Below are 52803 nucleotides of genomic sequence, written 5' to 3' on the forward strand. Positions count from 1 at the left end.
CACACGGCGGGGGCGGGGTGGGACCACGGTCCCGAGTCAGGGATGATGGAGTCCTCCATCCCGCGGTCGCCGCAAGCAGGCGATGAGGGAGCTTCATCTTCAGCGACTGCAGAGGGAATTCATGGGCCAAGCGCACGACACCGACCAGCGTCTGATCGCCGACCGGTACCGGCTCGGCGCCGTCCTCGGCAAGGGCGGCATGGGCACCGTCTGGCGGGCTGTCGACGAGACGCTCGGTCGCACGGTCGCGGTGAAGGAACTGCGCTTCCCGCACAACATCGACGAGGACGAGAAGCGCCGCCTGATCACCCGCACCCTGCGCGAGGCGAAGGCCACCGCCCGGATCCGCAACACCGGCGCGGTGACCGTCTTCGACGTGGTCGAGGAGGACGACCGGCCCTGGATCGTCATGGAGTTGGTCGAGGGCCGCTCGCTGTCGGACGCGATCCGGGAGGACGGGCCGCTGACGCCCAAGCGCGCCGCCGAAGTCGGTCTGACCGTGCTGGACGTGCTGCGGGCCGCCCACAAGGAGGGCATCCTCCACCGTGACGTGAAGCCGTCCAATGTGCTGATCGCCGACGACGGCAGGGTCGTGCTCAGCGACTTCGGCATCGCACAGATCGACGGCGACCCCTCCGTCACCTCCACCGGCATGCTGGTCGGCGCTCCCTCCTACATCTCCCCGGAGCGGGCGCGCGGCCAGAAGCCGGGCCCGCCGGCCGACCTGTGGTCGCTGGGCGCGCTGCTGTACGCCTCGGTCGAGGGGAGGCCCCCGTACGACAAGGGCTCGGCCATCGCCACGCTCACCGCGGTCATGACCGAGCCGCTGCGCACCCCGCGCAGCGCGGGCCCGCTGGCCGACGCGATTCAAGGGCTGCTCAACAAGGACCCGGAGCTGCGGCTCGACGACGAGGGCGTACGCCCGCTGCTCACCGCCGTCGCCCACGGGCCGGACGTCCCGGTCGCGGAGGCCACGCGCACCATGCCGCTGCCGCACTCGGACCCGCAGCCCACGCCCACCGACGCGCCGCCGTCCGCCCGGGCCGCCGCCGCCGACCAGGCGGCGCTGCGGGCCGCCAAGGCCAAGCCGGAAGCCGAGCCGGCGCAGGCGCAGGCGGCCGCACCGGCGACCGCGTCCGCGCCGGTCGCGCCGGCTCCGGCACCCGCCGCGGCCGCCGTCCCCCGGCTGCCGCGCCTCGCGGAGATGGACCCGCGCCACCGCCGCGGTCTGCTCCTCACCGCGATCGCGGTCGTCCTCGCGCTGCTCGGGACGGGCATCGGCCTGTGGGTCGGCCGCGGGGACGGCGACGCCACCGCGGGCCGGCCCGCAGCCCCGTCCTCCTCGGCCGGCCTCACCTCCGGTGACGGCAACGTCCACAACGGCGAGGGCGGCGACGGCGAGAGCGGAGACGGCAAGAGCGGCACGGGGAGCACGGGCGCCTCCGGCACGGGCGGCGGCCAGGACCAGGGGAAGGGCGACGACTCCGACAAGGATGCGGGTAGTTCTTCCTCCTCCGGGTCCGGCTCCGGCGACGGCTCCGGCAGCGGGGACAGCGGCTCCCCCGCCGTTCCGGCCGGCTGGACGACCTACACCGACTCCGAGGGCTTCTCGATAGCGCTGCCGGGCGGTTGGGCCGCCAACAAGGAGCGGGCCGGCAACGGCTGGATCTTCAACGCCCGCCGCAGCCCCCGGGTGCAGGTCGACTACACCCACTCCCCGGGCACGAGCGCGGCGGAGGCGTGGCGCCAGAACGAGTCCGCCACCGCGTCCCGGTTCCCCGGCTACCACAAGCTCTCCATAAAGGACGTGGACTACCGCGGCTACCGCACCGCCGCGGACTGGGAGTTCACCTACACCTCCGGCGGGACGAAGATGCGCGCCGTCAACCGGGGCTTCGTGGTCGACGACGGCCACGGCTACGCCATCCTCTTCTTCGCGCCGGACGCCGAATGGGACAGCAAGAAGATCACGGATATGCGCGAGGCGCTCTTCAGCACCTTCAAACCGGCCAAGTGACGGCGGTCGAGCACGTATTGTGAGTCACTGCGGACTGTCCGCATCCAGAACGGATCGGATCTGACGCTTTGGGGAGGCGTCGTGGACGACTACGCGGGACGCGTACTGGCCGACCGCTACCGCCTGCCGCGGCCGCCCGCCGACGAGTTCGAACTGGTGGAGACCCGGGCCTGGGACACCTTCAGCAACCAGGAGGTGCTGATACGCCAGGTCCTGCTGCCCGAGGTCGTCAGCGCCGAACCCGGGCCGCACCACGGGGACAGCGGGGACACCGCCCAGCGGGTCCTGGAGGCGGCGCGCGCCGCGGCCGCCATACCCGACCACCCCCGGCTGGTGCAGGTCTTCGACATCTTCGCCGAGGACGGCAGCGTCTGGATAGTGAGCGAGCTCGTCGCCGGCCGCCCGCTGGCCGCCGTCCTCGCCGACAAGCGGCTGAGCCCCTACCGCGCCGCCGAGGTGGCCTCCGACGTGCTGACCGCGCTGCGCGTGCTGCACGCGCACGGCTGGGTCCACCGCAATGTCACCGGCCGCACCGTGCTCGTCTGCGACGACGGCCGGGCCATGCTTTCGGGCCTGGCTGTCGGCGCCGCACAGGAGGCGCTGTGCGGGTACAACCCGGTGCCGGTGCCCGCCCTGGCCGGGGGCGGGGACGGGCCCGGCGGCGGCTGGGACGGCCCGCACTCCGCGCTGGAGCTGGAGCGGGCCCGGCAGGCCCGGCTCACCGTCGTCGGCCCCGTCACCGAGCGATGGGCCCCGGAGCAGGCCACCGAGGTCCACGGGAACTGGCGGCTGGCCCCGCCCGTCGGCCCGGCCGCCGACCTGTGGGCGCTGGGCTCGCTGCTCTTCCGCAGCGTCCAGGGCCATCCGCCGTTCCCGGAGGAGAGCACCGCGGAGCTCGTCCAGCTGGTCGTCGCCGAGCCGCCCGCCTACGCCGAGGAGTGCGGCCCGCTGCGGCCCGTCGTGGAGTCCCTGCTCCGCCAGGACCCGCAGGAGCGGCCCGACGCGGAGGAACTGCGCGGCTGGCTGCGTTCGCTCGTCCGGTCCGCGCCGGAGCCGGACCTGGGGCTGAGCACGGTGCCCGTGCCCGCCGACGACGCGCACCGGCTGCCCGTCGTACGGCGCCGGGGCGAGCTGGTCCGCCGCCGCAGGGCTGCCGCCGAATCCGTGCCCGCCCATCCCGGGCACGGACGCCACAAGCGCGCCAAGGGACGGCCGGAGCGGCAGGGTCGGGGGCCGCGCAGCCTCGGCGTCCCCCTGGTCGGGCTGGTGCTGCTGCTGATGGCCGCCGCCGTGCTGTACGCCGTGCTCTTCATGCCGCGCGGCGGGACCGCGGGCGACGAGGGCGCGGCGGGCGCCGCGCACACCCTGCCCGCGCGGATGCCCGGCGGCGAGGAGCATCCGCGAACGGCCGAGTCGCGGACGACCGGGCCGGCGCCCACCAAGGCGCCGAGCGGCCCGCCGCCCACCCGGTCGGCCCCCGCGGACGACGCCGGGGACGACGCCGGGGGCGAGGACGCCACCACCGGCCTCGGCGGCGAGTTCCGGCTGCGCACCGACCCGGAGGGCTTCCGCCTCGCCGTCCCGGGCGGGTGGCAGCGCACGGGCCGGAACACCGACGGGCAGGTCCGCTACACCGGAGGCGACTACCAGCTGCTCGTCGTGCCCGGCCGCGACACCGTCGCCGACAAGGGCAGCGACCCGATCGCCTACCAGAACGACGAGCCCGAGCTGGCGGGTTTCCGCGCCTCCGGCTGGTCGTCGGCCTCCGGGCTGCGCCGCCTGGACATGGGCGGGATCGCGGCCGCGGAGGGCGAGTTCGCGTGGAGCGACGCCGCCGGGCGGCAGCTCTTCGCGCGCAACCTGGTGATGATCCGCGACGGCCGGTACCACGTCGTCCTGGTCGTCGGGCCGGACAGCCGGCGCGCCGACGTCAAGCGGTACTTCGAGAAGGCCGCGGAGACCTACCGCACCACCTGAACGCGTCCGGGGCGGCACGGCCTCCGACGAACCGCGGTCCGGGCCGAGGTGTCGTGAAGGCCCCGCGGAGGCATCGCGAAAACCGGCTACTGGCGGGTATGCAGGCACAGTCGGCCGTCGTACGATCCCGACATGACGGACTCTCCCGCCGCCGGTAACGGCAATCCGGTCGCCTCCTCCGGCACCAGGACCGCCGCGGACGTGGTGACCCCGGACCTCGTGGCGCGACTGACGCGGGGTGTCGGCGGCAGCGGCCGCACCGTGAACCACACGCCGCTGACCGGCGAGAAGCTGGCGGAGCTCCCCGAGGCGACGCCGCAGGAGGTGGCGGCGGCGTACGCCAGGGCGCGGGAGGCGCAACGGGCGTGGGCGGCGACACCGGTGCGCCGCCGCGCCGCGGTACTGCTCCGCTTCCACGATCTCGTGCTGGCCCGGCAGCCCGAGGTGCTGGACCTGATCCAGCTGGAGACCGGCAAGGCGCGGCTGCACGCGCACGAGGAGGTGCTGGCGGTGGCCGTCGCCGCCCGCCACTACGGCCTGAAGGCCCCCGCCTACCTGAGGCCCAAGCGGCACACCGGCGCCGTCCCGGCCCTCACCAAGGTGCGGGAGCTGCGGCACCCGCGCGGTGTCGTCGGCCAGATCGCGCCGTGGAACTACCCGCTCGAACTCTCCGTCGGCGACGCGCTGCCCGCCTTCGCCGCCGGCAACGCCGTCGTGATGAAGCCGGACACCGAGACCGCGCTGACCGCGCTGTGGGCCCGGGAGCAACTGATCGAGGCCGGGCTGCCCGCCGACGTCTGGCAGGTCGTCATCGGCGAGGGCCCGGTCGTGGGCCCCGCGGTCGTCGAGCACGCCGACTACGTGTCCTTCACCGGTTCCACCCGTACCGGCCGGGACGTGGCGACGCGCGCCGCGGCCCGACTGATCGGCGCCTCCCTCGAACTCGGCGGCAAGAACGCCCTGCTGGTGCTCGAGGACGCGGATCTCGAGCGGGCCGCCGAGGGCGCGGTCCGCGCCTGCTTCTCCTCGGCGGGCCAGCTGTGCATCTCCATCGAGCGGCTCTTCGTCCACGCATCGGTGGCCGACGCCTTCCTGGAGCGCTTCACCGCACGCACCCGGGCCCTCAGACTCGGCACCGCCCTCGCCTACGGCGCCGGGATGGGGTCGCTGGCCGGCGAGCGCCAGCTGGAGACCGTCACCCGGCATGTGGCGGACGCCGTCGCCAAGGGCGCCACCGTCCTGACCGGCGGCAAGGCCCGCCCCGACGTCGGCCCGTTCTTCTTCGAGCCGACGGTCCTGGACGGCGTCGAGCCGCCGATGGCCGTGTGCGACGAGGAGACCTTCGGGCCGGTGGTGTCCGTCTACCGCTTCACCGACGAGGACGAGGCGGTCGAGCGCGCCAACGCGACGCCGTACGGCCTCAATTCCAGCGTCTGGACCAGGGACACCCGCCGTGGCGCCCGCATCGCCGCCCGGCTGCACAGCGGCACCGTCAACGTCAACGAGGGCTATGCGCCGGCGTACGGCAGCGTGCGCTCCCCGATGGGCGGCATGAAGGACTCCGGGCTCGGCCGCCGACACGGCTCCGAGGGCATCCTCAAGTACACCGAGGCGCAGACCGTGGCGACGCAGCGGCTGCTGCCGATGGCCCCGTCGCTGGGCATGGACGACGCGGCCTACGCGGCCCTCATGAGCCGCGGTCTGCGCGTGATGAAGACGCTGAGGCTGCGCTGATGGCGGGGGAGCGGACGTCCTCGGGCAACCCCCACCCCGTTCGCGCACAGGACTACGACGTGATCGTGATCGGTTCCGGCTTCGGGGGCGCGGTCGCGGCGCTGCGCCTGGCCGAGAAGGGCTACACGGTCGGCGTCCTGGAGGCGGGCCGCCGCTGGACCCGGGAGTCGCTGCCGAAGAACTCCTGGCACCTGCGGGACTACCTGTGGGTTCCGGCGCTGGGCCTGTACGGGATCCAGCGCATCCACCTGCTCGGGAAGGTGATGGTGCTGGCCGGCGCGGGAGTCGGCGGCGGTTCGCTGAACTACGCCAACACCCTCTACGTCCCGCCGAAGGTCTTCTTCGAGGACCGCCAGTGGGGCCGCATCACCGACTGGCAGGAGGAACTGGCCCCCTACTACGACCAGGCCGAGCGCATGCTCGGCGTGCGGCTCAACCCGACGACGACCCCCGTGGACGTCCACCTCAGGGCGACCGCCGAGCGCATGGGCGTCGGCGACTCCTTCCGCATGGCCCCCGTCGGCGTGTTCTTCGGGGACGGCCGGGACGCCGGCGGGCAGGGGCCGGGCGGCGCCGGGGCCGCGCCCGGCGAGGAGGTCCCCGACCCGTACTTCGGCGGCGCGGGCCCGTCCCGGCGGGCCTGCACGGAGTGCGGGGAGTGCATGACCGGCTGCCGCCACGGCGCCAAGAACACCCTGAACGAGAACTACCTCCACCTCGCCGAGCAGGCGGGCGCCGAGATCCACGCGATGAGCACCGTCACCGCCCTGGCGCCCGGTCCCGGGGGCGGCTACGAGGTCACCGTCGTCCCCACCGACCGCCGCCGCAGGGGCAGGCCGCGCGTACTGCGCGCCGGGCAGGTCGTCGTCGCCGCCGGAACCTACGGCACCCAGACGCTGCTGCACCGCATGCGCGACGAGGGCCGACTGCCGGGCCTGTCCGCCCGGCTCGGCGAGCTGACCCGCACCAACTCCGAGGCGCTGGTGGGCGCGCAGACCGACAGCCGCCGCTACCGCGAGCGCACGGGCGAGCAGCGGGTGGACTTCACGCGCGGTGTGGCGATCACGTCCTCGATCCACCCCGACGAGAACACCCACATGGAGCCGGTGCGCTACGGCAAGGGCTCGAACGCGATGGGCGCCCTGTCGATCCTCCAGGTCCCGCACGGCGGCCGACTGCCGCGCGCACTCGCCTACCTGGCGCACTGCGCGCGCCAACCCGTGCTGCTGCTGCGGTCGCTGTCCAACCGCCGCTGGTCCGAGCGCACCATCATCGGCCTGGTCATGCAGTCCCTGGACAACTCGCTGACCACCTACCGCAGACCCTCGGGCCCGGGGAAGGGCCTGCTCACCGCCCGGCAGGGGCACGGAGCGCCGAACCCCTCCTTCATCCCGCAGGCCGCCGAGGCGGCGCGCCTGCTGGCCGAGGAGATCAACGGCTTCGCGGGCGGCACCGTCGGCGACCTGACGGGCACCCCGCTCACCGCCCACTTCCTGGGCGGGTGTGTGATCGGGGAGGACGCCGGGCACGGCGTGATCGACCCGTACCACCGGCTGTTCGGCCACCCGGGCATCCATGTGGTGGACGGCTCCGCGGTATCCGCCAACCTCGGGGTCAATCCCGCGCTCACCATCACCGCACAGGCCGAGCGCGCCATGTCCCTGTGGCCCAACAAGGGCGACGCCGACCCGCGTCCGCCCCAGGGCGCGCCCTACCGGCGGGTCGCCGCCGTCGAGCCCAGGCACCCGGTCGTCCCCGCGGACGCCTTCGGGGCGCTGCGGCTCCCGGTGCTTCCGGTGCCGCCGGTCCCCCCGAAGGACTGAGTACGGCACGGGCCGCCCCGCCGGGTGCGGCGAGGGGGCCGCACCCCTACGGGATGCGGCCCCCTGGCGGTGCCGGGCGCCGGTCGGCTCAGGCGGCGACGCCGCTCTTGCGACGGCGGACGGTGAAGATCGCGCCCGCGCCGACGACCATGGCGACGCCGCCGACGGTCGCGATGAGCGGCAGCGAGGAGGACGCGCCGGTCTCAGCCAGCGAGCCGATCGGCGTGTCGCCCGAGGGCCTGGTCACCGGGGTCGTGCCGCCGGTCTGCGGCTTGGAGTCGTCCACGTCGCCCGCGTCCGTGCCGGCGGCGAGGATGTCGAACTGGTAGAAGGAGTCGCCGTTGCCGGAGACGACGCAGTCGCCCTCGTCGTTGGCGTACATGCCGATGCTGATGGCGATGCCGAGGCCGGCCGGGGCGGACTTGTCCACCGACAGGCGCAGGTCGAGGGAGAAGGACTCCTTCGGGTCGACGTTGGTCCAGCCGACGTAGCCGGCGCCCTCGTCGGTGTCGTCGAGCGAGATGTCGATCCACTCGCCGCTGTCCGGGTCCTGCCACTGCAGGGTGAGGTGGCCCCCGGAGTGCTCGAAAGTCGCCTTGCTGATCGCGGAGGCGAAGACCCCGAGGTCCACGCGCTTGTAGGACGCGTCGCCCTTGGTGGCGACGTTCAGCTTGAAGCCGTGCCAGCCGCTGCCCGCGACGACCTTCGAGGGCAGCCCGCTGAGGGTGGTCGAGAGGTTCTCGTCGGAGGCCGGCTCGTCCTGGTCGTTGCAGGTGATCGGGCCGTCGCCGGGCTTGGTGCTCATGGAGGGTGAGGGCGGGGAGGAGACGGTGGCCGAGGGTGAGGGCGAGCCCGTGTCCGTGGGCGTGGCCGTGACCGAGGGCGATGCGCTGCTTGTCGCCGTCGTGTCGTCCGAGGGGGTGCCGCTCGGCGTGGAGGTGACGTCGGACGCCGGGTCCGTGCCGGTGGGGGAGCCGGTGCTGTCGCCGGGGGTCCGCTCAGGGGTGGGGGACGTGGTCGAGGACTCCGACGCCGTGGGGGACGCGTCGGCGTGGGCGATGCCGGCACCGAGCAGGGTGGCGGGAACGAGGGCTGCGGAGGCCGCAGCGGCCGCGAGAGTACGGCGGAGCTTCATATGGGGTCCTAGAAACCGGTTGATGGTGACGTACCGGTCAGACCCGTGTGAAGGCCCTGGGGTTGTACGCGTTACCGAGATCGCGGTGTGTGATCCGGCTCACTCGATCGAGGGTCGGAAACCTGCCCACGTGCCGCGAAATGAGTAGTGTGTTCCTCGCAGAGCGGCCGGTCCCGGGCGTCCCCGGAACCGACCGCCACTTTGAGTCGCGACCGGGCTGCTGTCCCCTGCCGTCCGGTCACTGAGCACCGGAGCGAGGTCCCACGGCGCGGCCGCATTGCTTCCACTCGCGCGGGCGCGCCTCATCGCTCCGGTGATACCCCGCCCAGCTGCGTCTGAGCGGTGTCCACGCGTGGTGTTCGACGTCCTTGCTTGCTTCCCTGGCCCGGGGTGGCCGCACCTGGCTGGCACGGACACCGGATTCAACGAAGGCATTCGTGGGCGGTCACGTGCCGTACGGGTGATGCCCCCCGAACGGGTCACGGGCCCGGTGTCCGCGAACGGGTCAGGACCGGCCGCGGCACAGCTCCAGCAGGGTCATGGCGAGTGCGGTGCCGGGCCTCCCCAGCGGATCGCCGTAGCGGCGCAGCACCTCCATCTCGCGGGAGAGGTGCACGCGGCGGCCGCCGGACTCGATGCGGGTGCGCTGGATGCCGGCCGAGACCGTCATCCGCTCCTGCACCAGCGCGATGATCCGCGCGTCGAGGTCGTCGATCCGTTCGCGGGCCTGCGCGATGACGGCGCCGGGGTCGGCGCCCGGGCCGCCGGCGCGGTCGGTGGCGGTGTCACCCGCGTGGTCGGCGGACCGCGGTGCCGCGGGGGTGCTGGTCATGGGGTTCCTCCTCGGGGAACGGGCCCCCGGGCCGCCGGGACGGGAAACGCGAGGCGCCCCGGGCCGTGTGGCCCGGGGCGCCTGGTGACGTCGTGTGCGTTTCCTCGCTCAGACAGCACGACCTCGGCAGCCGGACCAGCCGGTGCCATAGGTAAACGCGAAGCGCGTGCCGTGCAGCATGCCGCACAGTGTGCGCCCTCGGGCCGGGCAAGTAAAGCCGTGAGCGCCGGTAGAATCGGTGGGGACCTCACGTTCGACACCGCCGGAAGGCCCACCGTGGCATCAGCGACCCCAGCCGCCCCCGACACCGTCCTCGTCGTCGACTTCGGGGCGCAGTACGCCCAGCTCATCGCCCGCCGCGTCCGCGAGGCCCGGGTCTACAGCGAGATCGTGCCGAGCACCATGCCGGTCGAGGAGATGCTGGACAAGCGTCCCGCGGCGATCATCCTGTCGGGCGGCCCCTCGTCCGTGTACGCCGAGGGCGCCCCGCGGCTGGACCGCGCGATCTTCGAGGCGGGCATCCCCGTCTTCGGCATGTGCTACGGCTTCCAGTTGATGGCCATCACCCTCGGCGGCACCGTCGACAACACCGGCGCCCGCGAGTACGGCCGTACCCCCCTGCACGTGGGCAAGGCCGGCTCGACGCTCTTCGAGGGCACCCCCGCCGAGCAGTCGGTGTGGATGTCGCACGGCGACACCTGCACCGCCGCCCCGGAGGGTTTCGCCGTCTCGGCCTCCACCGACCTGGTGCCGGTGGCCGCGTTCGAGAACGACGAGAAGAAGCTCTACGGCGTCCAGTACCACCCCGAGGTCCTGCACTCCGACCACGGGCAGCAGGTGCTCGAGCACTTCCTCTACCGCGGCGCGGGCATCGCTCCGAACTGGACCACGCACAACGTGGTCGAGGAGCAGATCGCCGCGATCCGCGCCCAGGTCGGCGACAAGCGCGCCATCTGCGGCCTGTCCGGCGGCGTGGACTCCGCGGTCGCCGCGGCCCTGGTCAACAAGGCCATCGGGGACCGGCTCACCTGCGTGTACGTCGACCACGGCCTGATGCGCAAGGGCGAGTCCGAGCAGGTCGAGAAGGACTTCGTGGCCGCCACCGGCGTCCAGTTGAAGGTCGTCGACGCGCAGGAGCGCTTCCTGACCGCGCTCGCCGGGGTGTCCGACCCGGAGCAGAAGCGCAAGATCATCGGCCGGGAGTTCATCCGGGTCTTCGAGCAGGCCGCGAGCGAGATCGTCGCCGAGGCCGGCGCCCACGGCGAGTCGGTGGAGTTCCTGGTGCAGGGCACCCTCTACCCCGACGTCGTGGAGTCCGGGGGCGGCACCGGCACCGCCAACATCAAGTCCCACCACAACGTGGGCGGCCTCCCCGAGGACCTGCAGTTCCAGCTCGTCGAGCCGCTGCGCAAGCTGTTCAAGGACGAGGTCCGCATGGTCGGACAGGAGCTCGGCCTGCCCGAGGAGATCGTTCAGCGCCAGCCCTTCCCGGGCCCGGGGCTGGGCATCCGCATCGTCGGCGAGGTCACCAAGGAGCGCCTGGACCTGCTCCGTGAGGCCGACGCCATCGCCCGCGAGGAGCTGACCGCCGCCGGTCTCGACCGCGACATCTGGCAGTGCCCTGTGGTGCTGCTCGCGGACGTCCGCTCGGTCGGCGTGCAGGGCGACGGCCGCACCTACGGTCACCCGATCGTGCTGCGCCCGGTCTCCAGCGAGGACGCCATGACCGCGGACTGGTCGCGGCTGCCGTACGAGGTGCTCGCCCGGATCTCCACCCGGATCACCAACGAGGTGGCCGACGTCAACCGCGTCGTGCTGGACGTCACCAGCAAGCCCCCGGGCACCATCGAGTGGGAGTAGCCCCCCGCGCGGGGCAGTAGGGGCGATACCGGGAAGAGCCGGTGTCGCCCCTGTCCGTATCCGGGCCCCGCGGAGCCCCGCGGTGCGGCCCGCGTCGACCGCGCGTGGGGGCGCACTCGCCGCATGTGAGTGATCGGGACGCGATCTGGTCGCCTGGATCAACTACCCGCCCGCTGACGAGCGAACGGCCCGCGAAAAGCAGAGCTTTTCGATTGAACAACGGCCGCTTCGCCTACGTATCCCCTAGGACGCTCCCGGACAATCGGTTCGAGACGTCGACGGCAGGTGCGGTGCGAGAGGCGGACGGCATGAGCGTGACGGGCATAAAGGGCATGAACGGACCGCGGGACCTGGAGCGGTACCCCAGTCAGGGACCGTGGCGGGACACGGCACGGCGCTATGCGCTGCTGCCGCTGCGCATCTTCCTCGGCGTGACCTTCGTCTACGCCGGCTTCGACAAGCTGCTGTCCGACACCTTCTTCAACGACAGCGCCCCCGGCTCCCTCCTGGGCACCCTCAACGCGGTGCGCGGCAGCGCCGCGATCCCGGCCATGGTCGACCTGGCGCTGAAGAACCCGCACGGCTTCGGCTACGCCATCGCCTTCGGCGAGATCGCCGTCGGCATCGGCACGCTGGTCGGCCTGCTCAGCCGGATCGCCGCCCTGGGCGGGGCGCTGATCTCGCTGAGCCTGTGGCTCACCGTCAGCTGGTCCACGCAGCCGTACTACTACGGCAACGACCTCGCCTACCTGATGGCCTGGCTGCCGCTGGTCCTGGCGGGTGCTCCGCTACTGTCCGTCGACGCGATGATCGCCGGACGGCGGGGTCGGGGGCGGCGCGGGCGGGCTTGAGCGCTTGGCGGCGCGCCCCCGCAGCGCCCATGAGGTGACCGAGCCGAGTGCCGCGAGGGTCAGACCCGCGCAGGTCAGGGGCACCGCGGCAGCTGGGGGCAGCGACAACTCCCCGGCGGCGTCGAGCAGGTACACCGCGGCCAGGCCCAGCAGGACCAGTCCGGTCAGCAGCGCCGAGGGCGCGAACGGATGCCGTCTCACGGGGACTGCACCACCTTCACCTGTCCGACGCCCACTTCCACGTCCAGCTCCAGCGTGCCGACGGGCTTTCGCCCGTCCACCGGGGCCAGGGCGACCTTACGGTCCAGCCCGGGCCGGACGTCGATGTCCTGGTCCTTGTCGCCCGGCAGCTTCAGGTCGCCCACCCCCACCTGGACGTGCATCCGCAGCGCGACGTCCTGCGGGATCCGGACCACCAGCTGCCCGGCGCCCACCTGGGCCCGCGTCGAGACGGTGCGTCCGCCCGGCTGGAGCCGCGACAGGTCCAGCGTCGCTCGGCCGGCGCCCAGCTCGTAGGAGTCCCGCACCGTCGCGAGCGTCGTCGGCGTCCAGGTGCGCTGCTGCCAGTCGGTGCCGACCGACGGCGGCAGCGTCGTGGAGCCCACCAGCAGCGCGGCCGTCAGCAGCACCATGACGACGGTGCCGCCGCCGAGCCGCCCCCACCAGGTGCTGACCACGAAGCCCAGGCCGAAGACGGCCAGCGCGGAACCCAGTGCGATCTGCACGCTGGTGGCCAGCGGCTGGGCCGACCAGGACGCGGCCAGGCCCCCCGCCGCCGCGGCCGCCGCCAGGCAGAACACCAGCCCGCCGAGCCAGGCGCCCTCGCGGCGTACCGCCCGGCGCCGCTCCCGCCACTCACGGCGGTCGCGCTCCTCGTCGGCGGGACCGTCGTCCGGTCCCCACAGGTAGCCGCCCGGCCCCGGCGCCGAAGGCGCGTCCTCGACCGCTGTCTCCTTCCACCACGCGGCCGCGGCGGGCTGTGGCGGCGGCTGGGTCGGCGGCGGCGCGACCGGCTGCGCGGGCGCCTCGGTCGCCTGCCGCCGGTGCACCGACCAGTACACGGCGCCGGCGAAGGCCGCCAGCAAGGCCAGTGAGAAGGTCAGGTTCCCGCCGCTGCCCAGCGTCGACAGGAACAGACCGCAGCCGACGAGTGCGACCAGCACCGCCGTCAGCGCCGTCCCCTCGACCCGCCCTGACAGCAGCCGGTGCGCCTCGCTCGCGCTCTCCCCCTCCAGCGGGACGAGCAGCCACGCCAGGCCGTAGGCCACCAGCCCGAGGCCGCCGGTGAGCGCCAGCACGCCGAGTACGATCCGGAAGACCACCGGGTCGATGCCGAAGTACCGTCCCGCGCCCTCGCAGACGCCCGCGATCACCTTCCGCTCGCGGTGGCGCGCCAGCCGCGGGCCCGGTGGCGCGGCGGCCGGCTCCGCCCGTGTGTCCTGCTCCGTCATGGCTCCATGGTGGCGGTCCGCGAGGTGTGCGGGTATCCGGAACGACCCTGACCCCGCATGGGGGCGAACCCTGATACCCCCGGCCCGCGAAACGTGTGACGATCGGGACATGCCAGCCGCCGGACCGCCGACCAGCCCGCCCAACGGCGCGTCGTACTTCGCGCCGCCGGATGCAGCGGGATCCCCGGTCCGCAAGCTCTACCGCAGCTCCGAGGGCCGGGTGATCGGCGGCGTCGCCCGCGGGCTGGCCGGGCACCTCGGACTGCCCGTGGCCTGGGTGCGGGTGGTCTTCGTCGTCCTGGCCACCATCCAGGGCCTCGGCATCCTGCTGTACGCGGTCTTCTGGTTCGTGGTGCCGCTGGGCGTCGGCGGAGTGGTCGAGGCCAAGGAGCCGCGCGACGCCCGTTCCTGGCTCGCCGGGCGCAGGCCCGACCGCGGCCAGGTCGTCGCGCTCGTCGCGCTCGCCATCGGTGTCGGCATCCTGCTGGACAACCTGCACCTCGGCAAGGCCAACGCCTACGTGTGGCCGCTGCTGCTGGTCGGGCTCGGCGTCGCCCTGGTGTGGCGGCAGGCCGACAACGCCCGCCGGGCCCGTTGGGCCGAGCTGAGCCGCCGCAAGAGGCTGCTGCCCTTCGCGCGTGGCGCCGCCGGGGTCATCCTCGTCGGCGTGGGCGTGACCGCGTTCCTCGTCGTACAGGGCTCGGTCAGCCATCTGGGCACCATCCTGCAGGCTGCGCTCGCCGTCCTGGTGGGGGTGGCGCTGATCGCCGGCCCGTACCTCGTGCGCATGGCCCAGGACCTCTCCGCCGAGCGGCTGGCCCGCATCCGCGCGCAGGAGCGCGCCGAGGTCGCCGCGCACGTCCACGACTCCGTGCTGCACACCCTGACCCTCATCCAGCGGCACGCCGAGGACCCGCGCGAGGTGGCCCGGCTGGCCCGCGCGCAGGAGCGGGAGCTGCGGGCCTGGCTCTACCGGCCCGAGGGAAACGGCCGGGAGGACGAACCGGCCGGCCTCGCCGAGGCGGTGCGCCGCGCCGCGGCCGAGGTGGAGGACGCGCACGGCGTCCCCGTCGAGGTGGTGTGCGTCGGTGACTGCCCGCTCGACGAACGCCTGGTGGCGCAGATGCAGGCGGCCCGCGAGGCCATGGTCAACGCCGCCAAGTACGGTGGGGACGAAGCCGTGCAGGTGTACGCGGAGGTCGAGGAGAGCAGGGTCTTCGTGTCGGTCCGCGACCGCGGCCCGGGCTTCGAGCTCGACGACGTGCCGCCGGACAGGATGGGCGTCCGGGAGTCGATCATCGGCAGGATGCGGCGCAACGGCGGCGAGGCGCGGCTGCGCTCCGCACCGGGCGGGGGGACGGAAGTGGAGCTGGAGATGGACAGGGCGCAGGAGCCAGGGAGGCCCTCATGAGCACGGAACGGCGCGCGAGGGTCGTCCTCGTCGACGACCACCGGATGTTCCGCACCGGGGTGCAGGCCGAGATCGGCGAGACCGAGCGGACCGGGGTCGAGGTGGTCGGCGAGGCCGCAGACGTGGACCAGGCGGTCTCCGTGATCACCGCGACGCGACCGGACGTCGTGCTGCTCGACGTCCACCTGCCCGGCGGCGGCGGGGTCGAGGTCCTCAAGCGCTGCGCGGGGCTCATGGGCGACGCCGAACACCCGGTCCGCTTCCTGGCGTTGTCGGTCTCCGACGCAGCCGAGGACGTCATCGGGGTGATCCGCGGCGGCGCCCGCGGCTATGTCACCAAGACCATCACAGGCCCCGACCTGGTCAGCTCGGTCTTCCGGGTCGCCGACGGCGACGCCGTCTTCTCGCCCCGGCTGGCCGGCTTCGTGCTGGACGCCTTCGCCTCCACCGACGCCCCGCCGGTGGACGAGGACCTGGACCGGCTGACCCAGCGCGAGCGCGAGGTGCTGCGGCTGATCGCGCGGGGCTATGCGTACAAAGAGGTCGCCAAGCAGCTGTACATCTCGGTGAAGACGGTCGAGTCGCATGTCTCCGCGGTGCTGAGGAAGTTGCAGCTGAGCAACCGGCACGAGCTCACGCGGTGGGCGACCGCGCGCCGGCTGGTCTGAGCCGGGGCGGCGCGGGTGCCACTCGCGCCGCGTGACGCCGGGGGAGGTGGTCGGCGGGGTGCCGGCTTCTTGCCTCGGGCGGTCGTTTCGTGCCGGATGCCTTCGTGTCCGCCGGCACCTCGGTGGCGGGCGAGGGCCTGGGCCGGGCTGACCCCCTGCGTGAGCCCGCGCCGTGACACCGGGTTGGGCGACCCGGCACGGGTGTCACGCCGGCCGGGTGGCGCCCGCGAAGGGCATCTGGTCGACCGGGGCGAGCTTGACGACGTCTCCGGTCCGGGGGGCGTGGATCATCATGCCGTTGCCCACGTAGAGGCCGACATGGCTGATCCCGGAGTAGAAGAACACCAGGTCGCCGGGCTGCAGTCCGGAGCGGGGGATCCGGGTGCCCGCGTTGATCTGGGTGTACGTCGTGCGTGGCAGGGAGACCCCGGCCGCCCGCCACGCGGCCTGCGTGAAGCCCGAGCAGTCGTACGCAGAGGGCCCGGTGGCGCCCCAGACGTAGGGCAGCCCGAGGGAGCCGTAGGCGAAGGAGACGGCGCGGGCGGCACGCGCGTTGGGGGCCGCGGCGGGCGCCAGACCGGTGCGGGAGGTGGCGCGCCCGGCCCGGGCCGGGTCGGCGGAGCCATGGCCCCCGGAGGAGAGCACCTCGGCGCGCTGGGCGGCGGTCAGCCGGTCGAGCAGTCGCCGCGCGGAGGCCAGGCGCTGTTCCACGGTGCGCTTGTGGCGGGCGAGTTCGGCGCGGCTGCCGCGCAGCTCGTCGATCTCGGCGGCGGCTTCGGCGCGCAACTGCTCGACGCCCCGCCGCTGGGCGGACAGGACGCGCAGCGCGGCGCTCTGGCGGCTGCTCATCCGGTCCAGCATGCCGGCGCGCTCCAGGTAGTCGCCGGGGGAGGAGTCGAGGGCCAGCTGGACTGCGGGGTCGAGGCCGCCGCTGCGGTACTGGGCGGTGGCGAGGGAGCCGAGGCCGTCGCGGGCGTCGCCTAGGCGTTCGGTCCTGCGGGCGAGTTCGTCCTGGAGCCGCTCGATCCGCTCGGTGGCCGTGTCCGCCTTCTCCTTCGCGCCGTTGTACCGCTCGGTGGCCTGCTCGGCCTCCTCGTAGAGCCGGTCCACCTCGGCCCTGGCCTCGTCCGTGGTCAGCCGGGGCTCCGCGTGCCCGGCCTCCCCGAACACCGTCACCGTTGCCGCGCCCGCCAGGGCGAGACCGACGGCGGTGCGCAGGGTCGTGCCTGCGGGTCCGCGTTCCTTGGGCCTTCTGTGCGACGCCACGCGCCGTGACTCCTTCCGGGCTGTTCCGTACACCCCCCGGCGGTCCGGCGGCGGGCGGACGGGGCGCCGTCCGCCGCCGGACCTTCGGCGGGGGCGGCCGTGCCGAGGACGGGGTCCTCACGGCAGTGGGGATCGGCCACCTGGGGCAGGACGCTAAACCGGGACGCCGCGGGGGAGCCGGGGAGTGTGCGGGACTGGTCCGATTCGGCCGCGGACTGCCCGTGGATGACCGCTGTTCGACGGGTGACCTGGTCACTTGCGGTCCGGCCGTGATCGATGCCGCGGAAGAGTCCGACCTCGGTGCGGGGCGCTGCTACGGGCTGGCTAGGGTCCTGAGCCATGGACGTACTCATCAACCTGATCGTCGGCCTGCACATCGTCGGCATCGCCGCCCTTCTCGGCGGCTTCCTCACCCAGATGAAGGCCATGGGCCGCGGCGAGGCCCGTTTCGTGCCGGGCATGCTGCACGGCGCGCTGACCATGCTGGTCACGGGCGCGCTGCTGGTCGGCCTCAACCAGGCCGACGACCAGCCGGTGAACAACATCAAGATCGGTGTGAAGCTCGCGATCCTGGTGGTCGTCCTCGGCCTGGTCTACGTCAAGCGGGACGAGGAGAAGGTGCCGGCGGCGGCCTTCGGCACCGTGGGCGCGCTGACCACCGCCAACATCTTCATCGCGGTGCTGTGGACCTGAGCCCGGCCGCGGCCGGCCGGGCGGGGGCTCAGGCCATCCGGGCGTAACCGTAGATCGGCATCTCCGTGATCGGGGCGATCTTCACCACGCTCCCGGTGTGGGGGGCGTGGATCATCTGGCCGCCGCCGATGTAGAGGCCGACATGGGTGATGTCGGAGTAGAAGAAGACCAGGTCACCGGGTTGCAGCTGGCTCGCGCTCACGCGGCTGCCGAAGTCGACCTGGTCGTAGGTGGTACGGGGGATCTTGACGCCCGCGGCGCCCCAGGCGGCCTGGGTCAGGCCCGAGCAGTCGTAGGAGTTGGGGCCGGTGGCCCCGTACACATAGGGCTTGCCCAGCTGCGCGCGCGCGAACGCGATCGCCGTGGCCGCCTTGGCGGCGTAGCTGCCGGACGCCGGTGGCGTCGAGCCCGTGGATCCGGTGGATCCGGTGGATCCGGTGGAGGAGCCGGCCTCCTTGGCGGCCTTCTCCCTGGCGGCGATCTCCGCGGCCTTCGCGGCCGCCTCCTCCTGGCGCTTCTTCTCCAGCGCCGCCAGCCGTGCCTTCTCCTGGGCGGTGAGGCTGTTCAGCAGCTTCTGCGCCGCGGCGAGCTTCTGTTTGACCGCGGTCTTCTCCGCGTTCAGCCGCTGCTGCGCCTCGGTGAGCTCGTGCAAACTCTCGACGGCCTCGGCGCGCCTGGCCGTCGTCTCGGCCTGTTCGGAGCGGAAGGTCTCCAGCGCGTGCTCCTGCTGTTCGGACAGGCGGTCCATCAGGTGCGCCTGCTCCAGGAACCCCTGGGGGTCGGAAGTGAGCAGGAACGTCGCCGTGCCGTCCAGACCGCCGCTGCGGTACTGCGCCGCGGCGTACTCGCCGATGGTGCGGCGGGCGGCGTTCAGCGTCTCGGTCTTGCGGGCCACCTGGTCCAGCAGCGCGTCGGCGCGTGCGCGCTGCCGCTGTGTCTGCTCCTTGGCGCCGTTGTAGCGCTCGGTGGCGGCCTCAGCCTGGTGGCGGAGCGTGTCGACCTGGGCCTTGACCTCGGTGATCGAGGGCTTGTCCGGTGAGGCGGGGGCCGCGCTCGCGCTTTCGCCGAAGAGGGTGACGGTCGCCAGTGCGGCGGTCGTGAGTCCCACCGCGGCCCGGGGGCCGGGGACGGTCAGCGGATGCGGGCGCGGCTTGCGGTGCGTCGCCAAGTCTGGCGGCTCCTTCCGTGGACCGCCTACCGGGTTAGCTGTCGGGTTCGGGCTTCGGAAGGCCGCCCTACGGTGCGTACGGGCGCACACTGCGCTCGTACGGACCGATTCACCCCAAGGTCGTTCGGGTCCCCGGCTCCGGCGGTCGCCGGACTCAGCGGAGGCGGCCCGTGACGGCACGGTCGCCGCCGCTGGAGCGGACCGCCTGATCCGGCACGGTAGTCACTGCGGGGGCCCCTGGGAACCCTGGTGTTCGAATTGTCCGCAATCATTTCGTGACCTTCACCTTCCCCGGACGGTTCCCGGAGGCTGCGGACCGGGCCCGCGGGGCCGTGTCCGGCGGTCAACGCGCCCAAGGGGGCCGGGCTCGGGCAAGGCGGGCAACGCTGTCCGCCGCACGGCCTAGACTCGGGAGGCGATGAGCAGCCTCTTTGACGACAGCTTCCTGGCCGGCCTCGAACCGAGGGAGGGGGAGCCCCCGCCGCCTCCCGAGGAAGAGCCGGACACGGTCCCCGACGACCTCTTCGAGGGGCGCTTCGACGCGCCCGTCGACCGGGACGCGTACTACCGGGACGGGGCCCCGCGCCCGGCCCTCGATCCGGCCGCGCTGCTCGAGGGGCTCAACGAGCAGCAGCGCGCCGCCGTCGAGCACACCGGTTCCCCGCTGCTCATCGTCGCCGGCGCGGGCTCCGGCAAGACCCGGGTGCTCACCCACCGCATCGCGTACCTGCTGGGCGCCCGCAAGGTGCACCCCGGCCAGATCCTGGCGATCACCTTCACCAACAAGGCGGCCGGGGAGATGAAGGAGCGCGTCGGGCAACTGGTCGGCCCGCGCGCCAATGTGATGTGGGTCTCCACCTTCCACAGCGCGTGCGTCCGCATCCTGCGCCGGGAGTCCAAGCGGCTCGGCTTCACCTCCAGCTTCTCGATCTACGACGCGGCCGACTCCAAGCGCCTGATGGCCCTGGTCTGCCGCGACCTGGACCTGGACCCCAAGCAGTTCCCGCCGAAGTCCTTCAGCGCCAAGGTCTCCAACCTCAAGAACGAGCTCATCGACGAGGAGACCTTCGCCGGCCAGGCCGAGAACGCCTTCGAGAAGAAGCTCGCCGAGGCCTACGCGATGTACCAGTCGCGGCTGCGCGAGGCCAACGCGCTCGACTTCGACGACATCATCATGACCACGGTCAACCTGCTCCAGGCCTTCCCTGACGTGGCCGAGCACTACTGGCGCCGCTTCCGGCACGTCCTCGTCGACGAGTACCAGGACACCAACCACGCCCAGTACACCCTGGTGCGCGAGCTGGTCGGCACCGGGGACGCGGGCGAGGGCGAGGAGCCCGCCGAGCTGTGCGTGGTCGGTGACGCCGACCAGAGCATCTACGCCTTCCGCGGCGCGACCATCCGCAACATCCTCCAGTTCGAGGAGGACTACCCGCAGGCCCGCACCATCCTGCTGGAGCAGAACTACCGCTCCACCCAGAACATCCTGACCGCCGCCAACGCCGTCATCGAGCGCAACGCCTCCCGCCGGCCGAAGAACCTCTGGACCGAAGCCGGGCAGGGCCCGGTCATCACCGGCTATGTCGCCGACCAGGAGCACGACGAGGCGCAGTTCATCGCCGACGAGATCGACCGGCTCACCGACGCCGGGGACGCCCGTCCCGGCGACGTCGCCGTCTTCTACCGGACCAACGCGCAGTCCCGTGTCTTCGAAGAGGTCTTCATCCGCGTCGGCCTGCCCTACAAGGTCGTCGGCGGGGTCCGCTTCTACGAGCGCAAGGAGGTCCGGGACGTCCTGGCCTACCTGCGCGTGCTGGCCAACCCCGAGGACACCGTCCCGCTGCGCCGCATCCTGAACGTGCCCAAGCGCGGCATCGGGGAGCGCGCCGAGGCGATGGTCGACGCTCTCGCCGCGCGCGAGCGCATCTCCTTCGCCGCCGCGCTGCGCCGGGTCGACGAGGCCTTCGGCATGGCCGCCCGCTCGGTCAACGCCGTCAAGCGGTTCAACGAGCTGCTGGAGGAGCTGCGCACGGTCGTGGACTCCGGCGCCGGCCCCGCCACCGTCCTGGAGGCCGTGCTGGAGCGCACGGGCTATCTGGCGGAGCTGCAGGCATCCACCGACCCGCAGGACGAGACCCGCATCGAGAACCTCCAGGAACTCGCCGCGGTGGCCCTGGAGTTCGAGCAGGAGCGCACCGACGAGGAGCCCGGCACGCTCGCCGAGTTCCTGGAGCGCGTCGCGCTGGTCGCCGACTCCGACCAGATCCCGGACGACGACGAGGGCGGCGGCGTCATAACGCTGATGACGCTGCACACCGCCAAGGGCCTGGAGTTCCCCGTGGTCTTCCTGACCGGCATGGAGGACGGGGTCTTCCCGCATATGCGCGCGCTCGGCCAGACCAAGGAGCTGGAGGAGGAGCGGCGGCTCGCCTACGTCGGCATCACCCGGGCGCGGCAGCGGCTGTATGTGACCCGGTCCACCATGCGCAGCGCCTGGGGCCAGCCCTCGTACAACCCGCCCTCGCGCTTTTTGGAGGAGATCCCCGAGCAGCTCATCGAGTGGAAGCGCACCGGCGCCTCCGCGGCGCCCTCCGCCTCGGTGTCGGCGGCGGCCTCGATGCTGTCGCGTTCGCCGTCGAAGGGCGGCCCCTCCGGCTTCGCGACCCGGCGCACCCAGGACCGGCCGGTCATCTCTCTGGCGGTCGGGGACCGGGTCACGCACGACACCTTCGGGCTCGGCACGGTCGTCGCGGTCGACGGCAGCGGGGAGAAGGCCAAGGCCACCATCGACTTCGGAGACGAGCGGCCGAAGGTGCTGCTGCTGCGGTACGCGCCGGTGGAGAGGCTCTAGCGCGCTCGCTCCGGCCGCGTCGGCGTCCGGCGCGGCCGGTGGCGGCGCGCCGCCGGTGCGGACACCGGGCACGGCGGGGACGGGGCTGCGGGCGGGCCGGGGTTCTGCTGCGGGGTGGGACCGGTGCGGGGGGGCGGTGCCGGGGCCGGTGGCCGAAGGCTCAGCGCGGGTCGACCCCGTGCTTGATCAGCCACTGCAGCGGGTCGATGGCGGCCCCGCCGGAGGGACGCACCTCGAAGTGGAGGTGCGGGCCGGTGGAGTTGCCCGAATTGCCGGAGTAGGCGATGACGTCGCCGGCCTTGACCGAGCCCGAGCGGATCTTGGTGCTGCTCAGGTGGCAGTACCAGGTCTCGGTGCCGTCGGGGGCCGTCACCACCGCCATGTTGCCGTAGGCACTGTTCCACTGGGTGCGCACGACGCCGTCGGTCGCGGCCATCACCGGTGTGCCGTAGTTCACCGGGAAGTCGATGCCGGTGTGGACCGACATCCAGTTCACGCCCGCCTGACCGAAGTAGGCGCTCAGACCGTGCTCGCTGACCGGGAGCAGGAACTTGGGGCGCACCTGCTCCTTGAGGGCCGCCTCCGCGGCCTTCTTCGCGCGCTCCAGCGCCTGGCGCTCCTTGAGGTCGATGCGTTCCTGGCTCCGGCTGGCGCGGTCGGTGAAGTCGTCGACGTCCCGGTTGAGCACCGCGAGCTGCTGGTCGAACTTCGTCGTCGGGGCGTTGGTCGCTTCGGGTGCGCCGTCGGCCTGGGTGCGGCTGCTGTCGGGTTCCTCGGTGTTGACGGTGACGGCGGCCGCGCAGGCGACACCCATCACCGCCACGGAGGGGACGGCGACGGTGAGCAGGGCCGAGCGCCGGGCCTGGCGGCGCCTGCGGCTCCCGCCGCCCCCGCCGCTGCGCGGGCGTGGCAGTGCGGCCTGCGCGGCGCCGTCGTCGCTGCCGACCTCCGGCTCCCCGGAGTCGGCGTCGGGGGTGGCGTCGACGGTGTCGTCCGCGGCGGCGCCATAGGCGTCGGTTTCGTGCGGCCCCGGCTCGTGCTGTTCCGGTTCGTACGCCCCGGTGTCGTGGTGCCCGGCTTCGTACGTCCCGGTGTCGTAGTGCCCGGTCTCGTACGCAGCGGTGTCGTAGGTTTCCGCGGCGTAGGCCACGGTCCCGTACTGCGCGGGCTGCTCGTAGGCGGGGGGCTCGGACACGAGGCCATGGGCGGCGTCGGGCTCGCCGTAGGCGGGGTGGAGGGCCGTGTGCTCGTAGTGCGCGTAGTCGTAGGCCGCCGCCGGCTGCGTCTGCGATGGGTCCGGATACCAGGCGCCGGTGTCCGCGCCCGTGTGCTCGCCGTAGCCGGGGGTGCCGGTCGTCTGCTCCGAGGGCCAGTATCCGGTGTCGACGGTGTCGGCGTAGGGGACGGCGGTGTAGGCCCCTGTGCCGTGGGCGGGGTACCTCTGGTGGGAGCCGAAGGGGGGGATGTCATCGGTGTAAGCGGCGCCCATGGACGCGTACGAGGCGTCGGAATGCCCCTCGTACCCGTAGCCGCTGTACTGGGGGGCGTACCCCGCCGGATGACGGTCGTTCACCGCTTCTCTTTCGCCTCGGCAGCAGGAGAATTAGCGGCGACTGTATCCCCCAGCGGGCGACGCCCACAATCTTCGGCGGTGTCCAGGCGTCTTCGGTGCCCCGTGTTCGATGGCCTTTCGATGCTTATGGGGCAAGGCCGTCACGCGGCGTCGACGGCTCCGGACGCCAGTTCCTCGCCGAGCAGCGCCTGCCGGACGCCGGCGGCGATGCCGGCGTGGACGGGCATGGTCAGATGGCCGACCCCCGCGACGTGGACGTTGCGCGCGATCAGGTCGGGATGGTCGAGTCGGGCGGCCTCGACCGGGCTCATGAGCTCGTCCAGATCGCTCCAGAACGCCACGAAGCGGGTGCGGCAACCAGGGGCGGGCTTGGCGAGCTCCTCGATGAGGTCGGAGTGGGGACGCATCTGGCGGACGATCGGGTGCGGGTTCAGCAGCGGCGCGGCCCGGGTGCCGGCGTGCGGGGTGCCCAGGGTGACCACGGTGCGCACCCGCGTGTCGCCGCCCAGGCGCTGGACGTAGTAGCGGGCGATGAGCCCACCGAGGCTGTGGCCCACGATGTCCACCCGGCGGTGCCCCGTCTGCTCGCAGATCTGTTCGACGTGGCGCCCGAGCAGGGCGGCCGCCGTGCGGATGTCGCAGGTCAGTGGCGAGTAGTTGAGCGCCTGGACATGTGGCCATCCGTGCCGCCGCAGCGACCGGCGGAGCATCGCGAACACCGAGCGGTTGTCCACGAAGCCGTGCAGCAGCAGGACCGGGGGATGGCTGCGGCCCACGGTGGGGAGGCGGGGCAGGGCCTCCGACTCGCCGGCCGCCTGCTGCGGCCCGCGTTCCTGGAAGATTCCGGTCGGGTAGAGGAAGACATGACCGGTCAGGATGGCGATCTCGATCGCCGCGGCTCGTACGTAGGCCGCCTGGCGCACCAGACGGTCTCCGACACCGAAAGACAGGACGCCCATGGCCTACCTCCCGTGGGGCACACGGAGACGGCCCTGTCCCCCGTGCGCCGAGAACGCGACGGCCCGCGTCGCCTGCTGAACCTGAGGTCGACGGCGGGCCGAACGCGTTTCCAACGTGAACGTGTCCCATGTGTGATTTCCCCCTCCGGGCGCTTCGTGAAACTGTCCGCACGGGGGATGCTGGCGATAACGTTCGTTCACACATGTGCCCGCTGAGCGCAGCAATCGTGTATGGAGGCAGCGATGGGAGTGTCCGGACCGATCCGTGTGGTGGTCGCCAAACCGGGCCTGGACGGTCACGACCGCGGGGCGAAGGTCATCGCCCGGGCGCTGCGGGACGCCGGCATGGAGGTCATCTACACCGGTCTCCACCAGACGCCCGAGCAGATCGTGGACACCGCGATCCAGGAGGACGCCGACGCGATCGGGCTGTCGATCCTCTCCGGTGCCCACATGACGCTCTTCGCCAAGGTGATCGAGCTGCTCCGCGAGCGTGAGGCGGAGGACATCAAGGTCTTCGGCGGCGGGATCATCCCGGAGGACGACATGGCCCCGCTGCGGGAACTCGGCGTGGCCGCCATCTTCACCCCGGGGACGCCGACGGGCGACGTCGTCGCCTGGGTGAACGACAACATCCGCCATCCGGCCGAGGCCTGATCGCCACCGGCGGCGGTGCGGGCGGCCCCCGTACCGCCGCGGGCCCGCCCTCGGCCGCCGCGTTCAAGCCAGTTCCTCGAGCATCGCGGCCCGCAGGCGCAAGGTGCCGACCAGGCGCTGGAATGCCTCCGCCCAGTACGCCCCGGCGCCCGGTGAGGTGTCCGCGGACTCGGCGGACACCGCGGCCAGCGGGGCCGCGCGGTCGGCCTCCGCCGGGTCCATGCAGCGCTCGGCCAGGCCCATCACCCCGCTGAAGCTCCACGGGTAGCTGCCCGCGTCCCGTGCGATGTCCAGGGCGTCCACCACCGCGGCCCCCAGCGTCCCGGACCAGGGAACGGCGCAGACCGCGAGCATCTGGAATGCCTCCGACAGGCCGTGCGCCGCGATGAAACGGGCTACCCACTCCGCCCGCTCCCTGGCCGGGAGGACCGACAGCAGCCTCGCCGGGTCCCCGACCGGGCTGACCACCGTCGAGGGGGCCGGGGCGGGCCCCAGCAGCGCACGTGCCCAGGCGGTGTCCCCCTGGCGTACCGCCGCCCGGCACCACGCCGCGTGCAGATCCGCCTGCCAGTCGTCGGCGACCGGCAGCGCGATGATCTCCTGCGGTGTCCGGCCGCCGAGCCGCTCGTGCCACACGGCGAGCGGCGCCGCGTCCACCACCTGACCGAACCACCAAGCCCGCTCCCCGCGCCCGGCCGGCGGTATCGCCACCACGCCGTCGCGTTCCATGGCCGGGTCGCATTCGTACGGCGCCTCCACGACGATCCGGCCGCCCGCCGGGTCCCACGCGACGCACGTCCTGGCCCGTGCCGCCATCCGGGCGGCCAGGGCGGAGCCGGGCAGGGCCGACAGCAGTTCGGCGGCGGTGGCCCGCACATTGCGGCTGCGGTCGGTGAGGGCCTGCTCGAGGAACGGCTCGTCCTGTGGCGACAAGCCTTCGCGGAGCGAGTCCAGGAACATCAGGCGGTCCTCGGACCGCTCGGCGGCCCACCCCGAGCGCAGCAGCTCGCGTGCCCGGTCCGGGTCGAGGGCCCGGAGTCCGGCCAGCAGGGCGACCCGTTCGGCGAAGAGGCCCTCCTCCCACAGCGTCCGCACGGCATGCGGGTCGCCGGTGTCCGGCAGGACGCCGGGCGCCCCGGCGCGCAGCGCGAACCGCCAGTCCGCGTTCAGTTCCGCCAGCCACAGCCCGCGCGGCCCCGCCAGCGCCAGGGCGTCCGGCCGCAGGTCGGTGCGCGCGCGGGCGGCGTCCAGCAGCGCGGGCAGCAGATCCGGCGGGGCCGCCCAGCCGCGGGCGCGGGCCTCGGCCAGCCACTGGGGCAGCAACTCGGCGAAGTTGGCGGCGGCGCCGCGCCGGCTTCCCCCGCCGCCTCCGCCCGAGCGGTCCGCCAGGAGCTGGGCGAGGCGCCGCCGCGCCGCCTCGGGCAGCGGTGGGCGCGGATCGTGGGGCGCCGCGGCCGGTCGCGACCTCGCCGTGGCCGGCCGTATGCCGGCGCGGCGCCGCAGGACGGTGTGCGCGGCGCAGTCCAGCAGCTCTGCGGGTGTGCCGCCCCTGCGGTCGGTGCCGAGGAGCGCGGTGCCGACCAGGTCGGCCCACGTCGATGTCGCCCACGTCGATGTCATCGTTCCCCCGTCCTCATGCTCCCCGTCGTCCCCGTCGTCCCGTCGTCCCCGTCGTCCCCGCGCGTGAGCCACCTGTGCGCCACGCCTGCCGCGCGAGCGTCCCCGTGCGTCCGTCTGCGGTGCCGGCCCGGATCACGCCGTGAGCGGCACGGGTTCCGGGTCCGTACCGGCCCAGGCCGTGAACGGCCGGAAGCCCTGGTGACCCAGCTCGCCGAACACCGTCACCGGGCGGCCGCCGGAGACCGCCGCGAGCCGCCACAACCCCGCCCCGGCAGCGGCGCCGCCCACCGTGACCGGGACGGCGTCGCTGCCCTCCGCGTCCGCCACCTGCCATTGCGGCGTGCCCGGTATCGGCACGACACCGCACAGCACGACCGGCCAGGCGTCCAGCCACGGATCGCCGGCCACGGCCTGCCCGTACGCGCCGAGCGCCGCCGCGACGGGGAGGCCCGCCGGCACGCGGCCCGGCAGCGGCCCGCTGTGCCGCGCTCCGAGCGCCGCCCGCAGCGGACGGGCCCCCGGGTGGAAGGCCAGCTCCGCCTCGAGTGACACGCCGACCGGCAGTCCCGCCTCCGGCGCCCTGCCCACCGCCTGGAAGGACAGCAGCAGCGCGATACGGCCGCTGCCCTCCCCGTGCAGCCAGGTCCTGCGGGTGGTGAGACGGTCGTCGGCGGTGTCCTGCCGTGCCAGAACCAGCCAGTGGTCGCGTACCGCCGGCCCGGCGAGGACCTGCGCCGCGTCCACGGTGAAGCCGACCCGGGACCTGATGGTGGCCGCCAGGGGTTCGGGCAGCGCCTCCTGCCGCAGGTACCCCCGGGCCAGCAGGTGCAGCAGCGCGGTCTCCTCCAGCAGCCGCGACGGCCAGTCGCCCCCCGGTGCCGCCGGCGGGCCCAGCCGGCGTACGCGGGAGGCGAGCCCGGGGGCCTGCGCGTCCACCATGCGCGCCGCCGTCTCCTCCCACCGCTGGTACCCCTCGTGGTCCGCGCCCGCCAGGCCGCCCCGCAGCAGATCCGCCAGCCGCCGCTCCAGCTCCGTGGCCCCGGCGGCGACCCGCCGGTCCCGGCGCTCGGCCCGCCTGCGCGCCGCCTCCCGGTCGGCGCCGGACGCCCCGCGCCCGCCCGGCTCCATCCGTTCCGCGGCGACGCCGCGCCCGTCGAGCCGTGCCGTGACCCAGCCGGGCCGGGCGCCCCCGTGCGCGGCCGGCCCGACCTCCCCCCAGGCCCACAGCAGGAGCAGCGCGACCACGTGCTCGCACGGGGCCGTGCTGCCGGGACAGTCGCACCCGAAGGCGGGCCCCGCCGTGTCGGCCACTGCTCGGAACGGCCTGCCGCCGCCCGCGCACAGCCCCCACACCGCTGTGCCCGAACTCCCCGTCCCGGACCAGCGGGCAGCCCTCGCCAGGCCCGTCCCTGCCCGGCGTGTCGACGCGTCGGGCGCGAGCGCGAGGACCTCGTCGGCGGTCCACCGCCGCATCTGCCGTCCACTCGTCCCGTCCATGGCCACGACGTTACGAGCGACCACTGACAACAGCCCCTGACCTGCGCTTCTCTGACGCCGGGACGGGATTGTCAGTGGGGTGCGCGATGGTGGGGACGCGGACGCCCCGCGGGGGGCTGACGGGGCGTCCGCGCCATCTGCTCCATGGGAGAACAGGGGAGAAGCATGTCCGTGGACACCGCACTCCGGCCGCACGCCGAAGACGCGTTCGCCCATGAGCTCAAGGCTCTCGCGGCAGCCGACGACCGGCCGCGCCCGGCGCGGTGGAACCTGTCGCCATGGGCGGTGTCCATGTATCTGCTCGGGGGTACGCTGCCCGACGGCACGGTCGTCACCCCCAAGTACGTGGGACCGCGGCGGATCGTCGAGGTCGCGGTCAGCACGCTCGCCACCGACCGGGCGCTGCTCCTGCTCGGCGTCCCGGGCACTGCCAAGACCTGGGTCTCGGAGCATCTCGCCGCGGCCGTCAGCGGCGACTCCACGCTGCTGGTGCAGGGCACCGCGGGCACCCCGGAGGAGGCGGTCCGCTACGGGTGGAACTACGCCCGGCTGCTGACGGACGGGCCCAGCCGCGAAGCGCTGGTCCCGAGCCCGGTCATGCGGGCGATGGCCGAGGGGCGCGTCGCCCGCGTGGAGGAGCTGACGCGCATCCCCGCGGACATCCAGGACAGCCTCATCACGATCCTCTCCGAGAAGCTCCTGCCGATACCGGAGTTGGGCACCGAGACGCAGGCGGTGCGCGGGTTCAACGTGATCGCGACGGCCAACGACCGGGACCGCGGCGTCAACGAGCTCTCCAGCGCGCTGCGCCGGCGCTTCAACACGGTCGTGCTGCCGCTGCCCGCGACCGTGGAGGAGGAGGTCGACATCGTCAGCCGCCGTGTCGGCCAGCTCGGCGGCTCGCTGGAGCTTCCGGCCGTCGCGGAGGGAGCGGACGAGATCCGGCGGGTGGTCACCGTCTTCCGCGAACTGCGGGGCGGGGTCACCACCGACGGGCGGGTGAAGGTGAAATCCCCCTCCGGCACGCTCTCCACGGCGGAGGCGATCTCCGTGGTCACAGGCGGCCTGGCCCTCGCCGCCCACTTCGGCGACGGTGTGCTGCGCGCGGGGGACGTCGCCGCCGGCATCCTCGGCGCGGTGGTCCGCGACCCGGCCGCCGACCGCGTGATCTGGCAGGAGTATCTGGAGACGGTGGTTCGCGAGCGGGAGGGCTGGAAGGACTTCTACCGGGCCTGCCGCGAGGTGACGCCGTGACCGCCGCGGACGGGGTGACGCTGCTGGGGGTACGGCACCACGGACCCGGGTCGGCCCGCGCCGTGCGGAAGGCGCTGGACGGCATCGACCCCGCAATCGTGCTCGTCGAGGGCCCGCCGGAGGCGGACGCGGTGCTGGAACTCGCCGCCGACCCCGGGATGCGGCCGCCGGTCGCGCTGCTCGCCCATGTCGTGGACGAGCCGTCCCGGGCCGGTTTCTGGCCCTTCGCGGAGTTCTCCCCGGAGTGGGCGGCGATCCGCTGGGCGGCCGGTCGCGGGGTGCCGGTGCGCTTCATCGACCTGCCCGCCGCGCACTCGCTGCTGCTGCGCGACGAGGGGGACACGCCGCAGGGCCGGCACGAGGGACGGGAGGGGGAAGAGGGGGGAGCCGGCGGGGACGAAGCCGGCGGGGGCCCGGGAGCCGGGGGAGCCGAGGGGGCGGCCGGGCACGTCGACCCGCTCGCCGTCCTGGCGCGGACGGCCGGCCACGACGATCCGGAGCGCTGGTGGGAGGACGCCGTCGAGCACCGCGGCCGGGGCACGCGGGAGGGGACGGGTGACCCGCAGGCCGTGTTCGAGGCGCTCGCCGATGCCATGGGCGCGTTGCGGGAGGCATACGGCGACGGGGGACACCCGCAGGACGCGCTCCGCGAGGCCCATATGCGCCTGCGGATACGGGAGGCGCGCCGTGGGCACGAGCGGGTGGCCGTGGTGTGCGGGGCCTGGCACGTGCCCGCGCTCGCCCGGGCGGGCGGGGTCACCGCGGACCGGGCACTGCTCAAGGGCCTGCCCAAGGCGAAGGTGGAGGTCACCTGGGTGCCCTGGACGCACCGCAGGCTCTCCCGGGCCAGTGGCTACGGCGCCGGCATCGACTCCCCAGGCTGGTACCGCCACCTGTTCACCTCGCCCGACCGTCCCGTCGAGCGGTGGATGACCAAGGTCGCCGACCTGCTGCGCGCGGAGGACCTCCCGGTCTCCTCCGCGCACGTCATCGAAGCCGTACGACTTGCCGACGCCCTCGCGGCCCTGCGCGGCCGCCCCCTGCCCGGGCTCGGCGAGACCACGGACGCGGTGCGGGCGGTGATGTGCGACGGATCGGACGTCCCGCTGGCCCTCATCCGGGACCGGCTGGTGGTCGGCGACGTGCTGGGCGAAGTCCCCGAGGGCGCCCCGGCGGTGCCCCTCGCCCGTGACCTGGCACGCGAGCAGCGCAGGCTGCGGATGAAGCCTGCGGCCCCGGAGAAGGAGGTGGACCTGGACCTGCGCAAGGACATCGACGCCGGACGCAGCCGCCTGCTGCACCGGCTGCGGTTGCTCGGCATCGGCTGGGGGGAGCCGGTCCGCTCGCGCACCGCCGCCACCGGCACCTTTCGGGAGAGCTGGAGGCTGCGCTGGGAGCCGGAGCTCGCGGTGGCGGTCGCGGAGGCCGGGGTGTGGGGCACCACGGTGGAGTCCGCGGCCACCGCCCGGGCCGAGGACGCGGCGGTGAACGCGCCGGCTCTGGCCGAGGTGACGGGTCTGGCCGAGCACTGCCTGCTCGCGGGGCTGCCGGACGCCCTGCCGACGGTGATGCGGGTGCTCGCCGACCGCGCCGCACTCGACGTGGACGTCGCTCACCTCGCGCAGGCCCTGCCGGCGCTCGTCCGCTCCCTCCGCTACGGCGACGTGCGGGGCACGGACGCGAAGGCGTTGCGCGAGGTCGCCGCAGGACTGGCGGAGCGTATCTGCGTCGGGCTCCCGCCCGCCTGCGCGGGCCTCGACGCGGACGGTGCCACCGAGATGCGCGGCCATGTCGCGCGGGTGCAGCAGGCGCTGGCCCTGTTCGGGGACGACGCGCTGCGTGTGCGCTGGGCGGGCGCGCTGCGGAAGCTGGCCGTGCGGGACCGCGGCATACCGGGGCTGCTGCGGGGCGGCGCCGCACGTCTGCTCCTCGACGACGCGCGCCTGGATCCCGGCGAGGCGGCCCGGCTGATGGGAATGGCCCTGTCACGAGGCACGGAGCCCCAGGAGGCGGCCGCCTGGGTGGAGGGCTTCCTCGCCGGGGGCAGCGGGATGCTGCTGGTCCACGACGAGCGACTGCTCGCGCTGGTCGACGGCTGGCTGAAGGCGGTGCCGGCGGCCGCCTTCGACGACGTGCTGCCGCTGCTGCGGCGCACCTTCGGCGGCTTCGACCCGGGGGTGCGGCGCACGGTGGGGGAGTTGGTACGGCGAGGTCCGCGCGGCGCCGCAGCGGGTGGGGACGCCACGCGGGAGGGCCTGCCGGGCTTCGCCGCGGAGATCGACGAGGAACGGGCGGAAGCGGCGCTCGCCGTGGTGCGGCTGCTGCTCGGCACCGGTGGAGAGGGCGGAGGTCGGGACGTATGACCGACACGGGCAGCACCACCCCGGGCGAAGGCGCGGGTCCGGCCGCGGACTCGGCCCCTGTCCCGGGCCCGGGAGGTGTCATGGACGCCGACGAGCGGCTGCGCCGCTGGCGGATGGTGCTGGGCGGCGGCCCCGCCGACGGCACGGGGAGGCGCCTCACCGGCCGGGACGCGGCGATGGACCAGTCGCTGGAGGCGCTGTACGGCACCGCCCCGCGCGGTGCCGCCGGGCCGCCGTCTGCGCGGAACGCCGGGCTGGGCGGCTCGGCGCCCCAGGTCGCGCGCTGGCTCGGGGACATCCGCCGGTACTTCCCCAGCAGCGTCGTGCAGGTGATGCAGCGCGACGCCATCGACAGGCTCGGGCTGTCGGCGCTGCTGCTGGAACCGGAGTTGCTGGAGGAGGTCGAGGCCGACGTGCACCTGGTCGGCACGCTGCTCGCGTTGCACAAGGCGATGCCCGCGGCGACGAAGGAGACGGCGCGGGCGGTCGTCCGCAAGGTCGTGGAGGACCTGGAGCGGCGTCTGGCGACCCGGACCCGGGCAGCCCTCGCCGGCGCGCTGGACCGTTCCGCCCGGGTGGACCGCCCCCGCCACCGGGACATCGACTGGGACCGCACGATCCGCGCCAACCTCCGCCACTATCTGCCCGAGCACGGCACGGTCGTGCCCGAGCGGCTGATCGGCCACGGCCGCGCCTCGCGCGCGGTGCGGAAGGACGTCGTCCTGTGCGTCGACCAGTCGGGCTCGATGGCGGCGTCCGTCGTCTACGCGTCCGTCTTCGGCGCCGTGCTCGCCTCCCTGCGCGCCGTCGACACCCGGATCGTCGTCTTCGACACGGCGGTCGCCGACCTGACGGGTCATCTGCACGACCCCGTGGACGTACTGTTCGGCACCCGGCTCGGCGGCGGCACCGACATCAACCGGGCGCTGGCCTACTGCCAGTCCCTGGTCAGCAGGCCCGCCGAGACCGTGGTCGTCCTGATCAGCGACCTCCACGAGGGCGGCATACGCGACGAGATGCTCAAGCGGGTCGCCGCGATGAAGGCGTCCGGTGTGCAGTTCGTGGCGCTGCTGGCGCTGTCGGACGAGGGCGCGCCCTCCTACGACCGCGAGCACGCGGCGGCGCTCGCGGCGCTCGGGGTACCCGCGTTCGCCTGCACCCCGGACCATTTCCCCGAGGTCATGGCGGCCGCCATCGAGAAGCGGCCGCTCCCCGTGCCCTGACCCACCACATCGGGTGACGCCAGGGCCGGGCGGCCGGCGGCGGCCCGGTCGCCCACGGTGAGCGGCTCCGCCGCGACGGCCGGCGCAGAGCGGGCCGCCGCCCACGTCAGCCGCCGTCCGCCGGTGTACGGGCGAGCCGGGGACGGCGGCTGCTCTGTGACCGTTCTCACCGCTCCGGCATCACCTCCGATTTACCCGTGCCGCCCGCGCGGCGATAACCTGCGAGACGGACATGCCGCGTGCTCGGCCGACGTGTGCGCCCCCCGTACGACCGACCGTATGGTTCGTTACGAAGACGTCAGCGACGACCGCCCCCGGCACGCACGCAGACAACGAACCCGCGATTACCAAGGACGGACGCGCGTGGACCTGTTCGAGTACCAGGCGAGGGACCTCTTCGCCAAGCACGGTGTACCGGTGCTGGCCGGTGAAGTCATCGACACGCCTGAGGCGGCGCGCGAGGTCGCGGAGCGGCTCGGCGGCAAGGCCGTCGTCAAGGCCCAGGTGAAGACCGGTGGCCGCGGCAAGGCCGGCGGTGTGAAGGTGGCGTCGGACCCCGAGGACGCGGTGGCGAAGGCCGGGCAGATCCTCGGCATGGACATCAAGGGCCACACGGTCCACAAGGTGATGCTGGCCGAGCTGGCCCCGGAGATCGCCTCCGAGTACTACGTCTCCTTCCTTCTCGACCGCGCCAACCGGACCTTCCTGGCGATCGCGTCGGTCGAGGGCGGCATGGAGATCGAGGAGGTCGCGGCCACCAACCCCGCGGCCGTCGCCCAGATCCCGGTGGACGCCATCGAGGGTGTGACCCCGGCGAAGGCCCGCGAGATCGTCGAGGCGGCCGCCTTCCCGGCCGACGTCGCCGACCAGGTCGCCGAGATCCTGCAGACCCTGTGGAAGACCTTCGTCTCCGAGGACGCGCTCCTCGTCGAGGTCAACCCGCTCGCCAAGGTCGCCGACGGCCGGGTCATCGCGCTCGACGGCAAGGTCTCCCTCGACGAGAACGCCGACTTCCGCCAGCCGGAGCACGAGGCGCTCGTCGACCACGCCGCCGCCAACCCGCTGGAGGCCGCGGCCAAGGCCAAGGGCCTCAACTACGTCAAGCTCGACGGCGAGGTCGGCATCATCGGCAACGGCGCGGGTCTCGTCATGAGCACCCTGGACGTCGTCGCCTACGCCGGCGAGAACCACGGCAACGTCAAGCCCGCCAACTTCCTCGACATCGGCGGTGGCGCCTCCGCCGAGGTCATGGCGAACGGCCTCGAGATCATCCTGGGCGACCCGGACGTCAAGTCCGTGTTCGTCAACGTCTTCGGCGGCATCACCGCCTGCGACGCGGTCGCCAACGGCATCGTTCAGGCCCTGGAGCTGCTGAAGTCCAAGGGCGAAGAGGTCACCAAGCCGCTCGTCGTCCGCCTGGACGGCAACAACGCGGAGCTGGGTCGGCAGATCCTGACCGACGCCAACCACCCGCTGGTCGAGCAGGTCGACACCATGGACGGCGCCGCGGAGCGCGCCGCCGAGCTGGCTGCGAAGTAAGGGACAGGTCACCACATCATGGCTATCTTCCTGACCAAGGAGAGCAAGGTCATCGTCCAGGGGATGACCGGTTCCGAGGGCACCAAGCACACCCGGCGCATGCTCGCCTCGGGCACCAACATCGTCGGCGGCGTGAACCCGCGCAAGGCCGGCACGAGCGTGGACTTCGACGGCACCGAGGTGCCCGTCTTCGGCTCGGTCGCCGAGGCCATGGAGCAGACCGGTGCCGACGTCACCGTCATCTTCGTCCCGCCGAAGTTCGCCAAGGACGCGGTCATCGAGGCCATCGACGCGGGCATCCCGCTGGCGGTCGTGATCACCGAGGGCATCGCGGTCCACGACACCGCCGCCTTCTGGGCCTACGCCGGCAGCAAGGGCAACAAGACCCGGATCATCGGCCCCAACTGCCCGGGCCTGATCACCCCCGGCCAGTCCAACGCGGGCATCATCCCGGCGGACATCACCACCTCCGGCCGCATCGGCCTGGTGTCGAAGTCCGGCACGCTGACCTACCAGATGATGTACGAGCTCAGCGACATCGGCTTCTCCTCGGCGGTCGGCATCGGCGGTGACCCGATCATCGGCACCACCCACATCGACGCGCTGAAGGCGTTCCAGGACGACCCCGACACCGACCTGATCGTCATGATCGGCGAGATCGGCGGCGACGCCGAGGAGCGTGCCGCGGCCTTCATCGCCGAGCACGTCACCAAGCCGGTCGTCGGCTACGTCGCGGGCTTCACCGCGCCCGAGGGCAAGACCATGGGCCACGCCGGCGCCATCGTCTCCGGCTCCTCCGGCACCGCCCAGGCGAAGAAGGAGGCCCTCGAGGCCGCCGGCGTCAAGGTCGGCAAGACCCCGTCGGAGACGGCCCGCCTCGCGCGCGCCATCCTCCAGGGCTGATCACGCAGGCTGACTCACGCCTTCCTGCGCAGGCACGGCCGGGTCGCTGTCGGCCCCGACACGTTCGCTGAGCGGACCGAAGACCAGCCCGACCGCAGTCACCAGCGCGATCAGCACCGTCGCCACCACGGCGCCCACCGTGCGGATGCGCAGCCACTGCTCGCTGAGCTGGCGCACCATGGCCGCCGGGTACTCCGCCTCAGGCTGCTCGTCCAGCAGGTCGCCCAGCCGGACCGCAGCCCCCTCGCCCAGGGCCTCGCGCCCCCGGACGATGCGCCGCCTGGTCATCGAGGTGGTGGCCATGCTCTCCGCCGCCGTCCGCAGCAGGCTCAGCCCCAGACCGTCGTGGAGCAGCACGGCGTGCCGGGTACCGGGCGACAGCCGCTGGAACGCGCTGCGCTCCCGCGGCGGGGTGCGGTACCAGGGCAGCAGTTGCTGCCAGGGCGCGAGGGCGTGGTGGTGCGCCTCCGCGCGGATCCATCCGGCCGGGTCGGGGTCGACGGCGACCTCGGGCCACCGCTGCCACGCCTGGTCGAAGGCGCGGTGCACGGCGTGCCGGGCCAGCCGCGTGCTGCCGGTGAGCAGCTCGACCTGGCGGAGCAGGGCGGGGGCGTCGCGGGTGTAGAGAAGATCGAAGGCGGCCTGAGCGGCCTCGGCGATCCGTTCGGCTTCGATTGCCGGGTTGCCGGAGGCCGGATCACGCGGTCCGTCGGCCGCCGCGGGTTCCGGCCGCCGCACGGACGCGGCGGACTTCCCCTGAGCGGCGGCCTGCGCGGCCTGCGCGGCCTGGGGGTTCGGGGCGTTCCCGGCCTGCACCGGCTGGTGGCGCCTTCGCTTCCTGACGGCCTTCGCGGCCTTCGCCGTGGGTGTGCGGCTCATGCGATCGACCACTCGGATCGAATGAAGAAACGCATAGCGCCATATTCTGCGACACGGCGGGCATTCGCACGCTGCCACGACGAAAAGGGATGTTCTTGGCAGCATGACATCCGTGAGTGCCACCAGCGCCCTGCGTCACGCCGTGCACCGGATCAAGGCCGCCCACTCGGCCCTGCGCACCTCCGAATCCGCCCCCGCCTTCACCGGCGGCGTGGTCGCCGCGGGCCTTGGCCTGGGCGGCTTCGCCATGCTCGTGGTCGCGCTGTGGGTCGTCTCCCCGTTCCCGGACAGCGGGCTGGACGGCGCTCTGCACGTCGCCGCGGACTGCTGGCTGCTCGCCCACGGAAGCGGCCTCGTGCGCACCGAGACGCTGTCCGGGACCGCCGCGCCCATCGGCGTCACACCGCTGCTGCCGATGGTGTTCCCGGTGTGGCTGCTGTTCCGGGCGGGTGCGGACGCCGTCGCGCCCGCCTCGGACGGCAGGGCCGCGCGCTCCGCCGTCGCATGGCTGATCGGCGGCTACCTCGCGGTGGGCGCCGGGGTGGTCCTCTACACCTCGTACGGGCCGGTGCGCAGCGACGCCCTCGCCGCCGGGCTGCACCTGCCCGTCGTCGCCGCCCTCGCCGCGGGCGCCGGGGCCTGGGCGGCGCGGGGACGGCCGCGGATCCCGCCGCCCGCCTGGCTGTCCCGGGCCCCCGTGTCCGTGTCGGTGCCGCTGCGGGACGCCGTGGCCGTGCTGCGGTCGGCGGGGGCGGGCGTCTGCGTGCTGGTCGCGGGGGGCGCGGCACTCACGGCGGTGACCGTGGCCCTGCACCCGGGCGCCGCGGGCGCGTCCTTCACACGGCTGAGCGAAGCGCTGTCCGGGCGGCTGGCGGTGCTCGCGGTGGCGGTGGCGCTGATCCCGAACGCCGCCGTATGGGGCGCGGCCTACGCGCTGGGCCCCGGTTTCGCGCTGGGCACCCAGGCCGCGGTGCGTCCGGCCGGGGTTCTGGGTGAGCCGGTGCTGCCGGACTTCCCACTGCTCGCGGCGCTCCCGCAGCCCGGGTCGGGTACGTCGCTGACCTTGGTGGCGCTGGTCGTTCCGGTGCTCGCCGGGGTCGCGGTGGGGGTGCTGGCCGTCGGCCGGCGGGAGCCGTGCGGCCTGGGGCGCACCGCCGCACACGCCGCCCTGGGCGGGCTGACGTGCGGATTCGCCATGGCACTGCTCACCGGGTTCGCGGCGGGACCGCTGGGCACCGGGGCCCTGGAGGACTTCGGGCCGTCCTGGTGGCTCACCGGCGCCGCCGCGGCCGGATGGACGGCGGCCGCCGGCACGCCGACGGCGCTGGTGGTGCGCTGGGTCCGACTGCGCCGCGCGGCTGCCTCGGCGGAGTACGACCAGGGAGAGGGGCACCAGGGACACCAGGCGGAGGAAGGCCCGGTGGACGGCCGCCTGGAGGAGGCGCCCGCCACGGCGGGCGGCGCGACCGCCGACGCCGCCCCGTCGGAGGTCTGATCCTCCGCCCGGGGCCGACGCGGCAGCGCGTCCGCTGCCGCGCGTCAGGGCGTGTTGAGCACGTCGCGCAGCGGGGTCGGCAGCAGCTTCTCGCAGGCGTCGCGCGACGAGGAGGTCAGCGCGTCACGGGTGCAGGCGTAGTAGTCCTGGTAGACCACCTGCGTCGTGAAGCTCACCGCCACGACGCAGAGGGCGAGCCCGCCCATGATCAGTCCGCCGAGCGCGGCCGGGCGCTGCGGTTTGCTGCGGGGGTCGGCGGGCCGCGGCGCCGGCGGGACGGCCCCTCCCTCGGCGAGCAGGGCGGCCGCCTCGGCACGGGCCTTCGCCCGCTCCTCGGGCTTCATCCGCAAGGCGTTGACGCCCCAGTACAAGGCGAGGGCGCCCAGCAGCAGACCCACATACGTCCAGCCGAGGAAGAGCGAGAAGAAGAGCCCCCACATGCCGCAGATCATGGCGTAGCGGGCCCGCCGCTGGGCCGGGTCCGTGGGGTCGAAGCGAGGGGCGTCAGGGCGCTGCCCGCCGTAGCCGCCGCCGGGGCGGTCGCCGTAGCCGCTGTCCTGGCGGCCGGGCTGCCGCTCGCTCCACCCGCTGCCCCACGCCGGGGGCGGCGGGGGAGGAGAGGGCGGTGTCGGCGGCTCGTCCCCCGAGTCGGAGGGCTGCTGCGGCGTACGCGGCTCCCAGGGCTGCTCGGGCGCGTTCTCCGGCGGCGGGGCGAACGGGTTGTCCCGCTCCTGGCCTCGGCCACTGCTCATGTTTGCCTGGGTCATCCCCTTGCCGTCGACTCCTCGAGTTGTCGGACGCGTCACTTCGCCGTTTCACCCCAGACGCTACCGCCCGCGTGCTCCCCCGTCCCGTGGGGGCGGGTGGGTGTGCCGGTATCGTTGCTGACGGTCGACGGCCTCGTAGAGTTCCCCGGAGTTCGGGCGATCTTCGAGTCGTACGATCCTCCAAAGCGCCGGATCCCCGAGAGATGACCCGCAGTGGCCGCAGTCTTTCCGCCCCTTTCCCGTCCCGCCCGACTCGTCGTGCTCGTCTCCGGTTCGGGCACGAACCTCCAGGCGCTGCTCGACGCGGGTCTGCACGTCGTCGCCGTGGGCGCCGACCGGTCCGGCATCGCCGGGCTCGAGCGCGCCGAGCGCGCCGGAGTGCCGACGTTCGTCTGCCGGGTGGCCGACCACGGCGACCGCGACGCCTGGGATGCCGCGCTGACCGGGGCGGTGGCCGCGTACGAGCCCGACCTGGTCGTCTCTGCGGGGTTCATGAAGATCGTGGGCAAGGAGTTCCTCGCCCGGTTCGGCGGGCGCTTCGTCAACACCCACCCGGCGCTGCTGCCCAGCTTCCCGGGCGCCCACGGGGTGCGCGACGCCCTCGCCTACGGCGTGAAGGTCACCGGCTGCACCGTCCACTTCGTCGACGACGGCGTCGACACCGGCCCGATCATCGCCCAGGGGGCGGTCGAGGTCCGGCAGGACGACACGGAGGAAGCGCTCCACGAGCGCATCAAGGAAGTCGAGCGCACGCTGCTCGTCGACGTCGTGGGGCGGTTGTCCCGCGACGGCTATCGCATTGAGGGACGAAAGGTTCTGTTGCCGTGAGTACCAAGCGGGAGATCCGTCGCGCACTGGTCAGCGTCTATGACAAGACCGGTCTGGAGGAGCTTGCCCGCGGCCTGCACGAGGCGGGCGTCCAGCTGGTCTCCACCGGCTCGACGGCCGGGCGGATCGCCGCCGCCGGGGTGCCGGTCACCAAGGTCGAGGAGCTGACCGGGTTCCCCGAGTGCCTGGACGGCCGGGTCAAGACCCTGCACCCGAAGGTGCACGCCGGCATCCTCGCCGACCTGCGGCTGGAGGACCACCGCCGGCAGCTGGAGGAGCTGGGCGTCGAGCCCTTCGACCTGGTCGTGGTCAACCTCTACCCGTTCCGTGAGACGGTCGCCTCCGGCGCCTCGGAGGACGAGTGCGTCGAGCAGATCGACATCGGCGGCCCCTCGATGGTCCGCGCCGCCGCCAAGAACCACCCGTCGGTGGCCGTGGTGACCAGCCCCGAGCGGTATGCGGACGTGCTCGCCGCCGTCCGTGAGGGCGGCTTCGACCTCAACACCCGCAAGCGCTTGGCGGCCGAGGCGTTCCAGCACACCGCCGCCTACGACGTCGCGGTGGCGAGCTGGTTCGCGAGTTCGTACGCCCCCGCCGACGACAGCTCCTTCCCGGACTTCCTGGGCGCCACCTACGAGCGCAAGAACGTGCTGCGCTACGGCGAGAACCCGCACCAGGCCGCCGCGCTCTACACCGACGGCAGCACGGGCCTGGCGGCTGCCGAGCAGCTGCACGGCAAGGAGATGTCCTACAACAACTACGTCGACACCGAGGCCGCGCGCCGTGCGGCGTACGACCACGACGAGCCCTGCGTCGCGATCATCAAGCACGCCAACCCGTGCGGCATCGCGGTGGGCGACGACGTCGCGCAGGCGCACCGCAGGGCGCACGCCTGCGACCCGCTGTCGGCCTTCGGCGGCGTCATCGCCGTCAACCGGCCGGTGAGCGTGGAGATGGCGGAGCAGGTCGCCGAGATCTTCACCGAGGTCATCGTGGCGCCGGACTTCGAGGAAGGCGCGGTCGAGGTCCTCGCCCGCAAGAAGAACATCCGCGTGCTGCGCTGTCCCGAGGCGCCCGCCGCGCAGACGGAGTTCCGTCCCGTCGAGGGCGGGCTGCTGCTGCAGGTCAAGGACCGCCTCCAGGCCGCGGGCGACGACCCGGCCACCTGGACGCTGGCCACCGGCGAGCCGCTGACCGACGCTGAGCTCGCCGACCTGGCGTTCGCCTGGCGGGCCTGCCGCGCGGTGAAGTCCAACGCCATCCTGCTGGCCAAGGACGGCGCGACGGTCGGCGTCGGCATGGGCCAGGTCAACCGCGTCGACTCCGCCAGGCTCGCGGTGCAGCGGGCCGGCGAGGAGCGCGCGGCGGGCTCCTACGCCGCCTCCGACGCCTTCTTCCCCTTCCCCGACGGGCTGGAGGTGCTCACGGGCGCGGGCGTCAAGGCCGTCGTGCAGCCTGGTGGTTCGGTGCGTGACGAGGCCGTGGTAGAGGCGGCCCGCAAGGCCGGCGTGACCATGTACCTGACCGGGACGCGGCACTTCTTCCACTGACACCGACCGGCCGCAGCGCCGGAACGCCGAAGGCCCCCGCCGGGGCTTGGGTTCCAACGGTCCTCGCAACACCCGCGATCTGCGGGAGTTGCGAGGACCGCGGCCGTTGAGCGGGATGATCTTGCGGGGTTGGGGGAGCGTTTCCCAGCTTGGCTGGATGCCGTGGGGAACGTGACCATGGCGGCGCGTGGGCTGGGGTGAACCGCAACACCGACCAAGTGGCGTTGCGACGGCCCCTTGACCCCAAGCTGCGCGGGGGCCTTCGGCGTACGGACTGCGGCAGGTCAGTACCGCGGGCGCTTGAACCAGGCCGCCGTCTCGGACTGCGCCGCGCAGACGATCAGCACCACGCACAGCACTACCGGAAGAAGCAGCACGAAGGCGCCGGTGGGCATGGCGGCGACACAGCTCGGTGCGAACAGCGCGCCGATCAGGATGGAGCCGACACGGGTGCCGCTACCGCCCGTCCGGTACCTGGCGCCCAGGGCGAACGACAGGACGGCGAACGCCAGGAAGAGGACTCCCAGAGCGCAGACCAGCCAGATGGGCAGCATGTTCACCGAGTCGCTGCCATCCGCGATCTTCAGGGTGACGGCTGCGACCAGCAGCGACAACCCGGCCAGGACCTGCATCACGCCAAGCGCGAAGAGCATCGCCCGGGCCGCCTTCGCCGACGACGGCATGACCGCGGGCCCGCCGGGATAGGCCGGGAACGGCACCTGCAGCGGCTGCTGCGGGTATCCGTACGGCTGCTGCCACTGCGGCTGGGACTGCGCCGGGTAGCCGTGGCCCGGCGGGGCCGGGGGCTGCTGCGGGTATCCGTACGGCCGCTGCGGTTGCTGCCGGCCGTACGGGTTGCCGGGGCCTGGCGGATGGCTCACTGGTGACTTCCTTCGTGATGACGGGACCGGCGACGGGGGCTCCTCGCGCCCGGCCTACCGGGTGCGGACGACGACCGAGTTGAGGATCTTGTCGGCGAAGGTCTGCTTCTTGTCGTCCCACAGCGGCCACAGGTAGCCGATGTAGCAGGCGGCGCCGTCCAGACCGTGGCACAGCCGGCGGACGAAGGCCATGCCGAAGCCCAGCGGACGGCCGTCCAGCTCCCGCAACACGGAGATGCCGAGGGCCTTCTTGCCCGGCGTCTGGCCGGTCGTGCCCTCGCGGTAGCACAGGAACAGGCCGCCGATCAGGGACAGCAGGAGGCCGACGCCGATCAGGGCGAGGGCGCTGCCCGGGATCTCGGGGGCGTCGCAGGGTCCGGTGGTCGCGCTGCAGCGGTCGGCCTCGTCGATCACCGCGGCGAGGAACTGGCCGTAGCCGATGCCGACGAGGACCATCGGGACGAGCCCGGCGAGCAGGAAGTCGATCAGCGTCGCCCCCACGCGGGCGCCCCAGCCGGCGTACGGCGGCATGCCCGGGACAGGGCCGGTGGGGCCTGCCGGATGGCCGTACCCGTAGCCGTAGCCGTACGGGCCCTGGGCCTGCGGCGGTACGGTGCCGTAGGGCGGCGGGGGCTGCGTCGGGTAGCCGTGAACGGGCTGGGCCGGGGGCTGCGGGTAGGCGTAAGGCGGCTGCTGCGGCTGCTGCGGGGGTTGCTGGTCGTACGGATTGCCGGGCCCGGGTGGGTAGCTCACGGTGGCCTCTTTTTTCGAGCGGATGGAGACGGGGGACGGCCACATCGTCCTGGGCGGCGTCAACCGCTGTCCAGCGTTGGTGTGCGGACCTGAGAAGATGGGTGTATGACCGCCCAGATTCTCGATGGCAAGGCCACTGCGGCCGCGATCAAGTCCGAACTGTCGACCCGCGTGCAGGCGCTCAAGGAGCGGGGTGTCACCCCGGGGCTGGGCACGCTGCTGGTCGGCGACGACCCGGGCAGCCGCTGGTACGTCGCGGGCAAGCACCGCGACTGCGCGGAGGTCGGCATCGCCTCCATCCAGCGCGAGCTGCCGGAGACCGCCACCCAGGAGGAGATCGAGGCGGTCGTCCGCGAACTGAACGAGAACCCGTCCTGCACCGGCTACATCGTCCAGCTGCCCCTGCCCAAGGGGATCGACACCAACCGCGTCCTGGAGCTGATGGACCCGGCCAAGGACGCCGACGGACTGCACCCGACCAACCTCGGGCGGCTGGTGCTGGGCGAGCGCGGCCCGCTGCCCTGCACCCCCAACGGCATCGTCGAGCTGCTGCGGCGCCACGGCGTCGAGATCAACGGCGCGCACGTCGCGGTGGTCGGCCGCGGTGTCACCGTCGGCCGCTCGATCGGGCTGCTGCTGACCCGCAAGTCGGAGAACGCCACCGTCACCCTCTGCCACACCGGTACCCGCGACCTGTCCGCCCAGCTGCGCCAGGCCGACATCATCGTGGCCGCCGCGGGTGTGCCGCACCTGGTGAAGCCGGAGGACGTACGGTCGGGCGCCGCCGTGCTGGACGTCGGCGTCAGCCGTGACGAGAACGGCAAGATCGTCGGCGACGTGCACCCGGGCGTGGCGGAGGTGGCCGGCTGGATCTCGCCGAACCCCGGCGGCGTCGGCCCGATGACCCGCGCCATGCTGCTGGCGAACGTCGTGGAGGCCGCGGAGGGCCGGTACGCATGACCGAAACGGGCCCCCGTACGGAAGCGGCGGCGCAGGAGGCCGGCAAGGCCGGCCGCGGCCGCCGCTTCCAGGTGCTGACCCGTGGCACCGCGCGCCCCGAGGGCGGCGGCCGGGCCATGGGCGCGGGCGCCCCGGCCCCGGCCCGGCAGTGGCCGATCCTCGTGGTCTCCGGCGCGGTGCTGCTCGGCCTGGTGACGGTGGCGGCGGACGTCACGCGGGCCGGCCTGGTGCTGGTCGGCTCGGCGCTGATCCTGGGCGCGCTGATGCGCTGGCTGCTGCCCTCGGTCGGCATGCTGGCCGTCCGCAGCCGCTTCACGGACGTGATCACCTACGGTGTGCTGGGCGTGCTGATCGTCCTGCTGGCCCTGATGGCGCAGCCGCACCCCGTGCTGGAGATCCCCTTCCTGGAGGACGTCGTCCGCTTCTCCGTGCGGTGATCCGGTTACGCTGTGTGGCGAGTGCCCTGACGTAGGACGTGCACTTCGGGCACACGTCACGGCGTGAGAGGGAGAGCGGCTCCCATGACCAAGATCAAGGCAAGGAACGCGGTCGTCGAGCTCGACGGCGACGAGATGGCGCGGATCATCTGGCGGTTCGTCAGGGACGAGCTGGTCCTGCCGCATGTCGACGTCGAACTGGTCCGCTTCGACCTGGGCATCGAGCACCGGGACGCCACGCACGACCGGGTGACGGCCGAGGCGGCGGAAGCGGTGGCGCGGCACGGCGTCGGCGTCAAGTGCGCCACCGTCACGCCCGACGAGGCACGGGTCGCGGAGTTCGGCCTCAGGGGGATGTACCGCTCCCCGAACGCCACGATCCGCGACCGCCTCGGCGGCGGGATCTTCCGGGAGCCCGTCGTCCCGCGGAACGTCCCGCGGGCCGTGCCCGGCGGGAGCCGCCCCGTGGTGATCGCCCGGCACGCCTTCGGCGACCAGTACCGGGCCACCGAGCTGCGGATCCCCGGCGCCGGCGCCCTCGCCTTGAGCTTCACCCCGGCCGACGGCTCCGACCCGGTCGATCTCGAGGTGCACCACTTCCCGGGCCCCGGTGTGGCGCTCGGGATGGTGAACCTCGACGAGTCGATCCGCGACTTCGCGCGCGCCGCCTTCCGCTACGGGCTGGCGCGCGGGCTGCCCGTCCGCCTGGCCACGAAGAACACGGTGCTCAGGAAGTACGACGGCCGCTTCAAGGACCTCTTCCAGGAGGTCTTCGACACCGAGTTCCGGCGCGAGTTCGCGGCCGCGGGCCTGGGCCACGAGCACCGCCAGGTCGACGACATGGCCGCCTCGGTCCTCAAGGGGGCCGGCGGCTGCGTCTGGGCGTGCAAGAACTACGACGGCGACATCCTCTCCGGCGTCCTCACTCGGGGAGTCGGTTCGGCAGGGCTGATGACCTCGGTCCTCATGACCGCCGACGGCAGGACCGTGCTGTGCGAGGCGGCGCACGGCACCGTCACCCGCCACTACCGCAGCCACCAGGCGGGCAGGCCCACCTCGACCAACCCCATCGCGACGGTCTTCGCATGGAGCCGCGGCCTTGCCCACCGCGCCCGGCTGGACGACACACCCGAACTCGCCCGCTTCGCCGGGACGCTGGAGAACGCCTGCCTGGAGGTCGTCGAGTCCGGCCAGCTGACCCAGGACCTGGCGGTGCTGATCAGCCCGGAGCAGCCGTGGCTGACGACCGAGCAGTTCCTGGCCGCCGTGGACGAGAACCTGCGCAAGCGCATGTCCTGCTGACGCGGGCGGTCGGCGGCCGGGCGGGCTCCGCGGACCGGATCTCCGTTCTCCTTCGCGTCTCTCGTTGCGGAGGACGGTAGCGCTGTCGCGTCACCGCGCGCGAAGGATTCCCGAAAGCTCCGCACCATTCGTGTGCACGTCGCTACGGTGGGTTGACCGACGGAGCCGGGGGGTGCGTGGTGGCGCGCTGGGAGCCATTGCCCGAGACGCTGGACGACGCGGCACGCCGCCTTGCCGTGCAGCTGCGCCGGGCGAAGGACCGCAGCGGGCTCAGCGTTCCCGCGCTGGCCGCGCGCACGGCGAGCGGCATCGGCGCGTGGGAGCGCTACTTCGACGGCACGCGGATTCCGCCGCGTGACGCGGTCGAGGTGCTGGGGCAGCTCAGCGGTGCCGACGACGACCGGCTCATCGCCCTGTGGGAGCTGGCCGACCGGGCGGCCGCGAAGGCGGTCGCGGATACGGCAGCCGATCCGGCCGCCGACGCAGGAAAGGGCTTCGCGCACGCCGACGCGCTCGCCCCGCTCGCCTCCGTCCCGGGGCCCCGGCACGCCCGGAGACGGCGGCGCAGAACGCTGCCGGCGGTCGCGGTCGGACTGGCGCTCGGCACGGTGTTCGCGCTGCTCGTGGCGGCCGAGGTGGCCACGGACGGGCGGGGGCGCGCCGGGACACCGCTGTCCGCCCGCCCGGCCGCCACTGCGCCGGTCGGGCCGGCGCCCTCCGCCGCCGCCTCCGCCGCCGCGGCCGCAGCCGGCCCGGCCGGCTCCGCCGCGACATCCCGCTCCCGGCCGGCTTTCCCGGCCGGGGCGACGGACGCGGCGGCCTCCCGTACGGCGAACGCCGTGTCCCCGGACGCCGGCAGGCCGACGACGCGAGTGCCCGGCGCCGAGGGTCCGCCCCCCGCCCTTGGAAGCGCCCCGCACACGGCGGAACCCGGCGGGGCGCCGGCCACGGGCGGGGCGCCGGCCACGGCACCCGGTGGAGCCGCACCCGCCACCCTTCAGGCGCCGCCGCCGCCCCGCGACGAGCGTCCCGGTGGCGCCGACGAGGGCGCCGACGCCGGCGCCCTCCGCGTCCCCGAGCCGCAGCCCGGGCAAGGGGCACTGCCTCCGCCTGATCATCGTGGGCATCTGCCTCGGTTGAGGCGGCCGGATCGTGGGGACGGTGCGGCTTGGGTCGCTTCGGCGGCTCCCTCGGGCCCCGCGACCGGGGGGCGGCCGTCATGCCGGGCCGCGAGGCCGGCCGACCCACTGCAGGACCGCGAACACCATGACGGCGCGCTCGCGGAGCGGGCCGGCCGGAGTTCTCGGGCGTGCCGGGCGGAGGGCGCTGCCGCCCGCACGGGAGGGTGCGCCGGAGAAGACCACCGGCCGCGCCGCCGGGTCGGCCCGGACGGGTGCCGGCGCAGGGCGGTGACCGGGGCCACACCAAGGGTGGCTTCGGCCGCGACGGTGCGGGTATAGCCTGGCGTGGGTCTCTTGACGCCGAGAGATCCCCGTTCCGGGGCATGGGACGCCGCCGGGGCGGCAAGGGATCCAGCAGGAGAAGGCCAGGAGAAGGCAATGACTCGCACTCCCGTCAACGTCACCGTCACCGGAGCGGCCGGGCAGATCGGCTACGCGCTGCTCTTCCGTATCGCCTCCGGCCACCTGCTCGGCCCCGAGGTCCCGGTGAAGCTGCGGCTGCTGGAGATCACCCCGGCCCTGAAGGCCGCCGAGGGCACCGCGATGGAACTGGACGACTGCGCGTTCCCGCTGCTCAAGGGCATCGACATCACCGACGACCCGAACGTCGCCTTCGACGGCGCCAACGTGGGCCTGCTCGTCGGCGCCCGTCCGCGCACCGCGGGCATGGAGCGCGGCGACCTGCTGGAGGCCAACGGCGGCATCTTCGGCCCGCAGGGCAAGGCCATCAACGACCATGCCGCGGACGACATCCGCGTCCTCGTCGTCGGCAACCCGGCGAACACCAACGCGCTCATCGCGCAGTCCTCGGCCCCGGACGTCCCGGCCGACCGCTTCACCGCGATGACCCGTCTGGACCACAACCGCGCCGTGTCGCAGCTGTCGAAGAAGACCGGCGTGCCGGTGAGCGAGATCCGCCGCCTCACCATCTGGGGCAACCACTCCGCCACCCAGTACCCGGACATCTTCCACGCCGAGGTCGCCGGCAAGAACGCCGCCGAGGTCGTGGGCGACGAGAAGTGGCTGGCCGAGGAGTTCATCCCGACGGTCGCCAAGCGCGGTGCCGCGATCATCGAGGCCCGTGGCGCCTCCTCCGCCGCGTCGGCCGCCAACGCCGCGATCGACCACGTCTTCACCTGGACCAACGGCACCGCCGAGGGTGACTGGACCTCCGCCGGTGTCGTCTCCGACGGCTCCTACGGCGTGCCGGAGGGCCTCATCTCCTCCTTCCCGGTGACCGCGAAGGACGGCAGGTTCGAGATCGTCCAGGGTCTGGAGATCAATGAGTTCTCCCGCGCCCGCATCGACGCGTCGGTGAAGGAGCTCGAGGAGGAGCGCGAGGCCGTCCGCGGCCTCGGCCTTATCTGAGCCCGGGACGCCGAACCCCCGAGCCGGCCCTCCGCCGCGCCCCGCAAGGGCGCGGCGGAGGGCCGCTCCGTGTGCTCCTCAGGCCGTGTGCGCGGCGAGCAGCGCGCACAGCATGTCCAGGCAGCCGGCGAAGGCATGCTCGGGTGGGGCGCCGTAGCCGACGACGATCGCGTCGTCCTGCACGGCCCCGAAGTCGGCGAGGCTCTGCAGCGCGAGGCCCTGTCGCCGGGCCCGTGCGACCAGCGCGCCGGCCGAGGCGCCGGGTGGCAGCCGCAGTACGGCGTGGAGTCCGGCGGCGATGCCCGACACCTGCACGGCGGGGGCGCGGGCGGCGAGCGTGGTGACGAGGCGATCGCGGCGGCGCCGGTAGTGCAGTCGCATCCGGCGCACATGGCGGTCGTAGCCGCCGGAGACGATCAGCTCGGCGAGGGTGAGCTGGTCGAGGACGGGGGACTGGTGGTCGGCGACGACCTTCTCCGCGAGCACGGGCTCCGCCAGGGAGGGCGGCAGGGCGAGCCAGGCCAGCCGAAGCCCGGGGGCGAGGCTCTTGCTGGCCGTTCCGGCGTAGACGACGTGCTCGGGTGCGAGGCCCTGCAGCGCGCCGACCGGCTGCCGGTCGTAGCGGAACTCCCCGTCGTAGTCGTCCTCGATGATCACGCCGCCGGTGTCGCGGGCCCAGGCCACGGTGGCCGCGCGTCGCTCCGGGGAGAGCGGGGCTCCGTACGGGAACTGGTGCGCCGGTGTGAGCAGGGCGGCGTCGACGCCCGTGCCGAGCGCGACGACCTGCGCCCCCTCGTCGTCGACGGGCAGGGGGACGGTGGTGAGCCCGGCCGTCCGCAGGACGCGCAGCGTGTGCGGGTAGCCGAGCGCCTCGACGGCGACACGGCGGGCCCCGCGGCCGCGAAGGGCGCGGCCGAGCAGCCCGGCAGCCTGGACGTAGCCCGTGCACACCACGACGAGTTCCGGGGTGGTGCGGACCCCGCGCACCCGGCCCAGATAGGCCGCGAGGGCCTCGCGCAGTTCGGGCCGCCCGCGGGGGTCGGTGTAGCCGAGGGCTTCGTTGGGCGCCGCCGCCAGGGCGCGGCGCGCGGCGGCGGACCACTCGGCGCGGGGGAACGAGCCGAGGTCGGGCGAACCGGGCCGCAGGTCGTACGGGACCTGCTCCCGGTGCCAGGGCGGTCCGGCCGTGGGTTTCGGGTCGCCGCCGACGGGCACGGCGTCGCCGGGGGACGGGTCGGTGAGCGGCGACGGGCCGGGGGACGGCGTCGGGGCGGTGGACGGCCTTTCGCCGGTGGCCGCTCCGGCCGGGCACCAGCCGTGGGCGACCCGGGTGCCGGAGCCCTGGCGAGCCGTCAGCCAGCCCTCTGCCACCAGCTGCCCGTAGGCGTCGGCGACGGTGTTGCGGGCGACGCCCAGATCCCTGGCGAGTGCCCGGGAGGACGGCAGCCGGGTGCCGGGGGCCAGCCTGCCGTCGCGCACGGCCTCGCGCAGCGCGTGCTCCAGCCCGGCGCGCGCACCGGCGCGGCGGGCGGGGTCGGGGTGGAGGTCGAGGTGGAGGTCGACTCCTGAAATGGCCCACTCGTTCACCCCGCAAGTGGACCACGAGTCGGGGCCACCCCGTCGCTAGGTTGGGTCACATGACGATGATCACGAATTCCGCCGGCGCCTCATCCGACCTCGGCCCGGACGACCTGGTGCCCGCCCACGAGCCGCGCATGCTGCTCGGCAAGGCTGCCCCTGACTTCTTCAAGGCGATGTTCGCCCTGGACGCGGCGGCGTCCGCCGGTCTCGAACCGGTGATCAGGGAGTTGGTCAAGGCCCGCGCCTCGCAGCTCAACGGCTGCGCCTACTGCGTGGACCAGCACCTTGCCGATGCCCGCGCGATCGGGCTGACCGAGCAGAAACTGAACGGGCTCACCGTGTGGTGGGAGACGCCCTTCTACACCGTGCGCGAGCGTGCCGCGCTGGCGCTGGCGGAGGCGGTGACCCGGCTCGGCGAGCGCGGCGTCCCGGACGAGGTCTACGACGAGGCCGCGCGGGTCTTCGACGCCGACGAACTGGCCCGGCTGGTCGCCATGTGCGTCACCATCAACGCCTGGAACCGCATCGGCGTGACGACGCGGATGTCCCCGGCGGTGCGCGCCGACGGCGTCTGACCGCCGGGCGCACCCGGGACCGCGGTCAGGCCGACAGCACGGCCCGCAGCTGGTCCAGACCCCAGTCCAGGTCCTCCTTGGAGACCACCAGCGGCGGCGCCAGCCGGATCGTGGAGCCGTGGGTGTCCTTGACCAGGACGCCCCGCTCCAGCAGCCGTTCGGAGATCTGCCGGCCCGTGCCGTGATCCGGGGCGATGTCCACGCCCGCCCACAGGCCGCGGCCGCGGACCTGGGTGACGGCCCCGGTGCCGGCCAGCAGCGCCAGCTCGTTGTGCAGGTGGTCGCCGAGTTCGGCAGCCCGCTGCTGGTACTCGCCGGTGCGCAGCATCGCGAGGACCTCCAGCGCCACCGCGCAGGCCAGCGGGTTGCCGCCGAAGGTGGAGCCGTGCTCACCGGGGCGGTAGACCCCGAGCACCTCCGACGAGGACGCGACGGCCGAGACCGGGACGACGCCCCCGCCGAGTGCCTTGCCGAGCACGTACATGTCCGGGACGACGCCCTCGTGCTCCGACGCGAAGGTCCGGCCCGTCCGGCCCAGGCCCGACTGGATCTCGTCGGCGATGAAGAGGATCCCGCGCTCCTCGGTGAGCCGGCGCACGCCCGCCCAGTACCCGGCCGGCGGCACGAGGACGCCCGCCTCGCCCTGGACGGGCTCCATCAGCACGGCCACCGTGCGCTCGTCCAGGGCCGCCTCCAGCGCGGCCAGGTCGCCGTACGGGACGACGTCGAAGCCGGGGGTGTACGGGCCGAAGTCCGCCCGGGCCTCGGGGTCGGTGGAGAAGCTGACGATGGTGGTCGTCCGCCCGTGGAAGTTGTCCGCGGCGACGATGATCCGCGCCTGGCCGTCCGGCACGCCCTTGACCTGGTAACCCCACTTCCGGGCCGTCTTCACCGCCGTCTCGACGGCTTCGGCGCCGGTGTTCATCGGCAGCACCATCTCCATGCCGCACAGCTCGGCGAGCTCCGTGCAGAAGCGCGCGAAGCGGTCGTGGTGGAACGCCCGGGACGTGAGGGTCACCCGGTCTAGCTGGGCCTTGGCAGCCTCGATGAGACGGGGGTTGCGGTGCCCGAAGTTCAGTGCCGAGTAGCCGGCGAGCATGTCGAGGTAGCGGCGGCCCTCGACGTCCGTCACCCAGGCGCCTTCGGCGGAGGCGACGACGACCGGGAGGGGATGGTAGTTGTGGGCGCTGTGCGCCTCGGCGGCGGCGATGTGCTCGGCAGCAGTCGACACGTGAGTGCTCCGTTCGTGGTACGTCGGGAGGTATGGCGCGAAGAGCCCGGTGGGGCTCTTTCTATCGTCGCTCGTCCGGGATGCGAAGAAACCTCGCGCCGGGCGGTGTCATGACGGTCGTTGCTAGGCTGGCGGCGGGCCGTGACTGGCGCGCTGGGATGGGGTTGACCATCGGGGAGCGGCCCGTGAACTGTGTGCCGTGCGCCTGGGCCGTCCCGTATGCCGTGCCGTGCAGCAGGAGGTCTGACATGCCGAGTGGTTCCAGCCAGTCCACCGCTTTCCGCAGTGCCCTTGAGGTGATCAGGGGTGTAGAGCCGCGCGTGGCCGATGCCATCGGCCAGGAGATCGAGGACCAGCGCGCCTCGCTCAAGCTCATCGCGAGTGAGAACTACGCGTCCCCGGCCGTGCTGCTGGCCATGGGCAACTGGTTCAGCGACAAGTACGCCGAGGGCACCGTCGGCCGCCGCTTCTACGCGGGCTGCCGCAACGTCGACACCGTCGAGGCGCTCGCCGCCGAGCACGCGCGCGAGGTCTTCGGCGCCCAGCACGCCTATGTGCAGCCGCACTCCGGCATCGACGCCAACCTCGTCGCCTTCTGGGCGGTGCTCGCCGCCCGGGTCGAGGCGCCCGCGCTGGAGCGGGCCGGGGTACGGCAGGTCAACGACCTCACCGAGGAGGACTGGGCGCGGCTGCGCCACGAGCTCGGCGACCAGCGGATGCTCGGGATGTCCCTGGACGCGGGCGGCCACCTCACCCACGGCTTCCGGCCCAACATCTCCGGCAAGATGTTCGACCAGCGCAGCTACGGCACCGACCCCGCCACGGGTCTGCTGGACTACGAGGCCCTGCGCAAGACCGCCCGCGAGTTCCGGCCGCTGATCATCGTGGCGGGCTATTCGGCCTACCCGCGGCTGGTGAACTTCCGGATCATGCGGGAGATCGCCGACGAGGTCGGCGCCACACTGATGGTCGACATGGCGCACTTCGCCGGCCTGGTCGCCGGCAAGGTCCTCACCGGTGACTTCGACCCCGTGCCGCACGCGCAGATCGTCACCACCACCACGCACAAGTCGCTGCGCGGCCCGCGCGGCGGCATGGTGCTGTGCGACTCCTCGCTCGCCGAGCAGGTCGACCGCGGCTGCCCCATGGTGCTCGGCGGCCCGCTGCCGCACGTCATGGCCGCCAAGGCGGTGGCCCTGGCGGAGGCCCGCCGTCCTGACTTCCACGACTACGCCCAGCGCATCGTCGACAACTCCCGGGCCCTGGCCGAGGGCCTGCTGCGCCGCGGTGCCACGCTGGTGACCGGCGGCACGGACAACCACCTCGTCCTGATCGACGTCGAGTCCTCCTACGGCCTGACCGGGCGGCAGGCCGAAGCCGCGCTCCTGGACTCGGGCATCGTCACCAACCGCAACTCCATCCCCCAGGACCCGAACGGCGCCTGGTACACCTCCGGCATCCGCATCGGCACACCGGCGCTGACCACGCGCGGCCTCGGCGCGGGCGAGATGGAGGAGATCGCCGGGCTGATCGACCGGGTGCTCACGGCCACCACGGCGGGTGTCACCTCGGCGGGCAAGCCGTCCAAGGCTCAGCACGTACTGGACGCGAAGGTCTCCGACGAGATCGCGCAGCGCGCGGCGGACCTGCTGGACGGATTCCCGCTCTACCCGGGGATCGACCTGAGCCG

Annotated in this window: 42 protein-coding genes and 2 riboswitches; of the genes, 26 read left to right on the forward strand and 16 right to left on the reverse strand. The window is 73.5% G+C overall.

The window, feature by feature from the left end; translation table 11 throughout:
* The first annotated feature begins 121 nt into the window (after positions 1 to 121).
* The 4 genes from AC3ET4_RS17695 (at position 122) to AC3ET4_RS17710 (ending at position 7551) form a co-directional block, all read left to right on the forward strand.
* A complete protein-coding gene (locus AC3ET4_RS17695; RefSeq protein ID WP_431950382.1) occupies positions 122 to 2017 on the forward strand; it encodes a serine/threonine-protein kinase in 1896 nt (631 codons plus the stop codon).
* Positions 2018 to 2098: 81 nt separating this feature from the next.
* Complete coding sequence (locus tag AC3ET4_RS17700; protein ID WP_431950384.1) at positions 2099 to 3994, forward strand: serine/threonine-protein kinase; 1896 nt, start codon at positions 2099 to 2101, stop codon at positions 3992 to 3994.
* 132 nt (positions 3995 to 4126) lie between these two features.
* Positions 4127 to 5728: a succinic semialdehyde dehydrogenase gene (locus AC3ET4_RS17705; protein ID WP_431950386.1), complete on the forward strand. Its 1602-nt coding sequence runs from the start codon at positions 4127 to 4129 to the stop codon at positions 5726 to 5728.
* The gene (locus tag AC3ET4_RS17710; RefSeq protein WP_431950388.1) at positions 5728 to 7551 is read left to right on the forward strand and encodes a GMC family oxidoreductase N-terminal domain-containing protein; all 1824 of its coding nucleotides are present in this window, start codon (positions 5728 to 5730) and stop codon (positions 7549 to 7551) included. Before AC3ET4_RS17705 ends, AC3ET4_RS17710 begins: the two co-directional genes overlap by 1 nt.
* An 88-nt stretch (positions 7552 to 7639) precedes the next feature.
* On the opposite strand, the gene AC3ET4_RS17715 is transcribed toward AC3ET4_RS17710, so the two are convergent.
* Both AC3ET4_RS17715 and AC3ET4_RS17720 read right to left on the reverse strand, forming a co-directional pair.
* Positions 7640 to 8686 (reverse strand): LAETG motif-containing sortase-dependent surface protein, encoded by a 1047-nt coding sequence (locus AC3ET4_RS17715; protein WP_431950390.1) that lies wholly within the window; start codon positions 8684 to 8686, stop codon positions 7640 to 7642.
* Positions 8687 to 9191: 505 nt separating this feature from the next.
* Positions 9192 to 9518: a chorismate mutase gene (locus AC3ET4_RS17720; RefSeq protein ID WP_431950392.1), complete on the reverse strand. Its 327-nt coding sequence runs from the start codon at positions 9516 to 9518 to the stop codon at positions 9192 to 9194.
* Between the two features lie 276 nt (positions 9519 to 9794).
* Between AC3ET4_RS17720 and guaA the strand changes: the two genes are divergently transcribed.
* Positions 9795 to 11378, forward strand: a complete 1584-nt coding sequence (gene guaA / locus AC3ET4_RS17725) for a glutamine-hydrolyzing GMP synthase (RefSeq protein ID WP_431950394.1) — start codon at positions 9795 to 9797, stop codon at positions 11376 to 11378.
* 332 nt (positions 11379 to 11710) lie between these two features.
* A complete protein-coding gene (locus AC3ET4_RS17730) occupies positions 11711 to 12229 on the forward strand; it encodes a DoxX family protein (protein WP_431950456.1) in 519 nt (172 codons plus the stop codon).
* Here AC3ET4_RS17730 and AC3ET4_RS17735 read toward each other — a convergent pair.
* Positions 12167 to 12430, reverse strand: coding sequence for a hypothetical protein (locus AC3ET4_RS17735; protein WP_431950396.1), 264 nt, complete (start codon positions 12428 to 12430; stop codon positions 12167 to 12169). The genes AC3ET4_RS17730 and AC3ET4_RS17735 overlap by 63 nt on opposite strands.
* Entirely contained in the window at positions 12427 to 13680 is a 1254-nt protein-coding gene (locus AC3ET4_RS17740) for a PspC domain-containing protein (RefSeq protein WP_431950398.1), read from the reverse strand. Before AC3ET4_RS17740 ends, AC3ET4_RS17735 begins: the two co-directional genes overlap by 4 nt.
* Before the next feature lie 109 nt (positions 13681 to 13789).
* On the opposite strand from AC3ET4_RS17740, the gene AC3ET4_RS17745 reads away from it, so the two are divergent.
* Together AC3ET4_RS17745 and AC3ET4_RS17750 are read left to right on the forward strand one after the other, a co-directional pair.
* Entirely contained in the window at positions 13790 to 15091 is a 1302-nt protein-coding gene (locus AC3ET4_RS17745; protein ID WP_431950400.1) for a PspC domain-containing protein, read from the forward strand.
* The gene (locus tag AC3ET4_RS17750; protein ID WP_431950402.1) at positions 15088 to 15759 is read left to right on the forward strand and encodes a LuxR C-terminal-related transcriptional regulator; all 672 of its coding nucleotides are present in this window, start codon (positions 15088 to 15090) and stop codon (positions 15757 to 15759) included. The genes AC3ET4_RS17745 and AC3ET4_RS17750 overlap by 4 nt, the downstream gene beginning before the upstream one ends.
* 204 nt (positions 15760 to 15963) lie before the next feature.
* Here the strand turns inward: AC3ET4_RS17750 and AC3ET4_RS17755 are convergent, their stop codons facing one another.
* Complete coding sequence (locus AC3ET4_RS17755) at positions 15964 to 17025, reverse strand: C40 family peptidase (RefSeq protein ID WP_431950404.1); 1062 nt, start codon at positions 17023 to 17025, stop codon at positions 15964 to 15966.
* Positions 17026 to 17364: 339 nt separating this feature from the next.
* Here AC3ET4_RS17755 and AC3ET4_RS17760 point away from each other — a divergent pair, with 339 nt between their 5' ends.
* Complete coding sequence (locus AC3ET4_RS17760) at positions 17365 to 17718, forward strand: hypothetical protein (protein WP_431950406.1); 354 nt, start codon at positions 17365 to 17367, stop codon at positions 17716 to 17718.
* 28 nt (positions 17719 to 17746) lie between these two features.
* Here AC3ET4_RS17760 and AC3ET4_RS17765 read toward each other — a convergent pair whose 3' ends face one another.
* Positions 17747 to 18886, reverse strand: a complete 1140-nt coding sequence (locus tag AC3ET4_RS17765; protein WP_431950408.1) for a C40 family peptidase — start codon at positions 18884 to 18886, stop codon at positions 17747 to 17749.
* A gap of 8 nt (positions 18887 to 18894) precedes the next feature.
* Positions 18895 to 19056: riboswitch (cyclic di-AMP (ydaO/yuaA leader) on the reverse strand.
* Between the two features lie 248 nt (positions 19057 to 19304).
* Here AC3ET4_RS17765 and pcrA point away from each other — a divergent pair.
* Complete coding sequence (pcrA, locus tag AC3ET4_RS17770) at positions 19305 to 21737, forward strand: DNA helicase PcrA (RefSeq protein WP_431950410.1); 2433 nt, start codon at positions 19305 to 19307, stop codon at positions 21735 to 21737.
* Positions 21738 to 21897: 160 nt separating this feature from the next.
* Here the strand turns inward: pcrA and AC3ET4_RS17775 are convergent, their stop codons facing one another.
* Positions 21898 to 23310: a M23 family metallopeptidase gene (locus AC3ET4_RS17775; RefSeq protein WP_431950412.1), complete on the reverse strand. Its 1413-nt coding sequence runs from the start codon at positions 23308 to 23310 to the stop codon at positions 21898 to 21900.
* A gap of 140 nt (positions 23311 to 23450) precedes the next feature.
* Positions 23451 to 24269: an esterase/lipase family protein gene (locus tag AC3ET4_RS17780; RefSeq protein WP_431950414.1), complete on the reverse strand. Its 819-nt coding sequence runs from the start codon at positions 24267 to 24269 to the stop codon at positions 23451 to 23453.
* Between the two features lie 243 nt (positions 24270 to 24512).
* On the opposite strand from AC3ET4_RS17780, the gene icmB reads away from it, so the two are divergent.
* Positions 24513 to 24926, forward strand: coding sequence for a coenzyme B12-dependent isobutyryl CoA mutase small subunit (gene icmB / locus AC3ET4_RS17785; protein WP_431950416.1), 414 nt, complete (start codon positions 24513 to 24515; stop codon positions 24924 to 24926).
* 63 nt (positions 24927 to 24989) lie between these two features.
* Here the strand turns inward: icmB and AC3ET4_RS17790 are convergent, their stop codons facing one another.
* Together AC3ET4_RS17790 and AC3ET4_RS17795 are read right to left on the reverse strand one after the other, a co-directional pair.
* The gene (locus tag AC3ET4_RS17790) at positions 24990 to 26546 is read right to left on the reverse strand and encodes a DUF5691 domain-containing protein (RefSeq protein ID WP_431950418.1); all 1557 of its coding nucleotides are present in this window, start codon (positions 26544 to 26546) and stop codon (positions 24990 to 24992) included.
* Positions 26547 to 26678: 132 nt separating this feature from the next.
* Positions 26679 to 28043, reverse strand: coding sequence for an SWIM zinc finger family protein (locus AC3ET4_RS17795; RefSeq protein WP_431950420.1), 1365 nt, complete (start codon positions 28041 to 28043; stop codon positions 26679 to 26681).
* Positions 28044 to 28208: 165 nt separating this feature from the next.
* On the opposite strand from AC3ET4_RS17795, the gene AC3ET4_RS17800 reads away from it, so the two are divergent.
* From AC3ET4_RS17800 to sucD, 5 genes are all read left to right on the forward strand, one after another.
* Positions 28209 to 29297: an ATP-binding protein gene (locus tag AC3ET4_RS17800; protein ID WP_431950422.1), complete on the forward strand. Its 1089-nt coding sequence runs from the start codon at positions 28209 to 28211 to the stop codon at positions 29295 to 29297.
* On the forward strand, positions 29255 to 31660 hold the full coding sequence (locus AC3ET4_RS17805; protein WP_431950458.1) for a DUF5682 family protein: 2406 nt from the start codon (positions 29255 to 29257) through the stop codon (positions 31658 to 31660). Before AC3ET4_RS17800 ends, AC3ET4_RS17805 begins: the two co-directional genes overlap by 43 nt.
* An 80-nt stretch (positions 31661 to 31740) precedes the next feature.
* Entirely contained in the window at positions 31741 to 32883 is a 1143-nt protein-coding gene (locus AC3ET4_RS17810) for a VWA domain-containing protein (protein WP_431950424.1), read from the forward strand.
* Positions 32884 to 33246: 363 nt separating this feature from the next.
* A complete protein-coding gene (gene sucC, locus AC3ET4_RS17815; protein WP_431950426.1) occupies positions 33247 to 34422 on the forward strand; it encodes an ADP-forming succinate--CoA ligase subunit beta in 1176 nt (391 codons plus the stop codon).
* 18 nt (positions 34423 to 34440) lie between these two features.
* Positions 34441 to 35325 carry a succinate--CoA ligase subunit alpha gene (gene sucD / locus AC3ET4_RS17820; protein ID WP_431950428.1) on the forward strand — a complete coding sequence of 295 codons (885 nt, stop codon included), beginning with the start codon at positions 34441 to 34443 and terminating at the stop codon, positions 35323 to 35325.
* On the opposite strand, the gene AC3ET4_RS17825 is transcribed toward sucD, so the two are convergent.
* Positions 35326 to 36204: an RNA polymerase sigma factor gene (locus AC3ET4_RS17825; protein ID WP_431950430.1), complete on the reverse strand. Its 879-nt coding sequence runs from the start codon at positions 36202 to 36204 to the stop codon at positions 35326 to 35328. It abuts the gene before it with no gap.
* Between the two features lie 112 nt (positions 36205 to 36316).
* Here AC3ET4_RS17825 and AC3ET4_RS17830 point away from each other — a divergent pair, with 112 nt between their 5' ends.
* A complete protein-coding gene (locus AC3ET4_RS17830) occupies positions 36317 to 37699 on the forward strand; it encodes a cell division protein PerM (RefSeq protein ID WP_431950432.1) in 1383 nt (460 codons plus the stop codon).
* Between the two features lie 44 nt (positions 37700 to 37743).
* Here the strand turns inward: AC3ET4_RS17830 and AC3ET4_RS17835 are convergent, their stop codons facing one another.
* Positions 37744 to 38451, reverse strand: a complete 708-nt coding sequence (locus tag AC3ET4_RS17835) for a hypothetical protein (protein WP_431950434.1) — start codon at positions 38449 to 38451, stop codon at positions 37744 to 37746.
* A 228-nt stretch (positions 38452 to 38679) separates the two neighbouring features.
* Between AC3ET4_RS17835 and purN the strand changes: the two genes are divergently transcribed.
* Together purN and purH are read left to right on the forward strand one after the other, a co-directional pair.
* Positions 38680 to 39294, forward strand: a complete 615-nt coding sequence (gene purN, locus AC3ET4_RS17840) for a phosphoribosylglycinamide formyltransferase (RefSeq protein ID WP_431950436.1) — start codon at positions 38680 to 38682, stop codon at positions 39292 to 39294.
* Entirely contained in the window at positions 39291 to 40844 is a 1554-nt protein-coding gene (purH, locus tag AC3ET4_RS17845) for a bifunctional phosphoribosylaminoimidazolecarboxamide formyltransferase/IMP cyclohydrolase (RefSeq protein ID WP_431950437.1), read from the forward strand. The genes purN and purH overlap by 4 nt, the downstream gene beginning before the upstream one ends.
* Positions 40845 to 41128: 284 nt before the next feature.
* On the opposite strand, the gene AC3ET4_RS17850 is transcribed toward purH, so the two are convergent.
* On the reverse strand, positions 41129 to 41725 hold the full coding sequence (locus AC3ET4_RS17850; protein ID WP_431950439.1) for a CD20-like domain-containing protein: 597 nt from the start codon (positions 41723 to 41725) through the stop codon (positions 41129 to 41131).
* Positions 41726 to 41779: 54 nt separating this feature from the next.
* Positions 41780 to 42478, reverse strand: a complete 699-nt coding sequence (locus AC3ET4_RS17855; protein ID WP_431950441.1) for an RDD family protein — start codon at positions 42476 to 42478, stop codon at positions 41780 to 41782.
* A 105-nt stretch (positions 42479 to 42583) separates the two neighbouring features.
* On the opposite strand from AC3ET4_RS17855, the gene AC3ET4_RS17860 reads away from it, so the two are divergent.
* From AC3ET4_RS17860 to AC3ET4_RS17880, 5 genes are all read left to right on the forward strand, one after another.
* A complete protein-coding gene (locus AC3ET4_RS17860; RefSeq protein WP_431950443.1) occupies positions 42584 to 43438 on the forward strand; it encodes a bifunctional methylenetetrahydrofolate dehydrogenase/methenyltetrahydrofolate cyclohydrolase in 855 nt (284 codons plus the stop codon).
* Complete coding sequence (locus tag AC3ET4_RS17865) at positions 43435 to 43875, forward strand: DUF3017 domain-containing protein (RefSeq protein ID WP_431950445.1); 441 nt, start codon at positions 43435 to 43437, stop codon at positions 43873 to 43875. Before AC3ET4_RS17860 ends, AC3ET4_RS17865 begins: the two co-directional genes overlap by 4 nt.
* Positions 43876 to 43959: 84 nt before the next feature.
* On the forward strand, positions 43960 to 45177 hold the full coding sequence (locus AC3ET4_RS17870; RefSeq protein WP_431950447.1) for an NADP-dependent isocitrate dehydrogenase: 1218 nt from the start codon (positions 43960 to 43962) through the stop codon (positions 45175 to 45177).
* A 236-nt stretch (positions 45178 to 45413) separates the two neighbouring features.
* On the forward strand, positions 45414 to 46637 hold the full coding sequence (locus AC3ET4_RS17875; protein ID WP_431950460.1) for a helix-turn-helix domain-containing protein: 1224 nt from the start codon (positions 45414 to 45416) through the stop codon (positions 46635 to 46637).
* A gap of 99 nt (positions 46638 to 46736) precedes the next feature.
* The gene (locus AC3ET4_RS17880) at positions 46737 to 47726 is read left to right on the forward strand and encodes a malate dehydrogenase (protein ID WP_431950448.1); all 990 of its coding nucleotides are present in this window, start codon (positions 46737 to 46739) and stop codon (positions 47724 to 47726) included.
* 78 nt (positions 47727 to 47804) lie between these two features.
* Here the strand turns inward: AC3ET4_RS17880 and pdxR are convergent, their stop codons facing one another.
* Positions 47805 to 49313 carry a MocR-like pyridoxine biosynthesis transcription factor PdxR gene (pdxR, locus tag AC3ET4_RS17885; RefSeq protein ID WP_431950450.1) on the reverse strand — a complete coding sequence of 503 codons (1509 nt, stop codon included), beginning with the start codon at positions 49311 to 49313 and terminating at the stop codon, positions 47805 to 47807.
* A 56-nt stretch (positions 49314 to 49369) separates the two neighbouring features.
* Here pdxR and AC3ET4_RS17890 point away from each other — a divergent pair, with 56 nt between their 5' ends.
* A complete protein-coding gene (locus tag AC3ET4_RS17890) occupies positions 49370 to 49882 on the forward strand; it encodes a carboxymuconolactone decarboxylase family protein (protein WP_431950462.1) in 513 nt (170 codons plus the stop codon).
* 25 nt (positions 49883 to 49907) lie between these two features.
* On the opposite strand, the gene rocD is transcribed toward AC3ET4_RS17890, so the two are convergent.
* Positions 49908 to 51113: an ornithine--oxo-acid transaminase gene (gene rocD / locus AC3ET4_RS17895; protein ID WP_431950452.1), complete on the reverse strand. Its 1206-nt coding sequence runs from the start codon at positions 51111 to 51113 to the stop codon at positions 49908 to 49910.
* 131 nt (positions 51114 to 51244) lie between these two features.
* Positions 51245 to 51331, forward strand: a riboswitch (ZMP/ZTP riboswitch).
* Positions 51332 to 51361: 30 nt separating this feature from the next.
* On the opposite strand from rocD, the gene AC3ET4_RS17900 reads away from it, so the two are divergent.
* On the forward strand, positions 51362 to 52803 hold a 1442-nt coding region (locus AC3ET4_RS17900; RefSeq protein ID WP_431950454.1), incomplete at its 3' end, for a glycine hydroxymethyltransferase.

This window comes from Actinacidiphila sp. bgisy167, assembly GCF_057707665.1.

What these genes read in the sequence shown, in the direction of transcription:
- AC3ET4_RS17795 (WP_431950420.1), bottom strand. Translation starts at nt 28,043, where the DNA reads ATGGACGGGACGAGTGGACGGCAGATGCGGCGGTGGACCGCCGACGAG.
- AC3ET4_RS17870 (WP_431950447.1), top strand. Translation starts at nt 43,960, where the DNA reads ATGACCAAGATCAAGGCAAGGAACGCGGTCGTCGAGCTCGACGGCGAC.
- AC3ET4_RS17800 (WP_431950422.1), top strand. Translation starts at nt 28,209, where the DNA reads ATGTCCGTGGACACCGCACTCCGGCCGCACGCCGAAGACGCGTTCGCC.
- AC3ET4_RS17780 (WP_431950414.1), bottom strand. Translation starts at nt 24,269, where the DNA reads ATGGGCGTCCTGTCTTTCGGTGTCGGAGACCGTCTGGTGCGCCAGGCG.
- AC3ET4_RS17865 (WP_431950445.1), top strand. Translation starts at nt 43,435, where the DNA reads ATGACCGAAACGGGCCCCCGTACGGAAGCGGCGGCGCAGGAGGCCGGC.
- AC3ET4_RS17890 (WP_431950462.1), top strand. Translation starts at nt 49,370, where the DNA reads ATGATCACGAATTCCGCCGGCGCCTCATCCGACCTCGGCCCGGACGAC.
- AC3ET4_RS17760 (WP_431950406.1), top strand. Translation starts at nt 17,365, where the DNA reads ATGGACGTACTCATCAACCTGATCGTCGGCCTGCACATCGTCGGCATC.
- sucD (WP_431950428.1), top strand. Translation starts at nt 34,441, where the DNA reads ATGGCTATCTTCCTGACCAAGGAGAGCAAGGTCATCGTCCAGGGGATG.
- AC3ET4_RS17740 (WP_431950398.1), bottom strand. Translation starts at nt 13,680, where the DNA reads ATGACGGAGCAGGACACACGGGCGGAGCCGGCCGCCGCGCCACCGGGC.
- AC3ET4_RS17705 (WP_431950386.1), top strand. Translation starts at nt 4,127, where the DNA reads ATGACGGACTCTCCCGCCGCCGGTAACGGCAATCCGGTCGCCTCCTCC.
- AC3ET4_RS17835 (WP_431950434.1), bottom strand. Translation starts at nt 38,451, where the DNA reads ATGAGCAGTGGCCGAGGCCAGGAGCGGGACAACCCGTTCGCCCCGCCG.
- AC3ET4_RS17720 (WP_431950392.1), bottom strand. Translation starts at nt 9,518, where the DNA reads ATGACCAGCACCCCCGCGGCACCGCGGTCCGCCGACCACGCGGGTGAC.
- AC3ET4_RS17825 (WP_431950430.1), bottom strand. Translation starts at nt 36,204, where the DNA reads ATGAGCCGCACACCCACGGCGAAGGCCGCGAAGGCCGTCAGGAAGCGA.
- AC3ET4_RS17790 (WP_431950418.1), bottom strand. Translation starts at nt 26,546, where the DNA reads ATGACATCGACGTGGGCGACATCGACGTGGGCCGACCTGGTCGGCACC.
- AC3ET4_RS17860 (WP_431950443.1), top strand. Translation starts at nt 42,584, where the DNA reads ATGACCGCCCAGATTCTCGATGGCAAGGCCACTGCGGCCGCGATCAAG.
- AC3ET4_RS17810 (WP_431950424.1), top strand. Translation starts at nt 31,741, where the DNA reads ATGGACGCCGACGAGCGGCTGCGCCGCTGGCGGATGGTGCTGGGCGGC.
- AC3ET4_RS17715 (WP_431950390.1), bottom strand. Translation starts at nt 8,686, where the DNA reads ATGAAGCTCCGCCGTACTCTCGCGGCCGCTGCGGCCTCCGCAGCCCTC.
- AC3ET4_RS17745 (WP_431950400.1), top strand. Translation starts at nt 13,790, where the DNA reads ATGCCAGCCGCCGGACCGCCGACCAGCCCGCCCAACGGCGCGTCGTAC.
- AC3ET4_RS17730 (WP_431950456.1), top strand. Translation starts at nt 11,711, where the DNA reads ATGAACGGACCGCGGGACCTGGAGCGGTACCCCAGTCAGGGACCGTGG.
- AC3ET4_RS17695 (WP_431950382.1), top strand. Translation starts at nt 122, where the DNA reads ATGGGCCAAGCGCACGACACCGACCAGCGTCTGATCGCCGACCGGTAC.
- AC3ET4_RS17880 (WP_431950448.1), top strand. Translation starts at nt 46,737, where the DNA reads ATGACTCGCACTCCCGTCAACGTCACCGTCACCGGAGCGGCCGGGCAG.
- icmB (WP_431950416.1), top strand. Translation starts at nt 24,513, where the DNA reads ATGGGAGTGTCCGGACCGATCCGTGTGGTGGTCGCCAAACCGGGCCTG.
- AC3ET4_RS17750 (WP_431950402.1), top strand. Translation starts at nt 15,088, where the DNA reads ATGAGCACGGAACGGCGCGCGAGGGTCGTCCTCGTCGACGACCACCGG.
- AC3ET4_RS17710 (WP_431950388.1), top strand. Translation starts at nt 5,728, where the DNA reads ATGGCGGGGGAGCGGACGTCCTCGGGCAACCCCCACCCCGTTCGCGCA.
- pcrA (WP_431950410.1), top strand. Translation starts at nt 19,305, where the DNA reads ATGAGCAGCCTCTTTGACGACAGCTTCCTGGCCGGCCTCGAACCGAGG.